Genomic DNA, 56,496 nt, shown 5'->3' with positions numbered 1-56,496 from the left:
TGGCACAGGTGAACTCGGAAACTGAGTTTCCAAGTTCACCCACATGGGATACACAGCTTGAAGACATGAGTCGTCGAGAGCAATCGCGGTTCAGATTTTAAGTTCAATCCCTTAGCTTGAACTATGTGTGGAGTCAAATCTCAAATGTCAAATCGCTCAGCCTTGCACCCAAAGTGAATTTTCAACTACATCAGGAAACCCAATATTTGCGATAAACTATCTATTTGACCAGTCCTAAAAGAGGTTTCCGATAAGATGAGTTCACCAGCCACCGCTGCTTCCTCCGATATCGAGCCGCTATCGACTCAGCCACAAACAGTCACGAGTTTGACTGTATCGCACAGTGCTTTGGTAGCTGCTGCTCAAGTGCCACAAAAATCTTGGACAATAGAAGATAGCGAGAAACTGTACCGAATTCAAGGTTGGGGCGAACCCTATTTTTCGATTAATGCTGCCGGTCACGTTACAGTGTCTCCCAAGGGCGATCGCGGCGGTTCCCTCGACTTGTGCGAACTGGTAGAATCGCTCAAGCAGCGAAATTTGGCTTTGCCGCTGCTAATTCGATTTTCTGATATTTTGGAAGACCGGATCGATCGCCTAAATTCCTGTTTTGCCAGAGCGATCGCTCGCTACAATTACAAAAATGTCTATCGCGGTGTTTTTCCAGTCAAATGCAACCAGCACCGACAATTAATTCAAGATTTGGTGCGTTTCGGTCAACCCCATCACTTCGGACTGGAAGCCGGATCTAAACCAGAATTAATGATAGCTTTGGCGACCTTAAAAACTCCAGGCGCTTTGTTAATTTGTAATGGTTACAAAGACCGCGAATACATAGAAACCGCCATTTTAGCGCAGCGGCTGGGTCAAACGGCCGTAATTGTGCTAGAGCAAATTGAGGAAGTAGAACTCGCAATCGCCGCGAGCATTGCATTAGGAATTAAACCGGTTTTGGGAGTGCGAGCCAAGCTCACTACCAAAGGCGTTGGCCGCTGGGGAGGTTCCACGGGCGATCGGGCAAAATTTGGCTTGACAATTCCTGAAATTATCCGCGCAGTCGGCGAACTAGAAAAAGCTGGAATGCTCGACTGTTTGCAGTTAATGCACTTCCACATCGGCTCTCAAATTTCCTCAATTAGCGTCATCAAAGATGCCATTCGAGAAGCCAGCCACATCTATGTAGAATTGGCTAAATTGGGAGCTAACATGAAATATTTGGACGTAGGGGGCGGGCTCGGCGTTGACTACGACGGCTCTAAAACCAACTTCCACGCTTCCAAAAACTACAATATGCAAAACTACGCCAACGACGTAGTAGCGGGAGTTAAAGATGCCTGTGACGAGCGGAAAATTCCTGTGCCAATTATCATTAGCGAAAGCGGGCGGGCGATCGCATCTCACCAATCAGTCCTAGTTTTTGACGTACTCGGGACTAGCGATGTTCCCAGAGAAGTACCAGAACCGGTAGACGAAAACGCGCACCAAATTCCGCGCAATCTCTACGAAATTTACCAATCTATCACTCCCGAAAATTACCAAGAAGTCTATCACGATGCTATCCAATTCAAGGAAGAAGCAGTCAGTTTATTTAACTTAGGCTATCTAGGAATTGCGGAACGGGCGAAAACCGAACAGTTGTACTGGGCTTGCTGCGATAAAATACAGACAATCGCGCGGCAAAAAGACTATGTATCGGAAGATTTGGAAGACTTAGAAAAGGTGATGGCGTCCATTTATTACATCAACTTATCTGTTTTCCAGTCAGTGCCAGACAGTTGGGCTATTAACCAATTGTTTCCTATTATGCCAATTAACCGGCTCGATGAAGAACCGACTCAGCGCGGTATTTTAGCAGATCTTACCTGCGACAGCGACGGCAAAATCGACCAATTTATCGATTTGCGAGATGTCAAGTCAGTTCTGGAACTGCATACAATCAAACCTGGAGAACCTTACTATTTAGCGCTGTTTTTGGGAGGTGCTTATCAAGAAATTATGGGCAACCTTCACAACTTATTCGGCGATGCAAATACGGTTCACATTCAGCTCACTCCTTCGGGATATCATATTGAACACGTTGTGAAGGGAGACACGATGAAAGAAGTCCTCAGCTACGTACAGTACGATGCAGAAAGTTTGGTTGAAAGCATCCGCCGTCAGACAGAATCAGCTTTGCAGCAAAATAAAATTACTCTTTCGGAGGCTCAACTTTTACTGCAAAATTATGAGCGGAGTCTCACCCAATATACTTATTTGCAGTCTTAGTCAGTGGGCAGTTGGCAGTTGGCAGTTGGCAGTTGGCAGTAGTCAGTAGTCAGTAGTCATGGCTGTTTCATTCTCTTGTAGGGGCCGCCCCCCGTGGCTGCCCCAATCTCTGAAACACGCACAAAATCGTGGACAGGGAGGGCCCGCACGGGGAGTAGGGGTCGCACCGCCCCTACAAAACGATTATTTACCTGAGAATGAAACAGCCCTGGTCATTAGTCATTAGTCATTAGTCATTTGTTAACTGTTAACTGTTAACCGTTAACTGTCAACTGTCATTAGTTGATAACTGATGACTAATGACTGACTAGGTAGAGTGCAAACGGAGAACTTTAGCAATTACCAATGCCCAATGCCCAATGCCCAATTCCCAATGCCCAATGCCCAATTCCCAATTCCCAATTACCAATTAGTCAGCAGTGCTGAGAATATCTGCGATCGCCCGTCGCTCTTCTCCTAGTATATTTGGTAACACTTGACGGGCATCAGTAATCAGCCAATCGAGAGCCGCCGCTTGCAAATCGATCGACGCCCCAGTTTTGTCAACGCAGTAGCGCCCGAATACCAGTTTGTCAACCAACCGCACCTCTGGGCCCAAACGGGAATACTCAAAAATCACGCTGTTTTCTACAGTCGCCCCGCTACAAAGCCAACAATTGGGGCCGATCATTGTCGGGCCGACAATTTTTGCTCCGTCTTCAATTTTCGTCATCGCACCAATGTAAACAGGCCCGGTAATATCAACCTTGTCCCAGTTGACAGCTACATTCAAACCAGCGTAAACGCCGGGGCGCACTTCAATGCCCGGAATCGAAACATTTTTAATTTCTCCCAACAGCACGCTCTGAATTGCCCGCCAATAGTCAGGAACTTTGCCGATATCCACCCACTCGAAGTCCATGCTAATGCCGTAAAAAGGCGCGCCTGCTGCGACCAGCTTGGGAAATAACTGCGAACCAATATCATATTCCGTATCAGCGGGAATATAATTGAATATTTCCGGTTCAAAAATATAAATACCAGTATTGATGTCGGTACTCAGAGCTTCCTCTACAGAAGGTTTTTCTTGGAAATCTTTAATTCTGCCAGAATCGTCTGTTACCACCACTCCGTAACTGGGCACCTCATCGCGGGGAACAGATTTCATTACAATAGTAGCGATCGCACCTTTTTCTCGGTGCCACTTCACAGCAGCAGTCAAGTCCAAGTCAATCAAAGCGTCGCCGCACAGCACCACAAAAGTATCGTCAAAAAACGGCGAGAAGTCCTGAATTCGCCTCATGCCGCCAGCCGAACCGACGGCTTCTCCAATCATTTGTCCGTCCTCAATCCGCCCTTCAAAAGAATAGCCAATTTGTACTCCAAACTTTTGACCGTCGCGGAAGTAGTTTTCAATTACGTCTGCTAAGTGGGAAACATTGACCATAATCTGGTCAAATCCGTGCTGGCGGAGCAATTCAACCAAAAATTCCATCACAGGCTTTTGCAGGATGGGAATCATCGGTTTTGGTGTCGTGTGAGTAATGGGACGGACGCGAGTGCCTTTACCGGCCGCCAGAATCATCGCTTTCATTATTACTTCCTCAACCCTCTGTTAATTGATATCAACTCAACAATTAGATGCTAGCGGTTGCGATCGATTCGATCGCAGCACCATCCTTATCCCGCCCAAAAACGGGTATAAGCCCCTGACGCAAGCGTCAGGCTCGATTTCAAAATTTTAGACTCTAGTTCCAGCTCCCTGATTCACTGCGCTGCAAGTAAATCTAAAACTTGTACTGAGCGAAGTCGAAGTATGTCAAATCTAAAATGGAGAATCGACTGACCTGTTTATAGGCGATATCCTAGCAGGCTATCAATCATTTATCCTCAATTTGCCTGGATTTAACCAACCAGAAATCAGAAATCAGAAATCAGAAATAATCTCAAGTCCGGGTAAATGTACCTAAAAGTCCTCTGAAGGCAGGTTCGTCCGACAGTCAAGAGTTCCAAAGACTGGTAAACCCGCCCCAGAAGCCTATTTGATGCACATCCAAGCTCAAAGCGCCCGGATTTTGAGGTCTTGGTAAAACTCCTCTTGAAGCAACTCTACTTTAGACTGAGCCGAGAGCAGCAACAACGCCCAAAAAACACCCACGCGGTCATAGTTTGGTAAATGAACTTCCTCAGTCGATAGCGGGGGGTCGGGGTGGGAAGAGGAGTTAAAACCGTGATGGTGCCAGAGTTCCAGCAATTTGTCCAAGTCGAGCCAACCCTCGTCAATTTCCTGGCCTCGTTGTGCCAGAAATCGATCGAGCTCGCTAGCAGTTTCCACGAGATTTTCTTGGTGAGCTAGCTCAAAGATAGCCTGGGCAGCTTGCGATCGCATTTTTGAAGTCGGGCGGCGCCGGGGGGCAACAGTCTGCTCCATCGCAGCTTTCATCAACTGCAACTGCTCGATTAGTTCTGGGAGAGTCACCGGGCGTTTTTGTGGCAGTTGAGCTACACCGCGACGGCGCAGTTGTCGCTCCAGATGCTGCGGCAAATGTCGCCCTCCTGAGTGCTCTGTGTCTTCGAGGGCTGCTTCATCCAATTCGGGATTCGGCGGGGGTTCTGAGAGGACAATACTTTCTGCTTTGAGCAAAACCAGCATTGAAGCGTACAAAAACGCTTGGCCGGAGTGGGACAAATCGGAGAAATCCGAACTCTGATCGGCATCAGAGGCGTTGGTCAGCTTGCTCAAACATCGATCGAACACTTCAATTACCTTAACGTCCCAAGGATCGATTTCTCCCCGTTCTGCTAAATCAATTAAAATTGCGATCCCCTCAGAAATCGTTTCTAAACCATCTTGGTCTCTGGAAACAACCATTAGATTTTAGATTTTAGATTTTAGATTTATGGCTGATATCATGTCCGGTCGATTGACCGCAATAAGTAAGGTTTGTAGTGCGGACTTTAGTCCGCCACTTGAGAGCGGACTAAAGTCCGCACTACAAACCGTTTTTATGATAGTAATTTACCGGACATGATATGATATAGCCTTTCTCAAAAAAATGAGGTACGACTGACAGCTTACATAACCAGTTCCACTAAGAGGGCCCAAGCCCAACAACGTCCGCGAATCTTTCTGAAAACCGCTATACACTCACCTACAAATAAATAGGCTTGCTTGAACAGTTGACAGTTGACAGTTGGCAGTTGACAGTTTGAGAGTGACCTCTACCCTTAAGCCCGAGGATTAGAGTAATTAATAATCTGATGTTAATTTCTCCCGCTCCGGCTTGGGGCTTTCAACCAATTATTTGTGGTTAGGTGTTGTCGGAAAAACCGTATTGGTTTCTAGCCAATCGTGGGTACAGAACTGAGATTTGAGATTTGCCCTCGCCACAAACCAGAGAGGAACTCAATTTAATTACCAGATACATTTACCCAGCTTTGACCTCGGCTGCTGCTGTTCCTAAACTTGTCAGTTCTGCACTTTCTAACAAAGGTTGTTTTGCTTCTACTTCTGCTTTATAGCGTTCGATATCTTGTTGTAACTCCTGAATTTGCTGCTCTTTTTCGCGAACTTGGCGGATTTCTTGGCGAGAGGCGAGGGTTCGCTGCATTCTCGACCACAAACTGAACAGCCATGCTAAAACAGCTCCCAATCCTGTCGCTACAATTAGTTCTACGCACAGCGGGGCTTTAACTTGGACGCCTTTAATAATTTGAACGGTGGTCGGCTCTGTATTTTCGATGCTGAACAATACTAGAGCCAAGCAAATCAGAAAGATGAAGAAGAAATTTAGCGATCGCATTTTCTCTGTTCCTAATTCTCAATTCCGGTAAAGCAAATTGTTTGCTATTTGTCAATATCTTTTAGCAGATGCGGCCTGTTTGTATTAATAATATCAAGTCTGGTCAATTAATCATTGTATACGGCGACTCAATTCACAAAAAATCCGATCGCATCTTGATAATGCCCCCTTGGATGACCAAAAGTTCAGTCATCCAAGTGCGACCTCCAATTGAGAAACAGATTACAGATTTAGGCTTGACCGATATTTTGCGGTTGCTTACCGATTCCCAGTGCTGGCAATAGTTTATATTTTACAGCAAAGCCCGCCGCCATAAATAAGGCAATAATCAGCGCTCCAATTCCTACGGGACTTGGAATCCAGAATGTCGCCTCCAAATAGTTAACTTCTCCGGGTTTCAGCTTCCAAACTAACTGCTTTCCCTGCTGGTAGCTTTGGGGAACCAGCGCACCGGCGACAGTAGTTGAAATATTTTCGGCACCCCAGGGCGTGTTCAAGCTAAAGTCTAGCTCCAAAAGTCCCCCCGGATTCAGCAGAGGACTGCCGTTTGAGGAAACCAGAGCCAGAGAGCGCAAATCCAATTCCAAACTTAACCGATTTCGCAGCACCAACAACAAATTATTCTGCTTGACACTCAGATGAGATTCAAACTTGGGCAAATCGGTTTCTAGGGGACTTGCGACGCGAGATTTTGCAGTTTTTGCGATCGGATTGTAAAATTGGTTGAACTTGTCTTCTAATTCGGCTCCCTTATTGAATGGAATCGTCACTATAACTTCTCTCTCAGAAAGCCGTTTAGTTTTTCCGTCGAGGAATCTCGCCCGCTTTTCTACACTTTTCAACCAATCTCCAACTGTTTCGCTGCTGAAGCTTGTTAACCTTTCGCCCAGTTTAATGTGCTGCACGATTGCGCCGTGAGTTTGACTGTCAAAGTTGACTCCGACATCGTACTGAACGCATCCAGTCACTAAATTTAAAATGCAAAAAACCAAAGGTAAAAGAAAGAAAAAGTGCTTTTTCTTCTTCCCAGTTCCATCCTTGACATTTTGCTCTTTCATCTTTATTCCCCTGTTTTTCCCTATTTGCATGAATTAGCAAACCCAAGTTTGTAGTGAGGACTTTAGTCCTTCTTGACTCAACTAGGATAAGAGGACTAAAGTCCTTACTACAAACCAAGATGTGAGTGTTGACATTTTGATAGCAGCAGTGAGGACTTTAGTCCTTCTTGACTCAACTAGGATAAGAGGACTAAAGTCCTTACTACAAACCAAGATGTGAGTGTTGACATTTTGATAGCAGCAGTGAGGACTTTAGTCCTTCTTGACTCAACTAGGATAAGAGGACTAAAGTCCTTACTACAAACCAAGATGTGAGTGTTGACATTTTGATAGCAGCAGTGAGGACTTTAGTCCTTCTTGACTCAACTAGGATAAGAGGACTAAAGTCCTTACTACAAACCAAGATGTGAGTGTTGACATTTTGATAGCAGCAGTGAGGACTTTAGTCCTTCTTGACTCAACTAGGATAAGAGGACTAAAGTCCTTACTACAAACCAAGATGTGAGTGTTGACATTTTGATAGCAGCAGTGTCGGAGTCACCTGAAATTAACCGCACTGAACTTATTGTCTCGAAGCTACGCCCAACTGTTGAAATAGCATACTCGGCAAATATGCCCCACCACCTACCCATTCGGCTTCGGTACTTAAATCTGCCAGATTTTTAAAGGCTTCAAAAATGCTGCCTGCCACCATTGTATTCTTGACGCGACCAACAATTTTGCCTTTTTCTACTTTATAGCCTAGGTCTAAGTTGACAGAAAATTCGCCAGCTAACTGATTTGACTGACCGGCACCTAAAACCTGTTCTATTATAAGACCTTCGTCCATGCTAGCAATCAAGTCTTGGGTGCTGGTGTTTCCTGGGGAAATGCAGAAGTTGGTCAAGTCTGGGCCCGGGCGAGACAATCCGCCACGAAAACCGTTGCCGGTCGATCGTACACCGGCGCGAGCAGCCCACCTGCGATCCCAATAAAATCCGGTGACAGTTCCTTTGTCGATCAAGACTTTGCGGGTGGTGGGGGTTCCTTCGTCGTCAAAGGGACAAGCAGAAGGGCCCAAAGTGGGGTCTTCAAAAAAGGTGAAGCGTTCGTCAAATAAGGTTTCGCCGATTTTGTCGGCTAGGGGAGAGGCTTTTTGAACTACTGCTTGACCTGAAAGGATGGTATCAAAAAGTCCGCCGAGGGTGCTGGCGGCGGCTCTGGGGGTAAATAATACTGGGTAGGAACCGCTGGCGATGGTGGCTGAATGTTCGGCGAGGCGGTATTTTTCGAGAAGCGATTCCAGGATGCTGTTGGTGTCGAGGGGTCGATCGCGCGCGACATCGTAACTGTATGCTTGCATAAAGTCTTCTCCTTGTACCAAATTTCCGGCGATCGTCCCGCTGACTATTTGGCTGCTTCTTTCGGCATACACGTCTTGCGTCGTGGCAATTTTGACGCGGCCGCTGCGGACGTGGAAGCCCACATCTACCATAATATCGGGATTGTAGGCGTGAACTTGCTCGACGAGGTTTTTGCCGTTTTCAACTAATTCGGCGGTTGTGGGCGGAGTGTAGGTGGTTTCCGGGCCTTTTAGGTGGAAGTCGGAGGCGAGTTCAAATTCTGCGGGGTCGCCGATTTCGGCGGTTTGAATGGCTGCATCTACTAAATCGTCTATCCGCGTTAAGTCGGTGGAACTAGCAAAGCCGATTTTGCCATTGTAAATCAGCCGGAGTGCTACCCCTTGCAGGGCTTTGGTTTGCAGGGATTTGAGGCGATTGTTCTCAAATTCGATCGGCGTGTCTTGGCTGGATAGGTAGTATACTTCAGCAGCATCAGCGCGCCCAGATGCCAATTTCAATATCTGTTCTATGGTGGAATCGCTCACAATAATCGCCTTTTCTGGTTTGGTCTTTATTCTATTTTAGTTTAACCTTTAGGACTTACGGATTGTTGGGTCATCATCGTGATTCTCCTATGCTCAGTTTTGAAGTGCTTTTTACTTCGGAAATAGCTGGCATCATTGCCCGACAGTGGGGACAAAACCAGCAAATTTCATGTTGGTGAATGTGTCGTAATAATGGATAAGAACAACAAGGACATTCGTACACGATCTTTTACCTGTGCGATCGATTATGGAAAAATAATTTTAGGAGTAGCCGCGCGTCCTAGATAAATATAGGCAGCCGATCGCAGTACAATTTCGGAATAGAGAATTTTTTGGATTTTTAAACTCGGCGCACGTTTTGCTGTGAGGTGATAAGCCACGATTTCCCCCTCCAGGCTGAAGTCACTACCCGTCAAGTAGTGGTCATAATCGTGCATTCCCTGAAAAATAAATCCATAAATGGGATTAGGATAAACAGCAGAATCGTAACTCTCAGCGGATACCCAAAGCTGCCCTTGCTCAATATCCGCAAACATTTCTTTAGCGTTGTCATAACGCATATAATCTGAAAATTTGAGATTTAAGGGCAATTTCTGGAACTCAGCCATCAGCCAATCACAGAGTTGGGCGATGGTTTCATCTGAAATTTCGGCTGGCTTATTTTCCAGATATAGTCTGGCGAGAGTTTCGACTTGGGATGCAGTTTTGTTTGTTTTTGTGAGAGTCATATTGCTACCCTCCTAACCTTGAACTACCTTTAGTCTGACAGTATGTATCAACAACTTCTATGAGCTAGCTCATAGTTGGATAAAATTCTCTTTCTCAGTTGTCTGTAGTGGACTAATTTAGTCAGGCTAGATGATTCAACTTTTGGAACAAGCTTTCTGCATCAAGATACGGTTGTTTTTATACACCTCTAAAGTTCCAGACTGCGGGCTATCCAACGTGCCATCCCACACCCAATATTCATAATTGCCATTCCGAAACTTATAGACTCGAACGCCTTCTGTAGCTTTGCTAGTACCTCCGCCCACACTTAAATTACCCTTGGAACTGGTCGAGCGATATAGCAGTTCACCCGAAGCATTCTTTTTCCAAAGATTGATATTGTAACCACCCTGGCATTTCATATTAAGGATAAGGTCAGCAGTAGAATCAGCAGAGGCAGGTAAGGAAAAATTAGCTAAGATACAGATTGGCATAGCAAGAAGTAACGCGGATTTTTTCAGTAGTTTTTTCATAGATAATTCGGCGGTTGAAACCGCTACTACACAAACGAAGTCTGCCTTCGCAGACTAAGAAATAAAGAAAGGGGGAGTTAAGCCGGTTTCAAAGTATAACACCCCCCTACAATCAACCCGTTTAATCTGCATTCGCACCCATTAATTCAACAACTGTATGGGGACTTTTGAAGGTTAGTCGTGCTTCTGGTTTCTGGAGTGCCACCATTGTTTTTACGTGTTCGTCTTCATCATCACGGATGTTCACAAACACGTCGTATAGATTATCCACCTTGGGACGACGAAATTCATGACTTACTGTAGTCTGAACTTCATCAAACATATAAAGATCGCCATCGCGATAGAAATTGATTGCTACCTCAGGCGCAGGTTGAGCTTTTAGTTCTGCTTCATAGGTTTTCAAGTATTCGTCATAGGTATGATAGGCATGACCTTCAATCAGTTCCATCAGGTAGTAGGCGTAGGAGGGAAACAGCATATAAAGTGGCACGACAACCCAGTAGTAAGCGAATGCAACGTGTTGGGCAATAAAGCGATCGATCCAGTGGCGATCGCCTCCCAATGATTCCATAATTAACAGATGATGCAATTCGTTCCAGGTTTCAGCGAAGTGAACTTTCAACAAGTCAGCTTTGCGCCAGTAACCCAGCGTTTCGTAGAGATGCAGCACTGATAGATAGGAAAAGTAAGGCACGCGGGCGATCGTTTCCAGCATATAAAACCGAGGGTAGGAACGATTTCCGTACACGACATCTACAAGGAATACGAAAAAAGCAACTATTAATCGAATCAAAACTTTCATGGTGAATTCCTCAAAAATCTGACGGCATGAAATATTTGCGATGATACTCAATCCGGGTTACTCATCCGACAATTAGCTCATGAGAGCTAATTGATCCCCTTGCCCGCTCTTCAGCAATTAAGAGGTTTTTAACCCAGATTTGGTATGATTACCGAGCAGGTTGCTCAGAAAATGTTAATAGAAATGCGAGATTATCCTTCGCTTGAATTGCATGACGTGCTGCGGCAGGCATGACTAAAAATACTCCTGATGCTAGATCGATATCTTTACCTTCCAGAGTTAATATGCCGCGCCCTTCAATCACATGAACCGTCGCATTCCTGGGAGAAGCGTGTTCTGCAATGTGCGTACCCGCAATAAGTGTCATCAGGGTATATCTACAGTTTGCATCTTCTAGCAAAACTTGGCTGCGGATTCCTTCTGGGGCATACACAATCGCCTCTGCTAAATCAATTGCACCAGCTTCCAATGGCTTTACAATAGTCATCGATCGTTACTCCTTGATTATTGGATTTGAGTCTTGAAAGAAACTACTTGCGCCAGTAGTTGTTTGCAGCAGCGACTGTGGCGAATTCTATTGCGACAACGTGACCAACTGCAATCAGCATCATGGCATCATTGCCATAAACCTCTCGTAACTGGTTGCGCTTTTCTTCATCAGGCTGAGTCATTTTGATGATCAGCCGTGCCATTTTGACTGCCAGTTGTCGTCCCTCTTCAGGAGTTTCTGTTAACAGGGAGTTATTGGGAACCAATGTAATTTCGGGTGGTCTTACAACAGATGGATTGTTTGAAGTTGTTATATTGTCCATGTCAAAATCTCCTGAGTTATTGTTTTTTTTTGAACAGCAGCATTGCGATCCCTGTTAGTTGGCAATTGCTGAAGGTATTTGCTGTGAAACACAACCTGTGGCTTTAATTAAATCGGCTGCTTTTTCGCCGATCATGATTGTGGGCGCGTTCGTATGTCCGGTGATTGGAGTTGGCATGATTGAAGCATCGACCACACGCAACCCTTGAACTCCATGTACCCGGAGTTCGGGGTCTACCACCGCCATTGGGTCAGTGCCCATTTTGCAGGTACCGACAGGATGAAACACAGTACCGCAAACTTCCCGAACATAAGCTTCGAGGGCTTCATCGCTAGTTACGTCAGCACCAGGAGCGACTTCCCTACCTCGAAACTCATCAAAGGCACTGGTCTCAAACAATTGGCGCATTAATTTAATCGCGTCAACTAGCTTTTGCACATCGGATTGACTTTGCAGATAGTTGATCCGAATCATCGGTGTATCTTTAGGATCGGACGATCGTAAACTGACACTACCAATATTTTGGGGATGGTTCAAAACTACTAGACCTGTGAAACCCAAACCAGAGTTGGGATAACCAGGAGGTGCCCATAGAATTGGACCAAAGACCAATTCTAAATCTGGTGCAGCCGCCAGATTACCCTTGCTATGCAAAAATAATCCAGTTTCAGCAATTCCATTACTGGTGTTTGCCGTGTGTAAATCCTGAGTTGCCTCGTAGGTTACAGGAACGAGAATATGGTCTTGCAGGTTTTGCCCGACACCTGGCAAATCAGCGACTACAGAAATCCCTAATGCTTTCAACTGTTCTGCATCACCAATGCCGGACAGCATCAGCAACTTGGGCGAATCAAACGCACCAGCACTGACAATTACTTCCTGCTCAACCCTAACCTGGTGCAGCGTTCCCTCGTGCAGGTATTCCACCCCAACGGTACGGGTACCCTCAAACAACAACCGAGTCACTAATACTCCTGTCATCGCTGTCAAATTGGGACGCTGGAGAATGGGCAGGAGGAATGCAGCAGCGGTACTGTGCCGTTTACCATCCTTGACAGTAAACTGAAAAAGTCCTGCACCCTCCTGCTGTATACCGTTGAAATCAGGATTGCGATCGTATCCCAGTGCCACCGCTGCGTCTACAAATCGCTGGGAGATGGCAGTCGGGGAAATGACATCGGTAACGCTCAACTCCCCATCAACACTGTGATATTCCGAAGCACCTCGTTGCTGGTTTTCAGATTTCTTGAAATAGGGCAGTACATCTTGATAACTCCAATCGGGATTGCCCAATGACTGCCAGTGGTCATAATCGTGATGATTACCTCGAATATAGAGCAGGAAATTAATCGCGCTGCTGCCACCCAAGACTTTGCCACGGGGACAAAAGATTTGGCGATGATTCAGGTACGGTTCTGGTTCGGAGAAATAGCCCCAGTCCACCTCGGTGCCTGGTAGGTGTGTGCATTCCAACGGAATTTGAATCTCTGGTTTCGTATCGGGGTTGCCAGCTTCGAGCAACAGCACCGTGGTTTCTGGATTTTCTGTCAAACGATTGGCAACCACGCAGCCTGCCGAACCTGCACCAATCACAATATAGTCATAGTTCGTCATGAAAATTCTCCTTTTTTGTTGTTTGTAATGGATTACGGTAAATTAGGATTTTATTTTCCATCAGTTCATCTGCTTTCATCATGCAATAGCTTTTCGATCGCTTCTATGAGCTAGCTCATAGAAGCAAATCACCGATCGCTCTTTTGCTCCTCCTCCAACGATATCTCCTGGCAAATCCGCTCTAACTTTTCTGGATTCCGCACGCTGTAAATAGACTGAATACAGCCATCAACAATCTCAAGCGTTATGGCGCTGTGAATGTGGTCATCAAGATATTGGATAATTCCAGGTTGCCCATTGATTTCGACTAAGCGCGAAACAACATGAGCATTAGCCAGCCATTTACGGCGAATAGCTAACAGCATCCGAGCCACTTTTACTGATCCATGTATGGGCTTAATGGCTGCAATCACCTGACCGCCACCATCTGACAAAAATGTCACATCCTTCGCAAAAAGCAGCAGCAAATCTTGCAAATCTCCCTTGGTGGAGGCATCTAAAAATTGGGATGTAATCTGCTCTTGCTGCGATCGAGAAACTGGGAAACGAGGACGTTCGTCAGCAAGATGCTGCTTCGCTCGTCGGAGAATTTGGCGACAATTAGTCGAACTTTTGCCAACCATGTGACCAATTTCGTCATAGTCATAGTCGAACACATCACGGAGCAAAAATACTGCCCGCTCAATGGGAGATAAACGCTCCAGTACAGTTAAAAATGCGATCGAGAGCGAGTCTGCTAATTCCATTAAATCTGTTGAATTTTCTGATTGTGGCGTTAACATCGGTTCTGGTAGCCAGGTGCCGACGTATTGTTCTCGTTGGACACGCGCCGATCGCAAATGATCGATGCAGAGACGAGTAGTGATAGTTGCCAGATAAGTCTTTGCCGATCGCACGGTTTCCCTCGCGGTCTGTTGCCAGCGGAGGAAGGTTTCTTGTACCATATCTTCGGCATCTGTGACAGTGCCCAGCATTCGGTAGGCGATCGAGAACAGCAACGGACGATGGTTGTTAAAGTCCTCCAGAGAACTCATAAAGCCCCCTGTTCTTGTTGCTGAATAGTTCTTAATGCCCACACGCCAACTCCAGATCCTAATCCATCCACAATTAATATTAGGATTGCTGTGATTTGGAACAACAAACCCCAACCTTCAAAGGAAACTTGAGACACATGATCGGGACTAATCACGATGAAATGATTGTAGATTCCAAATAGGAGCGATCCTGCTATTGAACTGAGCAAGAGCCAGCTACCAATGCGATCGAACTCTGTCCAAAGTAAAACGGCTGCAACGATGGGAATTAGAAAAATCACCATACCCACAAACAAACTCTGAATGAGAGAGAGAGGAATTGGGATTTCCAAATGCGCTAAACCATGCAGTCCGTTTGCGATCGCATGGATGATTACTAAAGTTGTTCCATATTGAGCAATTTTCAACTTGTTTCTCCCTGATTAGAAAACATCAACAGATCCATTAGTTATCTCTAAAAAAGCCAGTCTTGAACAGGCATCTTGCCTGTTCCACAAGAATTATTGAAAAGGTCTATTTAACTCATTGAATTAGCTCGATCGATGTTAAATTGTCAGTTGGCACTAGCAACGGCAGTTTCAACCAGCCATTCGAGCGATCGCGGTTGAAAATTCAGTTCACGTTTTGCCTTAGCATTGGATACACCTCGGATTTGGGTGCCATAGTAGACAGCATCCGCACCACTCACACGTAGAGCTTCTTCAACCGAGACATGAGGAGGGGGTGGAGAATTGTTCCATTGTGCATAAGCTGGAAGCCACACACATACCTCTAAGGGTCGATCGTCCGCAATTAAGTAAATTCCAGGATTTCCGCGATCGACTGCCGCAACCGTCGCCTGTGCCGCATCCTCAATGTGAACCCAAGACCATAGCCCTTCGCCATTTCCGACGATCGGAAATTGTTGCTGTCGCACCTGTTCGGCAACATCTCCATCGGTTGCGTACCAAGTGCCGGGCCCGTAGAAGAAGCCGTAACGCAGGATAATTCCTTCTAGATTCCGCGTTTCGAGTAAGCGATATTCAATCTCATTCACCGTGCGGGTTCCGTCTGCAACTGCGGGTGAAGCATCTAAAGCTAGTGGTGTTTCTTCGTCTGCCAATCCTGTACCGGGAATCGCCCAAAATGCGATCGACTGCCTGATGTAACGACGCACACCAGCCGCTTGCGCTGCCGCTAGCACATTTGCACCTCCTTCGAGACGGATGCGATCGTTCAGTGCTGCTGCGACCTGCATTGTCTCAGGGGTGTAGGTTTTAGGCAGAGAGGTGAGTTGTTCGATCGCCACTTCCGGTTGAGCGCGAATGATAGCAGCTTTGACAGCATCTGCATCGAACACATCTGCGATCGCAGGTTCCACACCTTGTTCAGCTAAAATCCTTGCTTTTTCTGGAGTGCGGGTCAACGCTACTACATCATGTCCTTTCGCCAGCAATTGGGCGATCAGCGGACGACCGATCGCCCCTGTTGCACCTGCCACAAAAATTCTCATCTATGAACCTCCTGTTGAAGCCTGTGAGGTATTTATAGATAAGACGAGAGAGCATCGTTGGTTGTGACAATTTGATTTAACTCAAATAAAAAACTGGTGGCAAAGCTTCTGTTACCGTACCTGATTAACCTGCAATCGTGGTATTCAGTTGAAGTTAGCCTAACTTAGCCATACTAAAGAGCAAAAAATTATAATTGTTGCAATTAACGCCACCCAGATAAACCTGTTATCTTTCGTATTAACCTGACTCAAGTCCACAGGTTCCGGTACAACTGGCTTGGGTTTGGCGTACTTGATATCAGCGTTCGGATTGGCTTGAAAATTGATTGATTTATTCTCATCCAAAGCTGCTAAATCGGGAATTTTTACCGTCCATTCGTCAGGGATACTGAGTTTGGGGGCTTCGAGAATGAAGAGCAAGCGCTTTGCTTGTTGGCGGGTTTCTTGGCGGGGATGGCGGGTGAGTTTGCGGCAAAGCTCGATCGCCCTTGCTGTATCGCCAGAGGCTTCGTAGGCTGTCACCAGCCACATCTGCACCTCGCCACCTAACCGCGAAGTGCGATCGACCAAACCTGTCGCTGTTTCTAAACTTTGGATAGCTTGACCGTAGCGGCCGCTCTCAAAAGCTACTCGGCCAGCTTGGTACTCAGTTTCAACTATTTCTAACTTTTCGGAAGTCACCAGCCCTCACCCAATTGACAAATATTACTTTCCCAAATTCCCCAAACCCTAGAATTCGCTGTTGTTTTGCGACATACCGGACTCGTTGTCGCGTTTGGAACCCAGCAAGTCTAACTGGTCTACTCTGATGATAGGCATTGATCGATTTGCTCCTGTGCTTCTATCTTGCCAGCGATCGAACTTCAAAGAGCCTGTTACCCCTATTTGAGCACCTTTGCGAACGTAGTCAGCAGCAATTTGGGCTGTTTTGCCCCAGATTTCGAGGGTAAACCAGTCTGGTTCGTCGGTCTTGCTCGATCGCCGCCTCACTGCCAGCGTTAACTTGCACTTAACTGTACCAGACTCAAAATACTTCACGTCCGGGTCGCCACCGACGCGGCCGACCAAAGTCACAACATTAAGACTCATAAATTTTTTCGGGAATGTGCTCGATTGGTGATGTAGTTAAACTCTCCCTGAAGGGCGATCGCCTCCAAAATTAACTTGGAACAGCGCAAATCAGGGCTTCATCCTGATTTTACACCCACTGACCAGAACATATTTATTGTGGATGATTGGCGAGCCTGCATTCAACATATGCTCGACAATGTACATTTCTGACTAGACTCAGGATGAAAAACGTAATAGAATCCACCTCGGTTACACTTTTGTAACAACATTATTGCACACATTAGTATTTTAGTTTTGGGGGGGTACAAATCAGTGGGTCTTCTCAATCGATTTTCCTTATCTAGAGATATGGGTATCGACCTCGGTACTGCTAACACTCTCGTTTATGTATCCGGCAAAGGTATTGTTCTCCAAGAACCGTCCGTAGTGGCGATCGATCAAGACTTAAAAATACCTCTGGCGGTTGGAGAAGATGCTAAAAAAATGCTCGGGCGCACGCCTGGGAACGTCATAGCACTGCGCCCGCTGCGCGACGGGGTAATCGCCGACTTCGATACTGCCGAACTCATGCTCAAGACTTTTATCCGCAGGGTTCACGAAGGCAAAAGCTTAGTTTCGCCCCGGATCATTATTGGCATCCCCAGCGGTGTCACTGGAGTCGAGAGGCGGGCTGTCATTGAGGCGGCTACTCAAGCCGGTGCTAGAGAAGTACGGTTAATTGACGAACCTATCGCTGCGGCGATCGGGGCTGGACTGCCTGTGGCTGAGGCGACGGGTAATATGATTATAGATATCGGTGGGGGTACGACGGAAGTTGCTGTTTTGAGTTTGCAAGGTACGGTGATCAGTGAGTCAGTCCGGGTGGCCGGTGATGAACTCAATGAGGCGATCGTCCAATACATGAAAAAAGTTCACAATTTGGTGATCGGCGAACGTACTGCTGAAGAAATTAAGATTCAGGTGGGTTCTGCATATCCAACTACCGAAGATGACGACGCGATCATGGAAGTGCGGGGCTTGCACTTGCTCTCCGGTCTGCCGCGAACTGTTACGATCAAAGGCCCAGAAATTCGCGAAAGTATGTCGGAACCGCTTTCAGTAATCGTGGAAGCCGTCAAGCGTACTTTGGAACGCACTCCCCCGGAATTAGCAGCAGATATTATTGACAGAGGAATTATGCTGGCTGGTGGTGGGGCGTTGATGAAAGGCTTAGATACTCTGATCAGTCACGAAACAGGAATTGTCACTCACGTGGCAGCAGATCCTCTGTGCTGCGTAGTTTTGGGAACCGGTAGGGTCTTGGAAAACAAACAGTTGGAACGGGTTTTCAGCGGGCAGTCGTCGCGCAATATGTAGTTAACAAATTTAGGATTTTGGATTTAGAACTAGGGCTGCCATCTAAAATCTAAAATCCTGACATAACAATTTTAGATTACTGAGATTATGCTAAAAAACACACTCCGCAGGTGGTGGGATCTGCGTCTACAAATTGCTCTTTTAGGTTTAGCTGTAACAGCAGCTTGGGGAGTTCGACAAACGCAAGGTGCTGCACTATTTGAAGTTTACAATTGGGTGACTCGTCCGTTTCACGCCAACGGCTCTGGACAAGAGCAGCTCATCTCGGCGCGCACTCAAGAATTGCAAGCGCAGGTATTAGAATTAGAAACTCAAAATCAGAAGCTAAAAGAGCTTTTAGGTTACGTGTCTGCTAAGAAACCTAAAGGGATTGTCGCTCCTATTGTCGGCCGCAGTGCTGACCACTGGTGGCAGCAAGTAACTTTGGGGCGCGGCAGTAATGATGGCATCAAAACAGATTTTACTGTGATGGGCCCGGGCGGTTTGGTAGGTCGGGTTGTCAGCGTTACTCCTAATACTAGCTTGGTGCTGTTAGCTAGCGACCCTACAAGTAAATTGGGTGTGGGAATTACCCGCAGTCGCAACATGGGTTTTATGCACGGGAAAGGCGGAAATCAGGCTGTGATGGAGTTTTTTGATAATGTTCCCAATGTCAAGCCTGGGGATGTGGTTTCAACTTCTTCTTTCAGTCAGTTATTTCCTGCTGGTTTGCCGGTGGGAAAAGTGGTTTCGGTGGATCTGAATAAAACTCCGGCTCCGGAAGCTATTGTTGAGTTTTCTGCACCGATGAATTCTCTGGAATGGGGGGTAGTTTACCCCCACGATAAGCAAGCCGAACTCAAGGCTTCGCAGGGTGAATCTTCTGCACCGTCAGGGGGAGCAAAGCAGCAATGAAGCGTTTACCTCGGATGTCTTCGCGATTCCGCCAATTTCTCAACTTCGGCGTTACATTTGTTTCTGTGATGCTCTGCATATTGATATTGCCCACCCGGATGCCGGGAATGGAATTGTTGGGAATTAGTCCGAATTGGCTGTTAATTTGGTTGGTAGCTTGGAGTATTAAGCGGAAGCGTACAGTTTTGGGAGCTGCTAGCATGGGTATTGCTTTGGGGTTTCTTCAAGATGCGATGACTGCTCCTCATCCCACCCATGCTGTAAGTCTAGTTGTTGTCGGTGTCTTAACTGTTGTTTTGCAGAAAAGCTGGTCGATTCCGGCTGATATTGTTGAGAGAGATCCGATTCCGATCGCGTTAATTGTGTTTGGGATGGCGGTGGTGGCGGAAACGGTGATGGGCCTGCAATTTTTCGCTATGGGCGATCGGGCTTTACTGGACATTTGGAGTTATCACCAGCGTGTGGCTTTGTGTTCTGCTATTCTCAGCAGTCTTTGGGCTCCGGTGATTTATTTTCCCCTCAATCGCTTGTGGGAAATGACCAGGAAATTAGAAAAATCTTAGTCATTAGTCATTGGTTATTAGTTATTAGTTATTAGTTATTGGTTATTAGTTATTGGTTATTGGTCAACTAATAACAATTAACCAATAACAGTTAACTAATAACAGTTAACTGTTAACGGCTGTCAGTCTACTATCACTTGTGGTGCTGAACCTAATAAGTGATGAACGGCAATAATCAAGTCGCTAAGAATGAAATTCGGCTGGTGCTTTTGCAGTTGATAGCGGCTGCGAATGCCGCAGGTAACGGCAATTGTAGGTATTCCCAATGCTTGTCCGGCGAGGATATCTGCTTCGGTATCTCCGATCATCCAAGCCGAACTCAGGGATGACTCAAATTCTTCTGCAACTTCAGCCAACAATTCAGTTTTTAAGGCTGTATAGTTGTGATATGCAGCATCCGGCATCTGAGTGCCACGAATGCTGGTAAACAATCTGGCTAAACCGTAATTTTGCAATAGTTGAACGGCTTGATTTCTCGGCCGCAAGGTGACTAAAATCAGCCGCACGCCGCGAGAATGCAAAAGTGCGATCGCCCATTGTACTCCTGGCTGGATCCGATCTAAGTGCAACAAGTCTGGCTGATTGACAATCCGACTCACGCATCCGAGAAAAACGTGAATTTCTTCTCCCGACAAGCCGGAAGTTTTGGCTATTTCAGTATCCGGGACTCGGTTTTGTTTCATTTGCCAAAACTGCTGTTTGCTGAGAATTTGGAGTTTGAGGTTGATTCCCTGGGCCCCGTAGGCTGCTTGAGTGTCCGCTAATCCCTCTTGGTAGGTTGTGTAATAGCGATCGGACACATCGACGATGGGCCCGTCTAAATCGCAAAATACGGTCATCCGGGGGGACGAGTCAGCGTCTGATGGTAGCTTGTACTGAAGGTTTTCGGAGTCCGGTGTGACAGCAGTTAACATAAAAGGTTAAGTAAATCTGGGTAGCGATACATTTATTTACTTTAGCAAGAATTGTATAAGTTAGAATAGAAAGATTAAACTTAGATTATTAAGAAAACCTATTTAAATTCGGGATCCTCTTCGAGGGCTGCGCCAACGGGCGATCGGGCATGGTGCATGGACATTAATCTGTCTGCTGACTAATGACTACTGACTAATGACTTCTTCATTCTTTTTGCATTTGTTGATGATAGCTGGAGACATTAAACTTTAGACTTAAGTTTTTAGCCATTTGTCCTCATATGCTCAAACACAGCGATTTTGCGCGGAACGTAGAAACCAATCGGGTTCAGGTGCTTTCAGAAGCACTGCCTTACATTCAACAGTTTGCCGGCCGCACCATTGTGGTCAAATACGGCGGCGCGGCAATGAAGGATGGCCGTCTCAAAGAAAAGGTAATCCGAGATATCGTGCTGCTATCCTGCGTGGGGATGCGCCCGGTTGTGGTTCACGGTGGAGGCCCAGAAATTAATATTTGGCTGGAAAAGCTGGGAATTGAGCCGCAATTTAAGGATGGTTTAAGGGTGACTGATGCCGCCACGATGGAAGTCGTGGAGATGGTTTTGGTGGGGAAGGTGAATAAGGAAATTGTTTCGTTAATTAACCAAGCTGGCGGCAAGGCAGTAGGGTTGTGCGGCATTGATGGCAATCTGATTCAAGCTCGTCCAGATGGCCGGGAGGGAATTGGGTTTGTGGGCGAAGTCAGTGGCGTAAAAATCCAGATTTTGGAGTCTTTGGTCAACAGCGGATATATTCCGGTGGTGTCGAGCGTGGCTGCGGATGAACACGGTCAATCTTACAATATTAATGCTGACACGGTGGCTGGAGAGATTGCGGCTGGCTTGGGTGCGGAAAAGTTGATTTTGATGACTGATACTGCTGGCATTTTAGAGGATTATCACCAGCCAGACAGTTTGATTGTGAAGTTAGATATTCAAGAGGCTCGACAGTTAATTGAGTCTGGGATTGTTTCTGGGGGGATGATTCCGAAGGTTAATTGTTGCGTGCGGAGTTTGGCTCAGGGTGTTAAGGCTGCTCATATTATTGATGGTCGCCTGGAACACGCTTTGCTGCAAGAGATCTTCAGCGATTCGGGTATTGGGTCGATGATTGTTGCTTCGGGATACGGTGCAACGAAGTAAAATGTATTGAAGGGCGATCGCACTTTCGGACAAAAAGGGCGATCGACCTTTTTTCAAAACTGTAGCAACAACTGTCAGATCGCATAAAAGGTGAGTAATTTATTTGCTATACTTAAGGCATCATGCTAGTTTGTAAACCAGATGAACACGATCGCGATCGCCCTTTCAGATGAGCGCCTCCTAAAATTACAACAAGTCGCGAACAACTTAAATATCTCGATAGAAGAGTTAGTTTTAATAGGCATAGAAAACTTACTCGCACAGGAAGAAGTTTCTTCACAAAATACCGCTCAAAATATTCTCAACAAAAATGCTGATATCTCCCCTGAGATAGTTGACAAATTTTATGCACTAGCTTCGGATTGGGAGGAAGATGTTGCTGGATTGTCTTCAACTGCCGAAATGTCTCAGCATCCTGCCTATCAGGAAATTATTAGTATGGGAACTCAAATCCTACCGCTGTTGCTATCCGAACTGAAAAAAAATCCCCTTTACTGGTTATCCGCTTTGAGTGCAATTACGGGTGAAAATCCCATCAAACCAGAACAAAGGGGAAGGGTAAAACAGATGGCATCAGCTTGGATAGAGTGGGGGAGAAATCAAGGCTACGCGATTGAAGAGAATGTATAGAAGACCAGAATTTGAATTTAAGTGGCCCAATTTGTCTGGCACGGATTATCAAGTTACCAGTCCCAAATCTCAAGAATATAACTGCTTTGCATGGGCTGCTGGGGAAGACGATCGTTGGTGGCAACCGATACCTGGAGAGCAATTTTATTGGCCTGACGGTGTGCCACAGGAGGAGACTCTAGAAGCCTATATTCAGGCTTATAAAACGCTGGGATATGAAATTTGTAAAGGCGATGAATTAGAAATTGGATATCAGAAAATAGCGATATATGTTGACTCAAACGGTATTCCAACTCATGCAGCCAGACAATTAGCTAATGGTAAGTGGACGAGCAAGCTTGGCTGGTTGGAAGATATCGAACACGAACTCGATGGACTGGTTGGCGACAGGTACGGAGTTGTCGGTCAAATTCTCAAACGTGCGGTAAATTAGGGGAGGGCGATCGCGAGACAATACTAAGATAAACTTAACAAGTGAAAATGAAACTTAGATTATGTTAAAGTGTAATCAACAAGATTATTTTTGCGCTATGTCACATTGGAATCAATGTCATGTCTATTTCCCGACCTGAAAAGTCAAAGTCTTTAAAACCAATTAATCCCCCCGATCTTCAAATGCGGGCGATCGCCTACAGTTTAGATACTTTAATTCCAGGGTTCTACATTTGGCTGGGTGCGCTCAAAATTCGGATTGGGGGTAGCGAACCCGAAGAAAGCTATCCGGGAATAATTCACAGTCCGATTGGCATTGCTTTAGTGCTCCCTGGCTACCGCATATACAGCACTTACCAAGGTAGCTATGACCCTTGATAAGCATAAGCTTGATGGCATCCCTCAAATTACTGCAAAAACTTTGCCTTCTACAGAGTTTGAGTTACTTCTATTGACAGCAGGTTACGGTAAAATTGGTACGGCTGCGGCTCAAGGAAATCGACTGAAAGTGTGGTGGACTCATCCTACTTTTAGACGCATCGAAGCTATTTACAGTGCTGATGGAATAGTTGCGATTACTGCTTATCACGTTTAGATTTGTAGTTAAAAATCAGAGGTTTTTATTGATTGATGAAAGAGCGATCGCCCTTTTGGTTATTTGGAGGGAAAGAGCGATCGTATTCTCAAATTATTTATCATTCTCTTGATTCTACTCTTCGTGGTTCTCCCACCTCTGCACCTCGCACTTTGGTGTTCATAAATTGTTTGAATGATTCTGCTCTTTCCAAGCTGGTAAAAGATGCGACTTGGATTGCTTCTATTCCTAAAGCTTTTCTCACGGTTGGATAAGCGTCACCGCAAAATAGCGATTTAACTGTTTGTAAATTTGCCTCACTATAGGGTACAAAAACCGGATAAAAATTAAGAGGATAAGCGTTAGCAGAGGTTGGCGGAGAATCGCCACACGTACTCTGGGGAAATCTGACGCTATCAAATGAATTAACTGGACGAGATGCAGTGGAATCAGAATTTGCTGGAGGTGTTACGGCTGCTAAAATCTCAATGAGAATGGTATAATTTGAGTTGTTTTGGGAAGTAATTTCTGCTATATAGTCTCCCGTGCGGGGCAGTCGCCCTTGCCAAAAAGTTGAACTATTTGTTGCAGTTCCCAGCGTCATTCCCGATGGATCGATGACAGCAACATTCACATTTCCTTGCAAAATTCGGACACTAAACTGTTGCCCTTCTCCGCTGTTGACTAAGTAACGCTTAATCTGAGCAGGCGAAATGTTACCCGTAACTGTGCTTCCAGTGCTGCCAACCGCAAAGCTAACTCGTTCGGTGCTAACTGAAGTCGGAGATGTAGGCGATCGCGATTCGGGAGATGATTCAAAGGGCGATGATTGAGATTGAGGTGTGACCCCCGAAGTAGTTGATACTTCAGATTGATAATTCAATTTTTTGGCAATCCCAAACCCAGCTATACCTGCGAACAAAGTTGCTCCCACACCAATCGCTATCCACTGCCAAACTAATAGTTTTGGTTGCGGTTTTTGCGACTCATGATTATCAAATGCGATCCCAGTTGCAGGTACATAAAACTCCGCTGGATTTTGGTTAATTGCCGGTAGCACTTGTACGGTATCGGCATAGCCATATTGAGCTGGAGAAAAGTTCAAGGCAGATAACACCTCATTAGCTAAAGCAAAGCTGTTCGGCAATTTATCTACAATCATGCGGTTGATAACTGCTGCTAATTGGTCGCTGATAGTGCAGCGATCTTCCCAATTCCAAGTCCCGTCATAATTTCGCAAAACTTCAGGACTTTTACCTGTAAGTAGCACAATTATTGTTACTCCTAAAGCATAAATATCTCCGGCAAAACTCACTTGCCCTGTCTGCAATTGCTCCGGGGCTACATAACTAGAAATGGCAAAACTACTAGCCTGAACTAAAACCGCTTTTAAACTCACTTTATCTTGTACGAAAGTATCCAGAGAAATAGCGCCGTGTACCAGTCCCTGAGCGTGCAAATGTGCCAATTGTGGCAGCACTTGTCGCAAAAATTCTGTCACTTCTGGCTCAGAAAAGCCTCGCCCCTGGCGATCGCTTAACACAATGCGATAAGGTATTCCTTGGCTCTGATTTTGCATAAACCACTACTCCTTTAGATACTTCCTAATTATTTAACTCTATACTTTTGATAATTTCAGCCATTTGTGTGGTTTTAATGATAGAACTTAACCTATGGCTGCTCCATCTTAAATTTCCTTCTCGCGATAATTCATTTGCTCTTTGACAATAGTCAACTTCTCCAAAATGCTTATATTCTGTTGATTGTGTAAGACGGCGTTTGCAATAATAACAGCAGTAACTGACGACCAACTTAAACACTTTTAATTCAAAAGAGCCAAATTCTTCTGGAGAAGCCGATCGCAACATTTTCCAGACATCATCAGCATCGTAAGGCTCCAGGTTTTCTAAATATCGATACTTGTTAAAAATTCCTTTAACAAGGTTGTCAAAACCTACTTTTGGTTTTTCAGGGGTTTGATAAAAATTGCGATCGCCAAATTGAACATCACCGTCAAACTTAGCCCCTTGATTATTGTAATTAGTAGAATCCTGCTGATTATAAGTGTCACCGCTGCGATTTTTCACGTTCATTTTTCCACCTTGAGTATTATAAATAGTTCCAGTTTGATTGTGAATATCACCTCCAAGAGCTATATTTCCTGTATTTGTTCCCTGATTTCCTACCACACCACCACTAGATGCTATACTACGATCGCCATATGCATGAATAATTTGATTCATCTTCTCAGCCGTTTTTTTCTTCACTGCTTCCCATCCATCTACTGGCAAACCTTTGCCACCTTGTAACATAGCAACAGCAACAGTAAAGTCCTCGCTAGAAATGTCGAAATTAGGCGTTTGTTTAGCGTTGCATTGAATCTGGGCGCTTTCCGGCACAGCTTTCGCTAAATAATTCATAATATTAGAAAGATACACACTTGTATCGTGAGGCTGATTCCCTGCACCTTGCAGCGCTTCAATAAGATGGTAAGTGTAGATACTCATCTGATTATCGGTACGGATGTAAGATTGTTCCCCTCCATCGCAGGATGTAAAAACCGCTCGTCCTTTACCTTGACTGAGGTTAGCAGTTATCTCTTTAGGCGGTGCAGTTTGTACAAAACCAGATGGCAGTTTCATTACAGCTTCTTCACTTTTAGCACTTGCCATCCCCCGTGCGTGGCAACTGTCAATTACAACGAACAGTCGCTTAGCTTGAATTTGGCGTAATGCACTATTAAAATCTTCAGCCGAAAGCGTAGTGTTTGGGATGTCGAAAGGCTCAACATCGTGCGTTATTAGATAGTATTTACCAGTATCGTGAAGTAAGCCGTGACCGGAAAAATACACAAAAATAGTGGCTTCTGAGTCTTTCGCAGCTTGTTCTTGTAACCAGACTAAACCGCCCAAAATTTGATCGCGTGTAGCTTTAGTATCGTGAAGTAAACGGATGTGTTGCTGATTGTCTGGGTAGGAGCAGAACTTGGGATCTGTGAGGATAAATTTAAGTGCATTAATGTCTTTGACGGTAACAGGAAGCGACCAATTTTTATAGTTAGCACATTCACCAACACCAATGAGTAGTGCATAGCCATGGTTGAAAGTATTAGACATCTTTAGTAATTCTCCAAGTTAGTTTATTTAATCAAAAAGACTCTGGCGTCGTTCGCTCACTGATTCTGTTCTGATAAAACCAGGTTTTCTTTGTCTCACCTGCTGGCGAATGTTGTGAGCTGCATCTCTAGCAGTTGAATTATAAGATCTTGAACTTGATTCCCAAATCACGCGAATATCAATAATGACAGGGAATCTAATTTCCTTACTATCTGTAGTCGTAATCATAATAGCTTCTCCATATATCTCTTTGCTAATATTTAGTAAAGCTGACACATCAGACGAAGAAAATTCGATTGTTTTCACAGACACGATACTATCATAAAGATACTCACAAGTTTCATCAGTTAATGAGGTTCCCCTGATAAAATTCCACTTACATCTGTAATAAGCTATGAAATTTTTACATGGAAATATCACAATAAAGTCATAAATGCTATATTTATTATTTTTGTCAATTCCGGACTCGCAAAAATAATCACTTATGCCTACAGTATCTATTAGTTCTTTCCAATTAATAAAATTAGACTTGCTTAATTTCTCATTCACTCCACTAAATAGCTCTATCGGTTCGCCCTCAATTATGTTTCCGATATCTTCCCCATTTCCTTCCATAATTCTCAATTCCTGTTTACCAATGTTAATCAGTTGTTGCCGATCGTATTCTAGCCATTTCTGAATTTGCTCGTCTGATACTGGGGGCATTGGTAGTTTTGGGGGACGTGGAGTTTTGATGTTATATAAAATGACTGCAAAAATACTTAGCATAAATGTGTACCAAGTATTAATGAAAAGTGTAATAATTATTACCATTATGAAAACATAGACCAAAATTCCATCCAGAGGCAATCGCTTTTCCTTAATAGATGCTATAAAATCATTTAGCACTTCTTTGATAATGCTCTCCTGGACGGCTGGCGCATTATTACGCTTCCTTAAGCATTCAAAATAGGCTCGAATTAACTTTCGATCTGGCTCTTGTGAAATTTTCTGCGGACTTTGTTGCGGTACGGTAGCAGGAGGCGATATCGGTATGGATGGAGAGTAGAGCAACGGACTTGAAACTGTCGGTGCTGACGCTGGCTTACTTTGAGTAACAGTTGGTTGTGATGTCTGTTGTTGAGTTACATTCACGCTGTTATCTACAGGTGTTGCCACCAATAAAACTCCACCAGCGATCGCAATTCGTGTTTCAGCTTTGATGGAATAATCAGTTATCGGCTGACTGTCAATGAAAGTGCCATTTTTACTACCTAAGTCGCAGACGTGCCAAGTATTCGTATATTGGTTAAAACTGAATTCCAGATGGCGGGTGTCCACAACATTAACGTTGGGTAGAGGAATGTCGCAGTCTGAGCCACTGCCAATAACGTACTTTTTCCCGTTTGGCTTCAGCGTCCAACTTTGACCAGTTTGTTCTAACTTAAGTTTGAGTTGCATGAATTTTGGTTATAGTTTAATAGATTTTTCAGGTCATCTAGAGCCTGTCTCAGTCAGCAATCTTTACCTAGCACCGTCTGACGTTTGGAGATAGTAGTTTTGAGATTAATTGAAACGATCGCCCGAATGCACCCTAAGCCCCGATGAACCGCAACAGTAGCGGTACTTCTAAGGCTCTATTTATCTATCAGGCTCAGTCCACAAGTTTTATGCAAAATATTGGTTTTTTGTTACAAAACTTTATCAAGTGCCGTCAGACGTTCGCAGATATTAGCTTTGAGGTTAGTTGCAACGATCGCGCCCATTACTGAATCTGAGTATTCCTACTCGGCGTCACACCGCATCAACAAACTCAACTTTATCTGATGTATATAACAATACAATAAGCAAAGCTAGCAAGCAACTAACAAACGCTAGCAATTTCGGTTATGCTATCGTTAGTCACATCTCAACACATCCGACAATGGCATCCAAGGAAGACTTATTTGCCGAAGCCGCCAAACACTGGGACTTAGAAAGGCTTTACCAAGCTTTTGCAGAGGCTAAACGGCAAATCTCTCCCCGATCGCGCCGGGGACTCACAGACACCGAAAAACTCTACCTCCGAGGCTTGCTTTCGGGTTGCAGTCCCGCCGAAATCGCCCGCCAACTGTTTCAGACTTCCAAAAGTGCAGAAGTTTATTTATGTAAAACTTTATACCAATATGTGAAAAAAATCGCAGATGTACCTAACGAACCTGTAGGCAATTGGCGCAATATTTGCGATCGGCTAAAGGAAGCCGGATATAAAACTCTGTCTTCTTCTGAATTTAAAGTAAATAATTCTGTACCTACAGAAGCATTAGTAAAAATAGTTAATATAGGTTTTAAAGAAAGTACAGTATCAATTGATATTAATATTCGACTAGAATTCCCCTCAACTTCAGAGACTCCAAAAACCGAAGATTTGGATAAAAAAGACTAGATGTGCGATCGCACTTGGCGACTGAAATTATGCGGACTGAAGTCCTCACTACGAACCTGGATCGAAAAGATTAGATGTGCGATCGCACTTGGCGACTGAAATTATGCGGACTGAAGTCCTCACTACGAACCTATAGAAAGGGCGATCGCCCATCCACTGAGAGGTAAAAATGTTAATAATGTTGTAGCTGATAGTTTCAGAAGGAAGTTTTTGATAAAATATCAAAATTAAAACTTTTGTACCAGCTACGATTTTACCTGCAAAAATTAAAATATTCAAATCTATGTCTAGATTAAATGTACGGTCAAAAAATCAAGTTATTGGCTTTCTCATTGGTTTATTAATATTTGTCATTTTCATTCCCGGATGTTGGGATCTCACAACTAAAAATTCTCCAACAACTCCGATAGCAAATCCCAAAGTACCTGTCGCTACAGAAGTAAAAAATACCTCAAATGCTAGCTCTTCTTTAGGAATTGGGCTTAGCGGTATTGCTGATTGGTCAACACAATTACCCTTTTTAGATGCTTTCAAATCTTCTAGACAATGGATAACTCAATGCACCAGCGGACAACCTAACTGTAAGGGTGAATGGGATACAGAGGAATATAAGCTTTTAAATCTTGATGAAAACGGGTGGGTGAAATCTCTTCCATCTCCTGAAGATGCTCCTAAATATACTAAGGTAAGTACCCTTTTACTTAGGGAAATTCCCAATCTCTATCCTTCAGGGCAATATATTGTTACCTATGAGGGTGAGGGTGCGATCGAATATAACTTTGATGCCCAAAAAGATGATGCTGCATCTAAACCGGGAAGGGATATCATAAATGTCGATGCCACAAAAGGCGGAGGCATATTTATCACAATTACTGCTACCGATCCGAAGAAAACTGGGAACTATATCCGCAATATTAAAGTAATTCGCTCCCAAGATGAACAGTTGTCTCAAAGCGGTGAAATATTTAATCCGCTGTTTATAGAAAAGATTAAAAATTTTAGAGTATTGCGTTTTATGGACTGGATGGGGACAAACGGTTCTGAACAAAAAGAATGGTCAAACCGACCTAAACCAGAGAGTGTATCCTATGCTTACAGAGGCAATGTTCCCATAGAAATTATGGTGAATTTAGCTAATAAACTCCAAGCAGAACCTTGGTTTAATATGCCGCATCAGGCTGCGGATGAATATATGACTAATTTTGCTAAAATGGTAAAAGATAGTTTAGACCCAAAGCTGAAAGTTTATGTAGAGTATTCTAATGAGGTTTGGAATTGGTCATTTCCACAATCGAATTATGCTTTGGAGCAAGGTAAAGCTAAGTGGGGAGATAAAGGAGACGCTTTTATGCAATGGCACGGAATGCGTACTGCTCAAATGTGCGATATCTGGAAAGGCGTTTTTGGGGATGAAAAGAATCGAGTTGTCTGCGTGTTGGGGACTCAAAGAGCCTGGAGAGATTTAGAAACTTATTCTTTAGAGTGTTCCTATTGGGTAGCTGAGGGCAATAAACCTTGTTATCAACACGGCATTGATGCCTTAGCTATAGCTGGATATTTCAGTGGAAATTTGGGCGCGAAAGAAAGTGTCAGTAAAGTAGAGTCTTGGTTGAAAGAGCCAGATGGCGGCTTTAGCAAAGCTTTTAAGCAATTAAAAGAGGGTGGGTTGCTGCCGGGATTCAAAGATAGTTTGCCAGATGTTGCTAATGACTTTAAGTATTTCTTAGATGTGGTTAAAAAGAAAAATCTCAAGTTATTTGTTTACGAGGGCGGTCAACATATTGTAGGTATTGAAGGAGTGGAAAATAATGAAAAACTAACTAAGTTTTTTATGGAATTAAATAGGCGTCCGGAAATGTACGAGCTCTACACGCAGTTGCTCAATAGTTGGAAAGAAACTGGAGGCAATCTGTTCGTGCACTTTGTGGATGTAAGCGGATTTAGTAAGTGGGGAAGTTGGGGGGCTTTGGAGTATGTGGAGCAAAAAAGTTCGCCTAAGTATAATGCTTTGATGGATTTTATGAATAAGAATCCTTGCTGGTGGGATGGCTGTGCTGTTGGGGGAGGATGAGGAATTGGGTGCTATCAAGAATCGCCCGATCGCACTTGCTCAAAATCTTCAGCATCCCCCGGCAAACCAGAACCCTCGCTATTCCTCAACCGTGGCGATTCCCCATTGCTCGCGCCCGTACCGTAAACCCCAGAATATCTGTCCTCCAAACCCGAATCCCTCAGCGAAATCGCACTTCTTTGACTCGCCGACAATCGATCGCCCCCTCTGCCCCTCCCCCCAGAAATCGGTGGCTTCCGAGTTAAAGTTTTCCAAGCAGCTTTAATCCCAGTCACCACGCTGCGAGTAGTTACCTGCACATTTTGCGCCTGCTTTTTCGCGCTACCAATGCTGCGATCGACTTGTTTGACAACCTCCCCCGCACTTTGCACCCCATCGCTGACATCATCCGTCAACTCGCTAATTTCCAACCCTGTCAACCGAATCGCTTCCAGGGTGGGCGGAAACTCGCGAGAAAGCGTGTCCGCGAGCTTTTCCACGCTGCGGGCCGCCCTTGCTAGCGCTTGCACCGCAGGTATTAAAGTCACTAAAACAGCAGTCAGGCTAACTGCTACTAGCAAAATCGAAAGTCCTAGCCAAAATATAGGGTCACTCACTTGAATCTCGGATTTGGGGCTGACCTAAGTGTTGCAGTAAATCAATGATTGCGATCGGCTCACAATGATTAAAATACCTTATTTTTGCTTGATCGTGACCTTGTTAGCGGACGGGAGGGCGCGACGGGGGAGTAACTTCGACTTCAGTTTCCGACAGTGTTTGACGTTCCCGCTGAGTCGCTTCTAAACCCGCAGCGATCGCCTCTTTGAGTCTAATCAAAGTTTCGTCCCAATTTCGGATTGCAGTTTCAGAAAGTCGATCGGCCTGCAATTGGACGCTAGTCGATAAATCCTCCGCCAACTCCGGCAAAGCATCGGCCGATTTTTTCAAGATCTGCCGCGTCTCCTTGCCCGTTCGTGGTGCCATCAGCAACCCAGTCACGGCCCCGATCGCAGAACCCACCAACAAACCGCCAATAAATAATCCTGAACGTTTAGTTGACATTTTTATAACTTCTCTCCATACAATTGTAGGATAGCTTACCTCAAAGGTCGTGAAGCGAAGCTATCCCGCAGGGAATCGCGCCGCCGCCAAAGCATCCGTCCCAAACCCAGCAATCCCAAAAGTTGCTGAACCTGTTGCAGTTGCAATTCCAGTTGTTGATAATTCCGCCGTAATTGGTGAGCACTTTGCTGCCTTTTAGCAAAGAAATCCGGCGATTTGCTGAGGACATTGTTGCTACAGCGCTCGATTGCTGCGATCCGAAATTCAAAACGTGCGATCGTCCGCCTGATTTTCCACACTCTCGCAGCTATATAAAAACAGACCAGAGATATCATTAAATTGATAATTACAACAGCCGTCAGCATTTTTTACCTATTTTCAACTACTAACACATTCCGCTGTTTGTGGCGAAATTCTAGCCCTATGCTGTAGGGACACAGCAGTGTTCATTAGTGTCAAATTAAGTCTGAAGCCTGAGAAATCTGGCTTTTATCTGAGGCCCGATCCCCCTAAATCCCCCTTAGGAAGGGGGACTTTGAGGGAGCATCTCATTTTCGCAAAAAGCATTTTTTTTACAGCACTACAAATGCAAAACTGAGATGCACCCGACTTTGATCGCTTCCTGTCCCCCCCTTCTTAAGGGGGGCTAGGGGGGATCGGGCCCTAATAGTTCGATCGCTTCCTGTCCCCCCCTTCTTAAGGGGGGCTAGGGGGGATCTGGCCTTAATCGTCAGACAGATTTATATGACTACATTTGAGATTAAATTGACACCAACGAACCTGATTGTATCCCCATCAAGCGGGATAAAATTTCAAGCCTGAGACATAGCAGGCAAACAAACCTTAGTACCGCCCAAACCGCAATAACCGTTCGGGTTTTTAGCAAGATACTGCTGGTGATAGCTTTCTGCGTAATAAAACTCAGGAGCATCAATGATTTCAGTCGTAATCTTACCGTAACCAGCGGGTGTCAAAGCTTGCTGGTAAGCATCGCGCGAAGCTTCAGCTAGCTGCATTTGGCTAGGTGAATACGTGTAAATGCCCGATCGATATTGAGTACCGGAATCATTTCCCTGACGCATTCCTTGAGTCGGATTGTGGCTTTCCCAAAAAACTTTTAGCAGCGTTTCGTAACTAATTACTTTCGGATCGAACACAACCAAAACAACTTCATTATGTCCCGTCATCCCGCTGCAAACTTCATTGTAAGTAGGATTCGGAGTAATCCCCGCCGCGTAGCCAACCGCAGTCGAAAAAACACCTTTTTCCTGCCAAAATTTGCGTTCCGCACCCCAAAAACAGCCCAATCCAAACATGGCAGTCTCCATGCCGTTTGGAAACGGAGGTTTGAGGGGATTGCCATTAACAAAGTGAGTTGCCGGTACCGGCATAGACTCTGCCCGTCCCGGCAATGCGTCTTGGGAAGACGGCAGGCTCGACTTTTTGCCAAATCCAAATAGCGCCATAAGTTTGTGAGGAGATCTCTGATAAACGTCTTTACCTTACTTAATAATATCAGATATCCACTGAAAATAGTCGGCCTTTTGAAGATAGACGATAAAAGGCACGAGGCAGAATTGTTTTTCGGAGTTTTTTTGTGATACCGCTCACTATAAATGAATTTTTCAATCACAGTACACAGTGCTATCTGTCACCACAAAATGCCTGAAATATCACCTGTTTTTGAGGCAACAATCACCCGGATATTCTGCAAAAGAAGCGATCTTTAAAAGTATGGCGTTGTAGAATTATTCAATAAAATTTATTTGGAGTGTGTAGAAATGGCAGCCAAACCTTGCAATAAGCCTTTAAAATCTAATCCGTTTATTACTTACCGCGATCCGATTACAGGTAAGTGGATTGTGATCTATCATGATTTCTCGAAATTAGCAGAACAACCACAGCTAGCACTGGCTTGAGATTTTTTCTTGATTTTATCTTAAAATCAAGAATGTTTGGCAACTTGTTGGGTGGCTCAGCTTAGAGGTTTTCGATGATTAAGCAAATCAAATTATATCCCTCAATCATTTTTCATAAAAGTGTTTGTAGCGAGAAATTTAGTTTGGTTGAATTTATGCGGACTGAAGTCCTCACTACGAACGTATTTGATTGTTTTTATTCTAGAGTTGACGCACTCTAATTTTCAGCATTGTTCATCTCTTTTCGCAGTTCCAAATACCGATAGAGATATTCCGAAATTATTCCGTGCAAAAACAAGTCGCGTGCCGCATTAAACGGACTGTTTGGTGCTAGCGGGTGGCGGTTGACAATTACATGATTCCAGTCATGATTTCCGGTAATCTCGCTGACGTACACTCCGAAGTTTTCATCTAACTGAAGCGACATCACTGCTCGCGCAAATTCGTCGCTAGTCAAGCACAGAGAATAAAATACTTTAAACAATTCGATCGCAGATTCCAGATCCAAAATCCTCAGCCACCTGCGCTTGTCAAAATCTATTTCAACTTCTACAGGTTGAATGCTATCATAATTAATTCCGCGTTTTTTGACAAGCTGCAACCAGTTGGGATTTGTTAGTATAGCCTGGTTGTAGTCCCAGACAAAGTTATACAAAATTAAGTCGTGTTCGAGAAAGGCATTTTCTGCTAAATCGCTAACTGTGTGCGGATAAAGTTTTGACTTTTCAATCTGGGTGTCGGGGCCGTTATCAATTAAGAAGTTGATAATGTTGGAGCCGATGCTGATGTGCCGCACAATTAAATAACAAGCTTCGGGCGAGACAAAGTTATTTAGGAAAAATGCAGCCGATTTGTGCATTAAAGTGTAAGCGCGAAATTGAAACGGCAACAAACGCTTTGCTGTCATAATTACCGCCAGCAACAAGTTAGCAATTACTTTGATCGGGATGAGCAAATAATTGCGAGTCCAGTTTTGCAAATCCCGCGTCATGTATGCTTTTGCCACTAAATCGACGGGAATTGACCGATCGCAAAACAGGACATCCCAAACACTCGGATCTCGGCGGTTGTACGGTTTCGTCACATAGGGGATTTGCCGCTCATCGGGGAGACTTTCGATATCTTGTTTTTGCAGCTTTTGCATTAGCGGATTTCCTCCAATTGCAGCAAATATAAACGAGCAGTGACGCGGGCGGTTTTGACAATGCGACGGGCGATGTCCTCTGTCATCCACTCTGCATTAATCAAATTTTCTAATTTGGCTAAATGCGACTCATCATTCGCTCCGTGATAAGCTAAAAATGATACTTGTTCGTCTTGCAAACCGAGAGTTTCTTTGATTTCTTTTGCCCACTTTCCCGCCAACCGATTGCCCAATCCTTCGATGATAAACATACTGCCAATTAAATCAACCGGATTTTCCCGCGATGCTTGGTGGAAGATAAAAGCTGACAGTGCTTCGCTGCCAATATTCTTATCATATTCGACAATTTTTGACAACTCGCCTCCGACAGAAACATAATTTCGTTCCAGCATTTGATAGTCGCGGTGTTCGTCTTGGGCGTGGCCGATAAAAGTCGATCGCAAACGGAAGTCAGTCATGTTAGATGCAGCCCTAGCAATCCAGCGCGCTCCCTCGACAACTTGCGGCCGGAGATTGCACAGCAAAGCTTGATAGTCTTCTATTGTAAACTCTCCCCGGTACAATTTGCGGACAATGGGAACAGAACGAATTTCGCGATCGAATCTCAGCCAAATCCAGGCTAACTCCCGCAACAAATAAGCTTGCGGAGAGTAAAATATTTCTGATTTCACACTTTCGAGAGGCGAAGCTTCGGGAACATCAATGGATTTAAAACTTTGAGAAGTCATAGATTTATTAGTGCTTTCCACAACAGTTAACATCATGTAAGCCGTTGTAAAGCGACCGCTTTCCGGAACAAAACAAAAGATTTTTTGTCCCGGCTGCAACTTGCCTGAATTGAACAATTCCTCTAACATTAAATAAATCGAGGCGCACCCTGTATTTCCCCGCGAGTACAAGTTGGTAAACCATTTTTCTTCGGGAATCATGCAGCCTGCTTGTTCCAAAAGTTCGACAATTTGTCCCCGGAAAAAGTGAGATGAATAGTGGCACAGCAGCCAGTCAATCTCCTGCGGACAAACTCTCCCATTTTTAATCAAGTTCAGCCAACCTTCAACGCCTAATTTCATTACATTGTCTAGCAAGCGAATATTTTGCCGCAAGTCAAAGGCTCCGGCTGTGGCTGCATCGAGGTAGGATGAATAATCTAACCAGCTTTTGGTTGATGTTTCGCTTGCCAATCCTGAATACATACAAACTGGATAGGCGTTGGCGTGGGAAACGAGTTCAATCCATTCTATTTTTAAGCTAATTCCTACTGCATTTGGATGGTTTTGAAGCAAAAATGCTCCGGCGCCATCGGAAAGCATCCAACGCAGAAATTCTGTATCGAAAGGTAGGGTTTTTCCAGCTTGGACTGATGTTTCTGTTTCAAATTTGGTGCTTTTGAACAGGCGCGAGGGAAATTCGGAGGCTACGGCGATTGCTGTTTGTTTTTTGCCGAGTTCGAGTTGAGATGTGGCGTAATTTAAGGCGGTAACTCCCGCGCAGCAAACTCCTTGAGTTGAAACTATTTCTAGGGGAGATAATTCGGAAAGTTCCCCATGTACCGTGCTGGCAAATCCTGGTACTAATAAATCTGGTAAAGTGGTAGCGCAGGCTAATAAGTCGATCGCACTTGGTTCCAGATTTGCCTGGGCGATCGCATCCCGGACAGCAAACGCTGCCATTTGGCTGTTAGAATAGAGTGTCTGCTGCTGTTTGTCGATCGCGTAATAACGCTGTTTAATCCCGTTGCTGTTGAGAATGCGCTGTCTGACTCTCGAAGGGCGCGAGGCAATTTTGCCCAGATACTCCTCCATCTCATCATTATTAATCGGTTCCCCCGGCAAAAATTTCCCAATCCGATTGATATAAGCGCTGTGCATACCCTAAACCTCTCAAAATGCTAATTTAGTCGAGTTCGTTGTTTGTTAAATCAAGCCTGAAAATATCTAAGATTGATTGTGCTTTGTGAAGCACTGAACCTGCAAGGAGCAACCAGTTGTATTGTAGAGTCAGGGGAAATCAGACAAGTTCAGCAACAGCGGCAACAAGTAACCTGAAGCAGGGTGAAGTTTTTGGGAAAATTAAGCCAAAATATAACTAGAGTTCCTTCCCTGCTTCCCAACTGAAATGGATATTGCAAAACTAGATACTTGGTATTCTCAATCTCAGCGCCGTGTCGCTGTTTCGCTGTTGATGAAACGAGTAGGCGTCACTCGCACTAGGGCTGAATGCTTTGTCAGGCTTTGGATTTACTTATCAGTGAAACAGCTTCAGGAAAGCCAGCCCCGCGTCAAACCGCCGCTGGCGAAACTGGAATTACCAGCAACAGAAGTGCAGTGCACTCACCGGGAAGCAGCAGAACTATTTTACTCGGATTCCGATCGCGGGAGCGATCGCGCCGCCGGAATGATGTTAGATAAACTAGAAGCACTCGGATTGATCGAAAAACACTTTGACGGAAACGCTACAGCAATTCAAATTCAACCCATCCCAGAAATTTTAGATCCCCCGAAGCCCGAAAACTCAGTCAAACTAAAATTAGATGATTTTAACCCTCGGTGCGATGCCATCCCCGTCGCTAATTTACTAGCAAGCTATTATAACTGGATGAACCGCAGCACCAACGCAGTTCCCCAAAAGATTGCTAAAGTTATTCGGCTTTCGGCTGCTCAATATTCAAAAGGAATGCGAGTTTTGCGTCGCTGCGACAATCTCAATCCAGTCGGATTTTACTTACTTTATCCCACCGCTAGCGAATCGGATGTTAATTTTTTTAGCGCTCCCAGCAAAAGCCTGCATTTAAGTTCTGTTTCTGATATCGATCCTTTCAAGATGGCGCTACCAGGAGATCGGAATTGCCAGTCAGTGTTTGTCCGCTGTTGGGTAATCGATCCGAAATATTTAGAAGAATACCGGATTACTTTGATTGAGGATGTACAAAAAATTTTAGTAGAAATCCAAACAGATTTTCCCAATCTTTGCGACTTGTACACGTTAATTATTCACCCCAGTTATGAAAAAATGTCCTATGCTTTGGGGTTTCAAAAGACTAACAGTGACGCTCAGTTATCTCTTTATTGGATGTATTTAGCATTGGATAGATTTTTGGCGCTGGATATCAAGGAAGCACTAAAAAATTTGTAATTAATATTAAATCCCAGGTTCGCAGTTATATAGAAGAGCGCTTTCATCGGAACAAAACTCTTAGGTACGTAGTTGCGCTTCAGCGCTCTTTCTTATCTATGGAAAAGAGCGCTTTCATCGGAACAAAACTCTTAGGTACGTAGTTGCGCTTCAGCGCTCTTTCTTATCTATGGAAAAGAGCGCTTTCATCGGAACAAAACTCTTAGGTACGTAGTTGCGCTTCAGCGCTCTTTCTTATCTATGGAAAAGAGCGCTTTCATCGGAACAAAACTCTTAGGTACGTAGTTGCGCTTCAGCGCTCTTGCTTATCTCTGAAAAAAAGCGCCCAAATCAAAACAAAACTCTTAGGTACGTAGTTGCGCTTCAGCGCTCTTGCTTATCTCTGAAAAAGAGCGCCCAAATCAAAACAAAACTCTTAGGTACGTAGTTGCGCTTCAGCGCTCTTGCTTATCTCTGAAAAAAAGCGCCCAAATCAAAACTCTTAGGTACGTAGTTGCGCTTCAGCGCTCTTGCTTATCTATATAAAAGAGCGCTGAAGCGCAACAACATACCTGGTACGTAGTTGCGCTTCAGCGCTCTTTCTTATCTATGGAAAAGAGCGCTTAAGCGCAACTACATACCTGATTTACAAAATCTCGCGACCGAGATAAGATTGAAGAACTTCCGGCACTTTTACCGTCCCATCCGGCTGCTGGTAATTCTCCAAAATTGCGGCCATTGTCCGCCCCACAGCCAAACCGGAACCGTTGAGCGCGTGTACGAATTGAGTACCTTTTTTCCCCGCTTCTTTAAAGCGAATATTAGCCCGCCGCGCTTGGAAATCTGCCACATTGGAGCAACTCGAAATCTCGCGGTATTTGCCCGCAGAAGGCAGCCACACCTCTAAATCGTAGGTTTTTGCCGCCGCGAAACCTAAGTCACCGGTACAAAGCTCGATCGCCCGATAAGGCAATTTCAGCGCCTGCAAAACTCCCTCAGCATCCTGCACGAGCTTTTCGTGCTCAGCCTCAGAGGTACTCGGATGCACCAGTTTCACCAATTCCACCTTATTAAATTGGTGCAACCGAATCAATCCTCGCGTATCTTTGCCGTAACTTCCGGCTTCCCGGCGAAAACAAGGAGTGAAAGAACAGTGATAAACTGGCAACTGTTCTGCTGTCAAGATTTCATCTCGATAAAGATTGACAACCGGAACTTCGGAAGTAGGAATTAGCCACAAATCATCCTGGCCACATTTAAAACTTTCCTCGGCAAATTTAGGTAATTGACCAGATGCTGTCAGAGATTCGGTGTTAACTAAAAGTGGGGGAATTACTTCTACATAACCAGCTTTTGTATGCCTATCTAGCATGAATTGAATAATCGCTCTTTCCAGGGCTGCACCGGCTCCAACTAAGGTTACAAAGCGGGGACTCGCGATTTTTACTGCCCGTTCAAAGTTGAGAATTCCTAATTTTTCGCCGATTTCCCAGTGGGGCAAAATATCGGGATTTTGGGGAATGTATTCGTCTCCCCAGCGCCGGATTTCGACGTTTTCATCTTCATTTTTGCCGATCGGCGTTGACTTGTCTGGTAAGTTCGGCAGCGGCAACAATAGAGCTTCTATTTGAGCTTTTAGGTCTTTTTCCTGTGCTTGCAATTCGTTCGACTGCGTGCCGACTGCGTTGCCTTCTGCTTGCAATTCTTGAATTTCGGGAGATTCGAGGGGTAAACCCGATTTTCTTTTTTGCCCGATGAGTTTGGCTATTTCGTTGCTGCGGGCTTGCAGTTGCGATCGCTTCCCTTCGAGCTCCCGCTGCTGTTTGTCTAGTTGCAGAATTGGCTCGATTTCGTAGTTGCCTCCGCGAGTGTTGAGGCACTCTTGTACGGCTTGCGGGTTTTCTCGGATTAATTTGAGGTCTAGCACAGATTTATTTTAAATAATATAGGACTTGCCGATCGCCAACCCGATTTCTGGAAAAATATCGGCTTTCGCGAGCATAAATCTACCAATCTACAGGCTTTCTGAGGATTTTTGCGTCAGTCCTATCTTAGGTTAACAGCGACAATGCGATCGGACATACAAGCTTTGGCAATCATTTAGCACCTCAAATATAATTTATTCTCATCGAAAAAACTGGGTTGGTGTCACCCATGATGGGTGACACCCCACAAAAGGATGCTATACTAAGCACATTAGTAGATGCACCCTGATAATTTTCTCCCCTAACCAGCGATGTTTAGGGGCTTTTTGTTTTTTGGGCGACTTGAAAGCCGAGACGGGGGTTTGCTGCGCGGAGGTGGCACCCGTCAAAGGTACGTTGTTGCGCTTAAGCGCTTCGTCATATATAAAGAGCGCCCAAGCGCAACAACTTTATACCCCGATCGAGCAAAGCCCGCTTTCTTATATATTTAAAGAGCGCTGAAGCGCAACAACGTACCAGTAAGATTGTCGGTATTTAATTAGCGATTTTTCATGGATCCACACCCTACGACTTCTGGCATTCAACCAGCCGATGCGGGTTTTATTTGTACAGACGCGGTTTCAACTGCCGAGTCTTCTTACTTGTGGTGTTTCCTAGAAATATTTTCCAGCGAAGGCGGGATTCAATCCTACATTCAAGACATCCTGAAAGCTTACCTGTCACTAAGCGCAGCCAAAAACTTTCCGCCACAAGCAGAAATTTTGTTGTTGCGAGATGCACCAGATTGTCACAATCCCTTCGAGTCCAAAAATCTCAAATTCTCTTACCTAAAAACTCATCCTGCTTGGCTTGGCCGTTTTAAGTTTGCCGCCAAATTGCTAACTTGCTTGGTGCAAAAACGACCTCAACGGGTTTTCTGCGGTCACATTAACCTCGCACCGCTGATTCAAACTTTGTGCGAACCTTTAGGAATTCCCTACACGATTTTAACTTACGGCAAGGAAGTTTGGGAAACGCTTCCGCCTAAATATCAAATAGCGATGAGTAAATCTGATAGCATTTGGACGATTAGCCGGTACACGCGCGATCGCACTTGCGAACTCAACAACTTAAATCCCGACAAATTCCAAATAGTACCTTGTACTGTCAATGAAAAAATATTTACTATCGGCCCCAAACCGCTGCATTTATTAGAAAAATACGAGCTGACTGGTGCTAAGATATTGATGACTGTCGCCAGATTGCGATCGACTGATAGTTACAAAGGCGTCGATGTCACAATTCAAGCTTTGCCGGAAATTGCCAAAAGTTTTCCCAATGTGAAATACTTAGTAATTGGACGCGGGGACGATCGCCCTAGATTAGCAAAACTCGCCACCGATTTGGGAGTTTCCGAAAGAGTTATATTTGCGGGTTTTGTACCGACAGCAGATTTAGCAGCACATTACCAACTTGCGGATGCTTATGTAATGCCCTCCCAGGAAGGCTTCGGTATAGTGTATTTAGAAGCTCTAGCTTGCGGAATACCAGTGCTCGCCGGGGACGCGGACGGTTCGGCAGATCCGCTGCAAGATGGTAAACTGGGATGGCGAGTTCCTCACCGAGATCCGGCAGCAGTAGCGGTTGCTTGTGTGGAAATGCTTCAAGGAAAGGATCGAAGGTGCGATCGGCATTGGTTGAGGGAACAAACCCTAGCAAGATTTAGCTCTTAATCGCTGTGTGAATCCTTGCAAGGGATTTTTCAAGCTTCTGACTCAGATGAACTTGTAACGTAGAGAGCGGTTTCTGCGTGTACAATAGAAATATTAACTCGATCGACCGCCTGAATTTCTGAGTAGGATGTAGTTACGCCTACCTGAAAAGACATCAAAGGAGACCACCGTGAACCAAGGCACCCCCAAAATCTCTTTAAACCTACCCCGTATTAGCAATTGGCTGATATTGCTGGGCATCGCCTGCGTGTTGGTGTCAATTGGTTTGGGTTGGGTAGTTAAATCATTTTTGATTGTAGTAGGTTTGTTGCTGCTGACTCCTGTGGTAGGATTTTTCGCGCTTCAGTGGTGGCTGAAACGCAATTTAATTGAGGACAAGTGTCCTGTTTGTCAGTACGAATTCACAGCTTTAAATCAAACTCAGTTTCAGTGTGCCAACTGCGGTGAACCTCTGAAAATAGAGGAAGGTCATTTTAGCCGTTTGACTCCGCCCGGTACGATCGATGTTACCGCAGTTGAAGTATCATCTGTTCAACAGTTGGAAGATTAGTTATTTGTCTGGGATTTACCCACGGGTTGCCAGAAAAAGGTACGTAGTTGCGCTTTAGCGCTCTTGCATATATATAAGAAAGATCGCTGAAGCGCAACTACGTACCTAAGAAATCTTTTTAGCACGCAAAAAACGAAAAAACCCGGTTTCTCTGAGTCGCACTGCGTCCGAGAAGTTAAATATTTGCCTGTGAAAATTGCTGGAATAATATTATTTTTCTAAACGCACTGCGTACCACTGCAAAAATTTGCCCGGCCCGACATCTAATTCACAATAGGTATCAATTAAATACTTAGCTTGTTCTTCCACCGAAGAGAATTTGAGTACATCCTGCGGCAAATCTTCGTGTTCTCGGGATAAGACCGCTTTCAGCTTTTCTAATAGTTCCACCGCCGTCAAAAACTGCTCCGGCTGGTTTGTTTCTAATACCACAAAGGTGTCTTCGTCATACAGTGACATAGTTTTAAAGGTTGAGGTTAATTATTTCTAAAGTTTCCGGCAGTTAAGCTAGCCAAAGTATAAACTCTTAATTACAATTTTTGGGGCCCCGGCTCGAACGTGTTAAGATAGAACAACATCAGAATTCCTACCGGATTACCGTTATTAACTTAGTTCTCAACAAATCCGCCACAGCATTTCTGAGGAAATTTGTCAAGTGCAAATTTGTCAACTGTCCAATTGTCAAGAAATATTCGATCGACCTTTATCTAATTATAACTGGCACTATACATTCCCATGATCACATCTACCACTTCAACCCCTGCGGCGCGCAAGCCCTCGAAATCAGAAGGTCTCAAAGAACGCAGCAACTATTTACGAGAACCCGTTGCGACTGAACTGTTACAAGAAACAACCCACTTCACCGAAGACGGGATTCAGATTCTCAAATTTCACGGCTCGTACCAGCAAGACAACCGCGACAATCGAGTTAAAGGACAAGAAAAAGACTATCAGTTCATGCTCCGCACCCGCAATCCCGGCGGGTTAGTTCCACCCCAGCTATTCTTGGCGTTAGACAAGCTATCAGAAGAATACGGCAACCACACGCTGCGCGTCACAACCCGCCAAGGTTTCCAAATTCACGGCGTGCTGAAAAAAAATCTTAAAGCAGTGTTTTCCTCAATTATTAAAAATATGGGGTCAACCTTGGGAGCTTGCGGCGACTTGAACCGCAACGTCATGGCACCGCCAGCACCTTACAAAAATCGCCCAGAATACCAGTATGCTTTGCAATACGCCAACAATGTCGCCGATTTGCTGACACCGCAAACCGGTGCTTATTACGAAATTTGGCTTGATGGCGAAAAGGCTATTTCCGCTGAGGAAGACCCCGCAGTTAAGGCCGCCAGACAGCAAAACGGCAACGGCACAATCTTTAGCGAGGATAAGGAAGAGCCGATTTACGGCGAGCATTATATGCCGCGCAAGTTCAAGTGTTCCGTTACTGTACCGGGAGACAACTCAATTGACTTGTACTCTCAGGATTTGAGCTTGGTGGTAATTACCAATGAAGCTGGCGAGTTGCAAGGTTTTGACGTGTTTGCCGGCGGCGGTTTGGGCCGCACTCACAATAAAGAAGAAACTTTTGCTCGCGTTGCGGACGAGATTTGCTATGTTGCCAAGGATGATGTTTACAATTTGGTCAAGGCAATTGTAGCAACGCAAAGAGATTTTGGCGATCGCACAGACAGACGACACGCCCGACTCAAGTACCTAATTAACGACAAAGGCGTCAAGTGGTTCCAAGAAAAAGTAGCCGAATATTTTGGCAAACCGCTAGAAGCGTTTAAACCGCTGCCTGAGTGGAAGTATTTTGATTTCTTGGGCTGGCACGAACAAGGCGACGGCAAGCTGTTTGTCGGCATTTCCGTAGAAAACGGCCGGATTAAGGATGAAGGCTCGTTTCAGCTAAAAACGGCTTTGCGGGAAATCGTGCAGAAGTACAATGTGCCCCTGCTGGTGACACCGCACCAAAACGTCACGATTTACGATATTTCCCCAGATATCAAATCAGAAATTCAGGGAATACTCGATCGCAGCGGCATTAAAGCAGAAACTGCGATCGATCCTTTGGTACGCTATGCGATGGCGTGTCCGGCCATGCCGACGTGCGGGCTGGCAATTACCGAATCCGAGCGCGTGATTCCCAGCATTTTAGAGCGGATTCGGGCGAGCTTGACCAAAGTTGGCTTACCAGACGAGCATTTTGTAGTGCGGATGACTGGCTGCCCCAATGGATGCGCTCGTCCTTATATGGCAGAATTGGGTTTTGTCGGGAGTTCCCCAGAATCCTACCAGATTTGGCTGGGCGGTTCTCCCTCACAGACGCGGCTGGCAAAACCAATTGAGGAAAAGCTGCACGTCAATGATTTTGAAGCTTTTCTGGAGCCAATTTTTGTTTATTTCAAGCAAAAACGGCAACAAAGCGAGAGTTTTGGCGATTTTTGCGATCGCGTTGGGTTAGAATCTATCCGTCAATTTGTAACCAATCACCAATCTGCTGACTCGATGACAACTGAGATTAATGAATTAGAAGTTACGTCTAGTAACGGCGATGAAAACGAGACTGCCACTGCTGGCGGTGGTAAAGTCCGCCGTCGAATCAGTGTCCGCGATGAAATCTACAACCAGCTAAAGGAAGAAGCAGCCCGTCAGGGCAAGCCAATCACCCAGCTAGCTACAGAGGCAATTTCCACTTATTTGAAGAAGATTAAGGAGGAAGGATAAGCGGATTTTCGATTGTCAATTTTCGATCGCATCAGATAAACCTCACACAAAATTAATATAAGGGCAAAGCATTTGCAGACAAAAGCTTGGATTTGTCAAATAATTCCGGTTGTAAATGCTTTGCCTTTATGATTTCTGAACAGCTTTCTTGGTTCGTAGTAAGGACTTTAGTCCTAATTGACTAAAAGTCACACCCAGGGTTGAAGTCCTCACTACAAACGCAAGAGAAAGGACTGAAGTCCTCACTACAAACGCAAGAGAAAGGACTGAAGTCCTCACTACAAACGCAAGAGAAAGGACTGAAGTCCTCACTACAAACCTAAAGTCTCGTTTCTTCCTCTGCGTTCTCTGCGTTCTCTGCGGTTAAAAAAAATAAATCTAATAGAAAACGAGCAATCTAAAATTCAATGTCTCAATTACAAAGATTAGCAATAAATCCCGCTCAAATGTGCGATCGCACCATCAACCTAACCGTCGAACAACAGCATTATCTACATCGAGTGTTGCGATTAAACCAGGGCGATCGATTTATAGCAATGGACGGCCGAGGACATTGGTGGTCAGCAGTCCTAGAAGCTCAGGAAACAGGGTTAATTGCGTCAATAACAGAGGAAATAGCTGTTAACAGGGAGCTCCCAGCCACAGTAACTTTGATTGCTGCATTGCCCAAGGGAAACGGGTTTGACGAGGTTGTGAGACAAGCGGTGGAGTTGGGAGTGACAAATATTGTACCCGTGACGAGCGATCGCACTTTGCTCAAACCGAGTCCTCAAAAAGTCGATCGCTGGAGAAGAATTGCTGCGGAGGCCGCCGAACAGTCGGAACGTCAAATTGTGCCGACGGTTTTAGAACCTATTCCCTTTGATTTGGCTGTCAAAGATTGCTATCAAAAAAATCGATTTATTTGTGTTGCTCGCGGGGACAATCGCCATTTGTGGGATTGTTTGATTGGTAATTTAGAACCCCCCCAGCCCCCCTTGCTAAGGGGGGAGCAAGATGGGGAAGAACCCCCCCAGCCCCCCTTAATAAGGGGGGAGCAAGATTATCGGGGAGAATTATCGATCGCGATCGCGGTTGGCCCGGAAGGTGGCTGGACTGATGGAGAAGTGGAAAGGGCGATCGAGTTTGGTTTTGAACCTGTTTCTTTGGGTAGGAGAATCTTGAGGGCGGTAACAGCACCAATGGTGGCCTTATCCTTGGTAGGAGCCGCTTTTGAAAAGTACCCATCCCAAAAAATATTTCCCTGAAGTGCTAGATATGATAAACGAAGCTAAAATGTCAATGACTCATTAGGCATAAAACTAAAATGTTAAAATCAGTAAAGGGTATATATCGAGACGGCAAAGTTGTGTTATTGGAAACTCCGGGCGACTTAACTGAAGGGAAAGTTATCGTTACTTTTCTGGCAGAATCAGGATTAGTAGAGCTGCAATCTCGCGGTATCGATCGGCAACAAGCAGGAGATTTACGGGTAAGGTTGAGCAGGTTTGCAGAGGATTGGGAACGACCTGAAATGGATGCTTACGATGCTTTATAGGCGAGGTGATGTAGTGCTGGCTCTGTTTCCCAATGCTGATTTGCGGACTGCGAAACGCCGTCCAGTTTTGATAGTTCAAGCTGACAATCTGGGGACTGGTTTAGGACAAACTATTACGGCGATGATTACTAGCAATTTAGCTCGTGCAGGACACCCAAGCCGGGTTTTTGTTTCGCTAGCAACACCGGAAGGCCAGCAAACACGATTGTTAGCTGATTCCGTAATCATGACAGACAATCTGGTGACGCTTCTAGAAGTTGAAATCGATCGCAAAATTGGTACTTGGTCAAATATGGCGGCAGTAAATGCAGCTATCAAACATACTTTGGCAATCCCATCGACAGGGCGAACAGCCAAATGTAAAAAAAAGTTTTAAATTTATTATATCAAATCTGTCTTGTGTTAAGAGAATTCGTAAAATAGGTGTTTAAGGGCAATGAAAAGAAATTTAAGGAAAAGCCGATCGCTCTTTTGGTCAATCGCGCTTTTGACAATGTTAGCTACAACATCAGTTTTCGCACAATCTGAGCACTCTGCGATCGCTCAACAGATTAATTGCGATCGGCCCCAAGGAGATGTGGAAGTCAGAGCCTGTATTCGGTTGAGGTATGAACTCGCAGACAAGCGGCTGAATGATGTTTATAAACAACTGATGGCTAAGTTGAGCAAGGAAGAGAAAGCCCTACTTGCGGAAGCACAATTAGGCTGGATCAAAGTGCGAGATAATAGCTGCGAATTTGAAGTGTATAGAAATCGCGGTGGTAGTGGGTTCCAAGGCTTTCTGAATGAGTGTTTAGAGCGAGCTACTAAACAGCGTACAGCCGAATTAGAGAAATATTTACAGAGATAAACAATGATGAAAAGGCGATCGCCCTTAAGCTTCACAATCAACTTAGTAATCTTCAGTGCAGCTTCCCTCCCAATCCTAGCACAATCCACACCGACAATTGAAAGCCTCCCCAACGGCGACTATTTTTACGGACAAACAAGCAAAACAAATCAGCCCGGTAAAGAGTACATATTCTTAAGGAAATCCAAGAAGACTGTCACAGGATTTGGCTACCAAAGAAATACAAGTTATCGTTACTGTTTTCGAGGTAATATTAATGCAAACACTATGATCGATCCCACCGTTATTGAGTTCACGGACGGCCCCGCAGGACATAAATTTTATCAGATTAAATCTATAGATTTAAATGGTTTTCAGAGACTCAATGGTTCAGACATTCAGGTAAATGGCAAACAAAGGCTGACAGAATGTATCAAGTTATTCGAGAAAAATAATAAAATTTAGAATCCAACAAAACCTCGATCGTAACAAAGATTAATTTTCCGACATCTGCGTTAACTTGCGTGCATCTACGGTTCAAAGAAAATCAAAAAACGGGAGTATAATTCATGAAAATGCGATCGCCCACAATCACCGCCATTATCTCAGCAGTCTTAGCCACCGCCAGCATCCCAGCAGTTTTCGCCCAGCGACAGCCATCAACCACCGAAATCAACATCGATAAAAATTGTCGCCCCAACCAACAACTACCCCAACTTGAAAGATACACTATCTTCTTCAGAAACGAATTCACAACTAACGGTCAAAAATATTGGTTCTACAGCGCCCGCTATCAAGATGGAGGCGTGGTTCTGTGTATATCAAAACCCAATTTTGACCAACCAAAACATTTAAATCAACCCAAAATACAAGCCAATTTTATTGATAAAATAGTCCGAGATACCAAAAACCAAACTGCCTTTATCGTCACAGTCAGAGAAGGAAATGGTCTTGATACACCCATGACAAATTATGGCTTAGATTTCAAAAATGTCGATCGACCAAAACTCACCTCCCTTTCCCTCCTACAGCAACGCGGAACCCTCAAAGACGGCGATCCCAGCCTTCCCAACGGCAGCTTCTACCGCGAACACAGCTTCCAGGGAGGTGCAAATCAATCCATCACCATCGACCTCAAAAGCAGATCCTTCGAGCACTTCATCACACTCATCGCACCCAGCGGCAACAAAATTGCAGATATCAAAGCCGTTCGCGTCAACAAGAGAGAAACCCAAATAACCGCCAAGTTACCCAGTAACGGCACTTACAAAATAGTTGTTCAAGGACTCGATCGCACCAGCAAAGGTTCATACACCCTCAGCATTAATTCCAATCAACTTTAACAAACACCAGCCCAAATATTATATAGCACTTCTCAGGACACATCCGCGTTCATCCGCGGTTATAAAATCTAAATCTTATCCTTGCAAACAGCCGAAAATCACCCACAAACATCAAAGCAAAACTTGTTAATCACTAGCGGAACCAACCAAACATCAGCCAAGATAGAAACACACCCATTCCCCCAACCGCCATGACAGACATCCACCAAATAGTCACCGCCCTCGAAAGCCAAGACTACAAACAAGCCGCCCAACTCATCAAACAACTGCAAAAAGAATCCCCCGAAAATCCCTGGGTACAATACTACATTGGTCGTTACTACGAACTCACCAACAACCCCGACAAAGCCCAAACCACCTACAAACAAATACTCCGCGACATCACCAACCCCAAAATCGTTTCCCAGGCCCGCCAAGGCATTCAACGCATTGAAACCGCACAACAAAACCTCCGCCAACAAGCCATCGAAACTGCCAAAAACGACCCCAGCAGCCTAGAACCCGGACTCCTCATCCTCGAACCAGTGAGTCCCGAAGACAAACCCGCAGCCGTACAAAATATCAGCAGAATCTTCAAAATCGACGCCTACACAACCCGGATGCAAATCCAAAGCCGCGGCTGGAGACTCTACAAAACCGGCCCTATCGCCGAACTCCGAATTTACGGCCAAGAACTTCTCAACGCCGGAATTCCGGTATTTTGGGCAACCCTAGCCGACATTAAAAACATCCAAATTTTCCGAGTGCAACACTTCCAGTCTCTCTCTTCTCCAGCGGTTGTTTGTAAAGATAACCTAGATAGAGTCGGTTCTATTGAATTTAATTGGTCAGAAGTCAGCCAGAGAGTAGAAGGCTTATTACCAATGTTCATTGAAATCATGGACTACTCTCCCAACCGCAGAAACGAGCAATTTCGTCACAAAGAAATCACCCAAGATTACGCTCAAATCTGCGACTTGCACATTCCCAGCCGCAACTCCATTCTGCGAATTTGCGACCAAAGTTACGAATTTAAACAAGGCGTTGACTTCACTCAAAGTTCAGCAACTAGCGTAGCTTCACCGCAGTCAAAAAACAAAACATCCAGAGTCAAAAAATCCCCACAAATGCCTCAAAGTACGACCAGAATTAACTGGAATCACTTGCTAGAAATATTTGACCAACAGCTTGACGTTACAGTTTGGTCGGAATTTACTCCCTTTGCGGAGACAGTTCTCGATTATACGCATATGTTAAGCAAAATCGAATCTCATGTAGATGTAGAGCGCAAATCCGAAACTCCTTGGGACTCGGCTTTCCAGCTATACAGCGGGTTAGCCTTTCTCAGACACCCAGGAAATAGGGAATAAAAAAAGAGTTAAAAATTAAAAATGAGGAATCCCATTTTTAATTTTTTAACTCCAGCATTTGGAATTATCTAATGCCCAATTCCCTATTGCGAATTACCAATTTGCTACTTGGTTTTCACCTGACGAGCCATTTCCCGGAAATTATTCATGCTTGGGCCTGGGGTGCGACGATTTGCAGTTGGTGTCGGCATTAAATTATTAGGAGCAAAAGTCAGAACAGGTTCAGCTTGACTCGACACTTTGCCGTTAGTTGCAGCAGCAGGTACCTTCGGCGCTTCCGAAGTCTTAGCAGCAGCGCTAGCGACTGGTTCTTTTTCTTTCTTAGACTTTTTCTCTACCTTAGCTTTATTCGCCGGTTCAGACTTCTCAGACTTGACAGCCTCAACTTTTGCCGGTGCTACAGCAACAGGCTCAACCTTCGCAGGTTCTTTATCCGAAGATTCGCCCAAATCTAGGAAATATTCAGACTTTTTCAAGCCCAACAGTCCAGCGAAAAAGCCGAAAATACCACCGAAGAAATTTTTGATAAAACCAAACATTAGACTTACTCCTTTTGTTTTTTTAGAGAAATTTGTACGAGTTTGTCAACAAAGTTAGATTACGAGCTAAGGAAACCTTTGTCTATATTTCTTAATCAAAATTTACATTTTTTGATTAAAAATGCAGAGCTTCTAGTAATTTTTACTCAGTAATGCCAGTTTTAACTTTGCACTTATTTACGATTATCTCAGAATTTATGACTGATTTGCTATTGGCTCGCGATACCTAGATCCGATTCGCTAGCTGTCCTAGTAGGGGTCAAACTCCCTAGGGGAGTAATTTATGCTGTAATCGGCAAGCAATTTTCTTTTCAAATGAACAGTTCGCTCGATCGCAATCCCGTCATCCTCATCCACGGCATCTGGGACACAAAGACTATTTTTGACAAAATGTCCGCCCGCCTCACCCAACTTGGATGGTGTGTCCACAGCCTCAACCTCACCCCCAACGACGGCAGCCTCGGCCTCGACTCCCTAGCCAAGCAACTGGCAGACTACATTTCTGAGACGTTCGATCCAGAACAGGCGATCGACATAGTAGGCTACAGCATGGGAGGCATCGTCAGCCGCTACTACGTCCAGCGACTCGGAGGCATTAACCGAGTCCAGCGTTTCATCACCATATCTTCCCCCCACAAAGGAACCCTCACTGCCTATTCCCTGGGCCTACCAGGATACCTGGATATGCGCCCCGATAGTGGCTTGTTGCGCGATTTGAACCAAGATGTAACCGTACTCAAACGCATAAATTTTACATCTATGTGGACGCCCTTTGACATCATGATTTTACCGTCGCACAGCTCCCAAATGCCAGTAGGGAAAGAAGTCAAACTTAACGTAATGCTGCACCGCCAAATGGTGACAGAATCCCAAAGTATTAACGCATTAGTAGAAGAACTAAAAGCACCGATTAAAAATAAAGTTCCTACTTAAAAATGAATAGCAATTTCAGCAGCAATCCAGTCTTGCTAGTTCACGGAATTTTCAGGAAATCAGGAATTTTTTACAAAATGTCTGCCTACCTAAGAGATTTAGGCTGGTCAGTTTACACCCTAGATCTCTCGCCCCAATGGGGCAACGCCAGCATCGACGAATTAGCCAAACAAATGGCAAATTATATAGACAAAAATTTCGAGCCACAACAACCTTTAGATATCGTAGGATTGAGTATGGGCGGTTTAGTAACTCGTTACTACCTGCAAAGGTTAGGCGGAATTAACCGAGTTCAGCGCTTTATTGCCATATCTTCGCCTCACAGCGGTACTTGGACGGCTTACACTCTCTGGGGAAAAGGCTGCGTTCAAATGCGTCCGGGCAGTGCTTTTCTGGAAGATTTAAATCGAGATGTTGCGTTGTTAGAAAAGATGAATTTTACTTCGATTTGGACAGATTGGGATTTCATCATTGTCCCTGCTTCTAGTTCGCAAATATCGGCGGCGAAAGAAGTAAAATTGTCTGTATTCGCCCATGCGATGATGGCGAGGCATTCTAGCAGTTTAAAAGCGGTTGCTGAGGCACTTTCAGAACCATTGAAAATCATAATTAAGTAGTAGGGGGCCCCGAAATAGAGATTCTCAATTACATAGCACTTGCGTTACTGACCTAATATCGGGATTAATTCTTAGGTACGTTGTTGCGCTTCAGCGCTCTTGCGTATATAGCCTTTCTCAAAAAGATGAGGTATGACTGATAGCTTATATAACCCTTAAACTAAGAGGGCTGAAGCCCAACAACATACCTCATGTTTCTGAGAACCGCTATAAGAGCGCCCAAGCGCAACAACGTACCTTACTAAACAGTATCGCCGACTTCAGCGTATTCGCTGCGGCCAAAAATTGCTTCAGCTTCGCAGTAATACTTGAACTCCAGTATATTGTGGAAAGGGTCTTCTAAGAAGAAAGTGCGGTGTTCTGTGGGCAAACCGACAAATCGCCGTCTCGGTTCTTGATAGAAATTCAAGTTGTTTTGCTGGGCTTTTTCTAACAACCCTTCCCAGTCAGCTTCGTTGGTAAAAATTAACCCAAAATGCCGGGGATAGATACCTCGCTGAGGTGTCAAAGGTTCGCGGCTGACGTGGGCGACTATTTGATGGCCGCACATACCCATAATCGCCGAATTCGGTGATTCGCGACCTAATTCGCAGCCGAGCCCGTCTACGTAGAAGGCTTTGGTTTGCTCAATATCTGTCACGGGGAAGGCAAGATGAAATATGACTTGGCTCATGGAGGTACTAAATGCAGAATTCAGAATTGTTCTTTAATTATTTATCTTGGTCTAATCCTTGGCTGGTGGCGATCGCCCTGAATACATTTTTACTCGCGATCGCCACCCTTGCTCCCAAAAAATTGCTTACTCCGGCTGGACAACTCCACGGTTGGCTGCTGGGTGTCATCATCTGGGGCAGTTTGGGATGGCAAGGCTATGCTGTGGTCATGTTCTACTTTCTGGTCGGATCTGGAGTTACCCGCATCGGCAAAGCCCAAAAAGAAGCTGAAGGTATTGCCGAAAAGCGTTCCGGAGCCCGAGGCCCGGAAAATGTCTGGGGTTCGGCTTTAACGGCTACTCTTTGTGCTGTGGCAGTTTTGGCATTATGTATTTTCCGAGACACAGGTTTAGGAGACACAGGCGGTATTTTAGGAGACACAGGCAAGATGCCTGTGCCACAAGATGCTGTGATTTCCTTATTGTTGCTGGGCTATGCGGCTAGTTTTTGCACCAAACTTTCCGATACCTGCGCTAGCGAAATCGGCAAAGCTTACGGGAAACATACGTTTTTGATTACTACCTTGCAGCCTGTACCTAGGGGTACGGAAGGGGCCGTCAGTTTGGAAGGAACGATCGCAGGTATTGTCGGATCGATCCTGATTGCTCTTGTGAGTTGGGCTGTGGGTGTAATTGACTTGACAGGAATTGTTTTTTGTGTTGTTGCAGCTTTTGTTGCTACGAACATCGAGAGCGTGATTGGTGCGACGGTGCAATCAAAGTTTGAGTGGCTAACGAACGAGGTAGTGAATTTTTTCAATACACTCATCGGAGCGATCGCAGCGATCGTCCTAGCCTCCGCTTGGAGAACTTTTTTCGCTTAGTCAATCCTGGAGGCGATCGCGACCCAAGAAACCGGGTTTTTGACAAAAATTCCAGGCATTAACGCATTATTGTCGTAAAAAACCCGGTTTCTGCGCCCAGAAACATTAGTTATTAATCATTAGTCATTTCGGCTTCGCTTGGGGGGAAGATGACCAAGAACCAATAACCAATAACCAATAACCAATAACTAATAACCAATGACTAATCGTCGTCTTTTGGCCCAAAAACCATTTGTACAATCATCGTTGGTTCGCCCCGCTTGTGATAGCGATCGGCCCAATTACGAATAATTTCATCTAATTCCTCAACAGCCTGTTCTAGCCGTTCCGCTGGAACATCCAAAGTCTCCATAACTCGCATCACCTTCGGTTGTTTTTCCGCCCAATCCTTCATCAGTCGGAAATATCTAGCCGTATCCTCCACCATCGTAAAAGTGCGCTCTTCCTGTTCTGCGGGAGAGTAAGTAGCGCGGGTGAGGGCATAAAAAGGCATTCCCCAAGGAGAGTCAATGCGAGTCACGGTTCCGGAATAGATCAAGCGGCGCTTGATGTGTTCTGCTAGAGCTTCGCTTAAAGGCATTCGCCTTTCTGCTGACATTTCTTCTTGCGATCGTCTATGCAGAAACTCGATCAATTCCATAAACTGAAAAGAATTGATCAATTGAGCATCAGGTGGATTGGGAGGAATCTTGCCTTCGAGATATTTTTTCTCATCCGCCGTCAAGCTGTTTCCCGGAATCCGAGGGCGTCCCGGAACCCAAGGATACTGTTCCAGCCAGACATAAGGAAACTGAATCAAATATCTAGGTTCTTGGGAACCCAGCATTTTCAGCAATTTTCCCTTGGTCAGAGCTTCCCGGACTTCCTCGACGATCACTTTCACCCGTTTAGGCTCAATGTGATGCAAGTGTCCCGTCATCCGCAGGTTGTTTTCCTGCTCCATATAGGTCATATAAATGGCACACTTAGCTGCCGTTGCAGCCGCGTCTAGAAACGCTCCGTGCCTGTGTCCGCTGGTTCTCATGGCGCTAAACGCCAGATATAGCATGATCTGATCCATTGCACTGGGGCTCAGGCTTTTGACCAGATCTAAAGAGTCATTTTTCATCACAATCTCCGAAATAGTAAAACTTGGAGGCATCTTTTCATCCTCCATAAAAAAAAATATTGCGAGACCGCCGAATCAAGCATAGCCGACAGTCGCCGGAAAGCTTGGCAGCTACCCTAAGATTCAGGCAGATTAATTTTCCTGATATCACTCGGGCCTTGCCTTAAAGGCGATCGACACCGAATAAGTGGTTCTTATTGGCGAATTTAAGTCGAGAGCTGCACCCTCTGCACTCAGGGTGTAGCTATATATTAAGTTAGTTATCGCACGTCAATTATAGTGCAGCGGTTAAAAATTAAACCCCACCTGTGGGGGGAAAACGTAAAGAACTATTGCGATCGGAAGAATTTGAGGCGACTCAGAGAGGGGGAGAATGGGAAAAAGAGAAAGAGCATTTTCAATACAAAACCGCCACCTACGAGAATATATCTCTACGTAGATGGCAGCTCCAGTTTATATTGTGACATTTGTTACAAAAAAAATCTTCTAGGGAGTATCAATAAAAAGTGCAGTGGCCTGACGAACCTGACAAACTATAAATCCCAGAAAATCAGATGCGATCGACACGGGCGACCTCGAAACCAGCCTCGAAACCAGAAACAAGTCAGTTGCGGAACTAGCTTTCTGGCAATGCGATCGAAATTATTATAGTGCCTGAGTGTCAGTGTTGACCTGCATCAAATCATACCGTCCGGTGCCTCTGCGGGGAGCGCGATCTCCTCTTTGTTGAGTTTGCGCTGATAACATATATTGAGCTGTAGAAGTTTCTAGCTGTGCGGCTGGGGATTCTATGGATAGACCGGCGGTAGCACTCAAGCTAAGGCCCAACAGGCTGAGCAAAGCAATTGCAGGGTAGTTTTTCATGGGTAGTATCTGTATCAGTGTCTATTTACAGATACGGACTTTTCCCTTGCTCATCAGGATTGATTTCCTTGAATTTGCCAGACTACCCAAAAAAACATGATGGGAGAATTATTTGATTTTAGTCCTGGACGCAGGGGCGAGCAGAAACCGGGTTTCGACTCTGCTTAACCAGCAGTTTTTGATGAAAATCTTGCGTTGTGGTAGTTCATATATGAGGTGCAAAAACTGGTTTCTTTCGTCTTAATATAACGGTTATCGAAAAAGTGAGGTATGCCCGGTTTGACCGATTTGGTCTATGCCCTATGCCCTATCCCCTATGCCCATGAGTACGTCGGGAAGTCGAAAGGCTATACATAAGTCCTCTATTTTAAAATTGTGTGAGCCCAAATAAATTTTAGTTGCCTATATTAATACCCACATTCCGCACCCCCAACTGGCACATAGGGGGATTGAGGGGGGAAAAGTGAATCATCCGAGACAAAAATGAGTAGAAATACTCAATTATCTCGGTGACTCAACATCACCCAGTAGTCCATTCT

At 44.9% G+C, this 56,496-nt stretch carries 60 protein-coding genes; 26 read left to right on the top strand and 34 right to left on the bottom strand.

Annotation, left to right across the window (positions count from 1 at the left end; all coding sequences use genetic code 11):
* The first annotated feature begins 255 nt into the window (after positions 1-255).
* Positions 256-2,265, top strand: coding sequence for a biosynthetic arginine decarboxylase (gene speA / locus QZW82_RS24090; protein ID WP_293153983.1), 2,010 nt, complete (start codon positions 256-258; stop codon positions 2,263-2,265).
* 409 nt (positions 2,266-2,674) lie between these two features.
* Here the strand turns inward: speA and QZW82_RS24085 are convergent, their stop codons facing one another.
* From QZW82_RS24085 to QZW82_RS24010, 16 genes are all read right to left on the bottom strand, one after another.
* Positions 2,675-3,838: an NDP-sugar synthase gene (locus QZW82_RS24085; RefSeq protein ID WP_293153981.1), complete on the bottom strand. Its 1,164-nt coding sequence runs from the start codon at positions 3,836-3,838 to the stop codon at positions 2,675-2,677.
* A gap of 465 nt (positions 3,839-4,303) precedes the next feature.
* On the bottom strand, positions 4,304-5,116 hold the full coding sequence (locus QZW82_RS24080) for a segregation/condensation protein A (protein WP_293153979.1): 813 nt from the start codon (positions 5,114-5,116) through the stop codon (positions 4,304-4,306).
* 556 nt (positions 5,117-5,672) lie between these two features.
* Complete coding sequence (locus tag QZW82_RS24075; RefSeq protein ID WP_293153976.1) at positions 5,673-6,047, bottom strand: LapA family protein; 375 nt, start codon at positions 6,045-6,047, stop codon at positions 5,673-5,675.
* Positions 6,048-6,277: 230 nt separating this feature from the next.
* Entirely contained in the window at positions 6,278-7,105 is an 828-nt protein-coding gene (locus tag QZW82_RS24070) for a DUF3153 domain-containing protein (RefSeq protein ID WP_293153973.1), read from the bottom strand.
* Between the two features lie 562 nt (positions 7,106-7,667).
* Positions 7,668-8,972: a TldD/PmbA family protein gene (locus tag QZW82_RS24065; protein ID WP_293153971.1), complete on the bottom strand. Its 1,305-nt coding sequence runs from the start codon at positions 8,970-8,972 to the stop codon at positions 7,668-7,670.
* 245 nt (positions 8,973-9,217) lie between these two features.
* On the bottom strand, positions 9,218-9,700 hold the full coding sequence (locus QZW82_RS24060) for a transposase (RefSeq protein WP_293153969.1): 483 nt from the start codon (positions 9,698-9,700) through the stop codon (positions 9,218-9,220).
* A 135-nt stretch (positions 9,701-9,835) separates the two neighbouring features.
* Entirely contained in the window at positions 9,836-10,213 is a 378-nt protein-coding gene (locus QZW82_RS24055; RefSeq protein ID WP_293153967.1) for a hypothetical protein, read from the bottom strand.
* Between the two features lie 121 nt (positions 10,214-10,334).
* Positions 10,335-11,015, bottom strand: coding sequence for an alternative oxidase (locus QZW82_RS24050; protein WP_293153963.1), 681 nt, complete (start codon positions 11,013-11,015; stop codon positions 10,335-10,337).
* A gap of 148 nt (positions 11,016-11,163) precedes the next feature.
* The gene (locus QZW82_RS24045; RefSeq protein ID WP_293153960.1) at positions 11,164-11,502 is read right to left on the bottom strand and encodes a cupin domain-containing protein; all 339 of its coding nucleotides are present in this window, start codon (positions 11,500-11,502) and stop codon (positions 11,164-11,166) included.
* A 43-nt stretch (positions 11,503-11,545) separates the two neighbouring features.
* Positions 11,546-11,827 carry a hexameric tyrosine-coordinated heme protein gene (locus QZW82_RS24040; protein ID WP_293153957.1) on the bottom strand — a complete coding sequence of 94 codons (282 nt, stop codon included), beginning with the start codon at positions 11,825-11,827 and terminating at the stop codon, positions 11,546-11,548.
* Positions 11,828-11,881: 54 nt separating this feature from the next.
* Complete coding sequence (locus QZW82_RS24035; protein ID WP_293153954.1) at positions 11,882-13,441, bottom strand: GMC family oxidoreductase N-terminal domain-containing protein; 1,560 nt, start codon at positions 13,439-13,441, stop codon at positions 11,882-11,884.
* A 128-nt stretch (positions 13,442-13,569) separates the two neighbouring features.
* Complete coding sequence (locus tag QZW82_RS24030) at positions 13,570-14,475, bottom strand: RNA polymerase sigma-70 factor (RefSeq protein WP_293153951.1); 906 nt, start codon at positions 14,473-14,475, stop codon at positions 13,570-13,572.
* On the bottom strand, positions 14,472-14,882 hold the full coding sequence (locus tag QZW82_RS24025; RefSeq protein WP_293153948.1) for a hypothetical protein: 411 nt from the start codon (positions 14,880-14,882) through the stop codon (positions 14,472-14,474). The genes QZW82_RS24030 and QZW82_RS24025 overlap by 4 nt, the downstream gene beginning before the upstream one ends.
* Positions 14,883-15,028: 146 nt before the next feature.
* Positions 15,029-15,967, bottom strand: a complete 939-nt coding sequence (locus QZW82_RS24020) for an NAD(P)-dependent oxidoreductase (RefSeq protein ID WP_293153945.1) — start codon at positions 15,965-15,967, stop codon at positions 15,029-15,031.
* 159 nt (positions 15,968-16,126) lie between these two features.
* The gene (locus QZW82_RS24015; protein ID WP_293153942.1) at positions 16,127-16,648 is read right to left on the bottom strand and encodes a tetratricopeptide repeat protein; all 522 of its coding nucleotides are present in this window, start codon (positions 16,646-16,648) and stop codon (positions 16,127-16,129) included.
* A 48-nt stretch (positions 16,649-16,696) separates the two neighbouring features.
* Positions 16,697-17,056, bottom strand: a complete 360-nt coding sequence (locus tag QZW82_RS24010) for a single-stranded DNA-binding protein (protein ID WP_293153939.1) — start codon at positions 17,054-17,056, stop codon at positions 16,697-16,699.
* A 330-nt stretch (positions 17,057-17,386) separates the two neighbouring features.
* Between QZW82_RS24010 and QZW82_RS24005 the strand changes: the two genes are divergently transcribed.
* The 3 genes from QZW82_RS24005 to mreD all read left to right on the top strand — a co-directional run bounded on the left by QZW82_RS24005 (position 17,387) and on the right by mreD (position 19,851).
* The gene (locus QZW82_RS24005) at positions 17,387-18,394 is read left to right on the top strand and encodes a rod shape-determining protein (protein ID WP_293153998.1); all 1,008 of its coding nucleotides are present in this window, start codon (positions 17,387-17,389) and stop codon (positions 18,392-18,394) included.
* 87 nt (positions 18,395-18,481) lie between these two features.
* Positions 18,482-19,288 (top strand): rod shape-determining protein MreC, encoded by an 807-nt coding sequence (mreC, locus tag QZW82_RS24000; RefSeq protein WP_293153936.1) that lies wholly within the window; start codon positions 18,482-18,484, stop codon positions 19,286-19,288.
* A complete protein-coding gene (gene mreD / locus QZW82_RS23995; RefSeq protein ID WP_293153933.1) occupies positions 19,285-19,851 on the top strand; it encodes a rod shape-determining protein MreD in 567 nt (188 codons plus the stop codon). Before mreC ends, mreD begins: the two co-directional genes overlap by 4 nt.
* A 122-nt stretch (positions 19,852-19,973) precedes the next feature.
* Here mreD and QZW82_RS23990 read toward each other — a convergent pair whose 3' ends face one another.
* A complete protein-coding gene (locus QZW82_RS23990) occupies positions 19,974-20,765 on the bottom strand; it encodes an HAD family hydrolase (protein WP_293153930.1) in 792 nt (263 codons plus the stop codon).
* 281 nt (positions 20,766-21,046) lie between these two features.
* On the opposite strand from QZW82_RS23990, the gene argB reads away from it, so the two are divergent.
* The 5 genes from argB (at position 21,047) to QZW82_RS23965 (ending at position 23,603) form a co-directional block, all read left to right on the top strand.
* Positions 21,047-21,946, top strand: coding sequence for an acetylglutamate kinase (gene argB, locus QZW82_RS23985; RefSeq protein WP_293153927.1), 900 nt, complete (start codon positions 21,047-21,049; stop codon positions 21,944-21,946).
* 141 nt (positions 21,947-22,087) lie between these two features.
* Positions 22,088-22,576, top strand: coding sequence for a hypothetical protein (locus QZW82_RS23980; protein WP_293153924.1), 489 nt, complete (start codon positions 22,088-22,090; stop codon positions 22,574-22,576).
* Positions 22,569-23,009 (top strand): hypothetical protein, encoded by a 441-nt coding sequence (locus QZW82_RS23975; protein WP_293153921.1) that lies wholly within the window; start codon positions 22,569-22,571, stop codon positions 23,007-23,009. The genes QZW82_RS23980 and QZW82_RS23975 overlap by 8 nt, the downstream gene beginning before the upstream one ends.
* 119 nt (positions 23,010-23,128) lie before the next feature.
* Complete coding sequence (locus QZW82_RS23970; RefSeq protein ID WP_293153918.1) at positions 23,129-23,386, top strand: hypothetical protein; 258 nt, start codon at positions 23,129-23,131, stop codon at positions 23,384-23,386.
* The gene (locus QZW82_RS23965) at positions 23,376-23,603 is read left to right on the top strand and encodes a hypothetical protein (RefSeq protein ID WP_293153914.1); all 228 of its coding nucleotides are present in this window, start codon (positions 23,376-23,378) and stop codon (positions 23,601-23,603) included. The genes QZW82_RS23970 and QZW82_RS23965 overlap by 11 nt, the downstream gene beginning before the upstream one ends.
* A 100-nt stretch (positions 23,604-23,703) precedes the next feature.
* Here the strand turns inward: QZW82_RS23965 and QZW82_RS23960 are convergent, their stop codons facing one another.
* Genes QZW82_RS23960 through QZW82_RS23950 form a run of 3 tightly spaced genes read right to left on the bottom strand, consistent with a single transcriptional unit; the run spans position 23,704 to position 28,138 of the window.
* Positions 23,704-25,161, bottom strand: a complete 1,458-nt coding sequence (locus tag QZW82_RS23960; protein WP_293153911.1) for a hypothetical protein — start codon at positions 25,159-25,161, stop codon at positions 23,704-23,706.
* Between the two features lie 25 nt (positions 25,162-25,186).
* Positions 25,187-26,698 (bottom strand): caspase family protein, encoded by a 1,512-nt coding sequence (locus QZW82_RS23955; protein ID WP_293153908.1) that lies wholly within the window; start codon positions 26,696-26,698, stop codon positions 25,187-25,189.
* A gap of 27 nt (positions 26,699-26,725) precedes the next feature.
* Positions 26,726-28,138, bottom strand: coding sequence for an FHA domain-containing protein (locus tag QZW82_RS23950; RefSeq protein WP_293153905.1), 1,413 nt, complete (start codon positions 28,136-28,138; stop codon positions 26,726-26,728).
* A 463-nt stretch (positions 28,139-28,601) separates the two neighbouring features.
* Between QZW82_RS23950 and QZW82_RS23945 the strand changes: the two genes are divergently transcribed.
* Complete coding sequence (locus QZW82_RS23945; RefSeq protein WP_293153902.1) at positions 28,602-29,102, top strand: DNA-binding response regulator; 501 nt, start codon at positions 28,602-28,604, stop codon at positions 29,100-29,102.
* A 48-nt stretch (positions 29,103-29,150) separates the two neighbouring features.
* Here the strand turns inward: QZW82_RS23945 and QZW82_RS23940 are convergent, their stop codons facing one another.
* A complete protein-coding gene (locus QZW82_RS23940; protein ID WP_293153899.1) occupies positions 29,151-29,381 on the bottom strand; it encodes a hypothetical protein in 231 nt (76 codons plus the stop codon).
* A 4-nt stretch (positions 29,382-29,385) separates the two neighbouring features.
* Here QZW82_RS23940 and QZW82_RS23935 point away from each other — a divergent pair, with 4 nt between their 5' ends.
* A complete protein-coding gene (locus QZW82_RS23935; protein ID WP_293153896.1) occupies positions 29,386-31,173 on the top strand; it encodes a cellulose-binding protein in 1,788 nt (595 codons plus the stop codon).
* 14 nt (positions 31,174-31,187) lie between these two features.
* On the opposite strand, the gene QZW82_RS23930 is transcribed toward QZW82_RS23935, so the two are convergent.
* From QZW82_RS23930 to msrA, 4 genes are all read right to left on the bottom strand, one after another.
* Positions 31,188-31,769 (bottom strand): DUF948 domain-containing protein, encoded by a 582-nt coding sequence (locus QZW82_RS23930; RefSeq protein WP_293153893.1) that lies wholly within the window; start codon positions 31,767-31,769, stop codon positions 31,188-31,190.
* A 103-nt stretch (positions 31,770-31,872) separates the two neighbouring features.
* Positions 31,873-32,214: a YtxH domain-containing protein gene (locus QZW82_RS23925; protein WP_293153890.1), complete on the bottom strand. Its 342-nt coding sequence runs from the start codon at positions 32,212-32,214 to the stop codon at positions 31,873-31,875.
* 35 nt (positions 32,215-32,249) lie between these two features.
* Complete coding sequence (locus QZW82_RS23920) at positions 32,250-32,579, bottom strand: hypothetical protein (protein WP_293153887.1); 330 nt, start codon at positions 32,577-32,579, stop codon at positions 32,250-32,252.
* A gap of 447 nt (positions 32,580-33,026) precedes the next feature.
* Complete coding sequence (gene msrA, locus QZW82_RS23915) at positions 33,027-33,680, bottom strand: peptide-methionine (S)-S-oxide reductase MsrA (RefSeq protein ID WP_293153884.1); 654 nt, start codon at positions 33,678-33,680, stop codon at positions 33,027-33,029.
* A 315-nt stretch (positions 33,681-33,995) separates the two neighbouring features.
* Here msrA and QZW82_RS23910 point away from each other — a divergent pair, with 315 nt between their 5' ends.
* Positions 33,996-34,133 (top strand): hypothetical protein, encoded by a 138-nt coding sequence (locus QZW82_RS23910; RefSeq protein WP_293153881.1) that lies wholly within the window; start codon positions 33,996-33,998, stop codon positions 34,131-34,133.
* Positions 34,134-34,350: 217 nt separating this feature from the next.
* On the opposite strand, the gene QZW82_RS23905 is transcribed toward QZW82_RS23910, so the two are convergent.
* Both QZW82_RS23905 and QZW82_RS23900 read right to left on the bottom strand, forming a co-directional pair.
* Positions 34,351-35,277: a hypothetical protein gene (locus QZW82_RS23905; protein ID WP_293153878.1), complete on the bottom strand. Its 927-nt coding sequence runs from the start codon at positions 35,275-35,277 to the stop codon at positions 34,351-34,353.
* On the bottom strand, positions 35,277-37,145 hold the full coding sequence (locus tag QZW82_RS23900) for a 3-oxoacyl-[acyl-carrier-protein] synthase III C-terminal domain-containing protein (protein ID WP_293153875.1): 1,869 nt from the start codon (positions 37,143-37,145) through the stop codon (positions 35,277-35,279). The genes QZW82_RS23905 and QZW82_RS23900 overlap by 1 nt, the downstream gene beginning before the upstream one ends.
* Positions 37,146-37,392: 247 nt before the next feature.
* Here QZW82_RS23900 and QZW82_RS23895 point away from each other — a divergent pair, with 247 nt between their 5' ends.
* A complete protein-coding gene (locus QZW82_RS23895) occupies positions 37,393-38,409 on the top strand; it encodes a hypothetical protein (protein WP_293153872.1) in 1,017 nt (338 codons plus the stop codon).
* A gap of 625 nt (positions 38,410-39,034) precedes the next feature.
* Here the strand turns inward: QZW82_RS23895 and serS are convergent.
* Positions 39,035-40,315 carry a serine--tRNA ligase gene (serS, locus tag QZW82_RS23890; protein WP_293153869.1) on the bottom strand — a complete coding sequence of 427 codons (1,281 nt, stop codon included), beginning with the start codon at positions 40,313-40,315 and terminating at the stop codon, positions 39,035-39,037.
* A 549-nt stretch (positions 40,316-40,864) separates the two neighbouring features.
* On the opposite strand from serS, the gene QZW82_RS23885 reads away from it, so the two are divergent.
* Entirely contained in the window at positions 40,865-42,025 is a 1,161-nt protein-coding gene (locus QZW82_RS23885) for a glycosyltransferase family 4 protein (protein ID WP_293153866.1), read from the top strand.
* Between the two features lie 29 nt (positions 42,026-42,054).
* Here QZW82_RS23885 and QZW82_RS23880 read toward each other — a convergent pair whose 3' ends face one another.
* Entirely contained in the window at positions 42,055-42,180 is a 126-nt protein-coding gene (locus QZW82_RS23880; protein WP_293153863.1) for a hypothetical protein, read from the bottom strand.
* A 14-nt stretch (positions 42,181-42,194) separates the two neighbouring features.
* On the opposite strand from QZW82_RS23880, the gene QZW82_RS23875 reads away from it, so the two are divergent.
* Entirely contained in the window at positions 42,195-42,575 is a 381-nt protein-coding gene (locus QZW82_RS23875; protein ID WP_293153860.1) for a hypothetical protein, read from the top strand.
* 210 nt (positions 42,576-42,785) lie between these two features.
* Here QZW82_RS23875 and QZW82_RS23870 read toward each other — a convergent pair whose 3' ends face one another.
* Positions 42,786-43,034, bottom strand: a complete 249-nt coding sequence (locus QZW82_RS23870; protein ID WP_293153857.1) for a chlororespiratory reduction protein 7 — start codon at positions 43,032-43,034, stop codon at positions 42,786-42,788.
* Positions 43,035-43,310: 276 nt separating this feature from the next.
* On the opposite strand from QZW82_RS23870, the gene sir reads away from it, so the two are divergent.
* From sir to QZW82_RS23830, 8 genes are all read left to right on the top strand, one after another.
* Complete coding sequence (sir, locus tag QZW82_RS23865; RefSeq protein ID WP_293153853.1) at positions 43,311-45,302, top strand: sulfite reductase, ferredoxin dependent; 1,992 nt, start codon at positions 43,311-43,313, stop codon at positions 45,300-45,302.
* A 407-nt stretch (positions 45,303-45,709) separates the two neighbouring features.
* On the top strand, positions 45,710-46,549 hold the full coding sequence (locus QZW82_RS23860) for a 16S rRNA (uracil(1498)-N(3))-methyltransferase (protein WP_293153850.1): 840 nt from the start codon (positions 45,710-45,712) through the stop codon (positions 46,547-46,549).
* A gap of 59 nt (positions 46,550-46,608) precedes the next feature.
* Positions 46,609-46,839 carry a hypothetical protein gene (locus tag QZW82_RS23855; protein WP_293153847.1) on the top strand — a complete coding sequence of 77 codons (231 nt, stop codon included), beginning with the start codon at positions 46,609-46,611 and terminating at the stop codon, positions 46,837-46,839.
* Positions 46,829-47,215 (top strand): type II toxin-antitoxin system PemK/MazF family toxin, encoded by a 387-nt coding sequence (locus QZW82_RS23850; protein ID WP_293153844.1) that lies wholly within the window; start codon positions 46,829-46,831, stop codon positions 47,213-47,215. Before QZW82_RS23855 ends, QZW82_RS23850 begins: the two co-directional genes overlap by 11 nt.
* A 117-nt stretch (positions 47,216-47,332) precedes the next feature.
* Positions 47,333-47,689: a lysozyme inhibitor LprI family protein gene (locus QZW82_RS23845; RefSeq protein ID WP_293153841.1), complete on the top strand. Its 357-nt coding sequence runs from the start codon at positions 47,333-47,335 to the stop codon at positions 47,687-47,689.
* A gap of 3 nt (positions 47,690-47,692) precedes the next feature.
* Positions 47,693-48,133 (top strand): hypothetical protein, encoded by a 441-nt coding sequence (locus tag QZW82_RS23840; RefSeq protein WP_293153838.1) that lies wholly within the window; start codon positions 47,693-47,695, stop codon positions 48,131-48,133.
* A gap of 104 nt (positions 48,134-48,237) precedes the next feature.
* Positions 48,238-49,011: a PPC domain-containing protein gene (locus QZW82_RS23835; protein WP_293153835.1), complete on the top strand. Its 774-nt coding sequence runs from the start codon at positions 48,238-48,240 to the stop codon at positions 49,009-49,011.
* 191 nt (positions 49,012-49,202) lie between these two features.
* A complete protein-coding gene (locus QZW82_RS23830) occupies positions 49,203-50,360 on the top strand; it encodes a tetratricopeptide repeat protein (protein WP_293153832.1) in 1,158 nt (385 codons plus the stop codon).
* Between the two features lie 104 nt (positions 50,361-50,464).
* Here the strand turns inward: QZW82_RS23830 and QZW82_RS23825 are convergent, their stop codons facing one another.
* On the bottom strand, positions 50,465-50,899 hold the full coding sequence (locus QZW82_RS23825; protein WP_293153829.1) for a hypothetical protein: 435 nt from the start codon (positions 50,897-50,899) through the stop codon (positions 50,465-50,467).
* A 315-nt stretch (positions 50,900-51,214) separates the two neighbouring features.
* Between QZW82_RS23825 and QZW82_RS23820 the strand changes: the two genes are divergently transcribed.
* Positions 51,215-51,832 carry a triacylglycerol lipase gene (locus QZW82_RS23820; RefSeq protein WP_293153826.1) on the top strand — a complete coding sequence of 206 codons (618 nt, stop codon included), beginning with the start codon at positions 51,215-51,217 and terminating at the stop codon, positions 51,830-51,832.
* A 2-nt stretch (positions 51,833-51,834) separates the two neighbouring features.
* Positions 51,835-52,449 (top strand): alpha/beta fold hydrolase, encoded by a 615-nt coding sequence (locus QZW82_RS23815; protein WP_293153823.1) that lies wholly within the window; start codon positions 51,835-51,837, stop codon positions 52,447-52,449.
* 241 nt (positions 52,450-52,690) lie between these two features.
* Here the strand turns inward: QZW82_RS23815 and QZW82_RS23810 are convergent, their stop codons facing one another.
* A complete protein-coding gene (locus QZW82_RS23810; RefSeq protein ID WP_293153820.1) occupies positions 52,691-53,122 on the bottom strand; it encodes a VOC family protein in 432 nt (143 codons plus the stop codon).
* A gap of 11 nt (positions 53,123-53,133) precedes the next feature.
* Between QZW82_RS23810 and QZW82_RS23805 the strand changes: the two genes are divergently transcribed.
* Complete coding sequence (locus tag QZW82_RS23805; protein ID WP_293153817.1) at positions 53,134-53,985, top strand: TIGR00297 family protein; 852 nt, start codon at positions 53,134-53,136, stop codon at positions 53,983-53,985.
* 202 nt (positions 53,986-54,187) lie between these two features.
* Here the strand turns inward: QZW82_RS23805 and hetR are convergent, their stop codons facing one another.
* Together hetR and QZW82_RS23795 are read right to left on the bottom strand one after the other, a co-directional pair.
* Positions 54,188-55,093 (bottom strand): heterocyst differentiation master regulator HetR, encoded by a 906-nt coding sequence (gene hetR, locus QZW82_RS23800; RefSeq protein ID WP_293153995.1) that lies wholly within the window; start codon positions 55,091-55,093, stop codon positions 54,188-54,190.
* Positions 55,094-55,738: 645 nt separating this feature from the next.
* Positions 55,739-55,957: a hypothetical protein gene (locus tag QZW82_RS23795; protein WP_293153814.1), complete on the bottom strand. Its 219-nt coding sequence runs from the start codon at positions 55,955-55,957 to the stop codon at positions 55,739-55,741.
* Positions 55,958-56,496 lie beyond the last annotated feature (539 nt).

The sequence above is a fragment of the Microcoleus sp. bin48.metabat.b7b8b9.023 genome, from assembly GCF_013299185.1.
Taxonomy (GTDB): Bacteria; Cyanobacteriota; Cyanobacteriia; order Cyanobacteriales; family Microcoleaceae; genus Microcoleus.
Note: the sequence above shows the minus strand (reverse complement) of the source record. Positions and strands in the feature narration are given on the sequence as shown.

What these genes read in the sequence shown, in the direction of transcription:
- QZW82_RS23795 (WP_293153814.1), bottom strand. Translation starts at nt 55,957, where the DNA reads ATGAAAAACTACCCTGCAATTGCTTTGCTCAGCCTGTTGGGCCTTAGC.
- QZW82_RS23820 (WP_293153826.1), top strand. Translation starts at nt 51,215, where the DNA reads ATGAACAGTTCGCTCGATCGCAATCCCGTCATCCTCATCCACGGCATC.
- QZW82_RS23945 (WP_293153902.1), top strand. Translation starts at nt 28,602, where the DNA reads ATGGCATCCAAGGAAGACTTATTTGCCGAAGCCGCCAAACACTGGGAC.
- QZW82_RS24070 (WP_293153973.1), bottom strand. Translation starts at nt 7,105, where the DNA reads ATGAAAGAGCAAAATGTCAAGGATGGAACTGGGAAGAAGAAAAAGCAC.
- QZW82_RS24045 (WP_293153960.1), bottom strand. Translation starts at nt 11,502, where the DNA reads ATGACTATTGTAAAGCCATTGGAAGCTGGTGCAATTGATTTAGCAGAG.
- QZW82_RS23870 (WP_293153857.1), bottom strand. Translation starts at nt 43,034, where the DNA reads ATGTCACTGTATGACGAAGACACCTTTGTGGTATTAGAAACAAACCAG.
- QZW82_RS23900 (WP_293153875.1), bottom strand. Translation starts at nt 37,145, where the DNA reads ATGCACAGCGCTTATATCAATCGGATTGGGAAATTTTTGCCGGGGGAA.
- QZW82_RS23910 (WP_293153881.1), top strand. Translation starts at nt 33,996, where the DNA reads ATGGCAGCCAAACCTTGCAATAAGCCTTTAAAATCTAATCCGTTTATT.
- QZW82_RS24040 (WP_293153957.1), bottom strand. Translation starts at nt 11,827, where the DNA reads ATGGACAATATAACAACTTCAAACAATCCATCTGTTGTAAGACCACCC.
- QZW82_RS23925 (WP_293153890.1), bottom strand. Translation starts at nt 32,214, where the DNA reads ATGTCAACTAAACGTTCAGGATTATTTATTGGCGGTTTGTTGGTGGGT.
- QZW82_RS24080 (WP_293153979.1), bottom strand. Translation starts at nt 5,116, where the DNA reads ATGGTTGTTTCCAGAGACCAAGATGGTTTAGAAACGATTTCTGAGGGG.
- QZW82_RS23845 (WP_293153841.1), top strand. Translation starts at nt 47,333, where the DNA reads ATGTTAGCTACAACATCAGTTTTCGCACAATCTGAGCACTCTGCGATC.
- QZW82_RS24010 (WP_293153939.1), bottom strand. Translation starts at nt 17,056, where the DNA reads ATGAGTCTTAATGTTGTGACTTTGGTCGGCCGCGTCGGTGGCGACCCG.
- QZW82_RS24060 (WP_293153969.1), bottom strand. Translation starts at nt 9,700, where the DNA reads ATGACTCTCACAAAAACAAACAAAACTGCATCCCAAGTCGAAACTCTC.
- sir (WP_293153853.1), top strand. Translation starts at nt 43,311, where the DNA reads ATGATCACATCTACCACTTCAACCCCTGCGGCGCGCAAGCCCTCGAAA.
- mreD (WP_293153933.1), top strand. Translation starts at nt 19,285, where the DNA reads ATGAAGCGTTTACCTCGGATGTCTTCGCGATTCCGCCAATTTCTCAAC.
- QZW82_RS23840 (WP_293153838.1), top strand. Translation starts at nt 47,693, where the DNA reads ATGATGAAAAGGCGATCGCCCTTAAGCTTCACAATCAACTTAGTAATC.
- QZW82_RS23935 (WP_293153896.1), top strand. Translation starts at nt 29,386, where the DNA reads ATGTCTAGATTAAATGTACGGTCAAAAAATCAAGTTATTGGCTTTCTC.
- QZW82_RS23855 (WP_293153847.1), top strand. Translation starts at nt 46,609, where the DNA reads ATGTTAAAATCAGTAAAGGGTATATATCGAGACGGCAAAGTTGTGTTA.
- QZW82_RS23880 (WP_293153863.1), bottom strand. Translation starts at nt 42,180, where the DNA reads ATGTCTTTTCAGGTAGGCGTAACTACATCCTACTCAGAAATTCAGGCG.
- QZW82_RS23980 (WP_293153924.1), top strand. Translation starts at nt 22,088, where the DNA reads ATGAACACGATCGCGATCGCCCTTTCAGATGAGCGCCTCCTAAAATTA.
- QZW82_RS23970 (WP_293153918.1), top strand. Translation starts at nt 23,129, where the DNA reads ATGTCTATTTCCCGACCTGAAAAGTCAAAGTCTTTAAAACCAATTAAT.
- QZW82_RS24030 (WP_293153951.1), bottom strand. Translation starts at nt 14,475, where the DNA reads ATGAGTTCTCTGGAGGACTTTAACAACCATCGTCCGTTGCTGTTCTCG.
- QZW82_RS24075 (WP_293153976.1), bottom strand. Translation starts at nt 6,047, where the DNA reads ATGCGATCGCTAAATTTCTTCTTCATCTTTCTGATTTGCTTGGCTCTA.
- QZW82_RS23885 (WP_293153866.1), top strand. Translation starts at nt 40,865, where the DNA reads ATGGATCCACACCCTACGACTTCTGGCATTCAACCAGCCGATGCGGGT.
- QZW82_RS23805 (WP_293153817.1), top strand. Translation starts at nt 53,134, where the DNA reads ATGCAGAATTCAGAATTGTTCTTTAATTATTTATCTTGGTCTAATCCT.
- QZW82_RS23825 (WP_293153829.1), bottom strand. Translation starts at nt 50,899, where the DNA reads ATGTTTGGTTTTATCAAAAATTTCTTCGGTGGTATTTTCGGCTTTTTC.
- argB (WP_293153927.1), top strand. Translation starts at nt 21,047, where the DNA reads ATGCTCAAACACAGCGATTTTGCGCGGAACGTAGAAACCAATCGGGTT.
- msrA (WP_293153884.1), bottom strand. Translation starts at nt 33,680, where the DNA reads ATGGCGCTATTTGGATTTGGCAAAAAGTCGAGCCTGCCGTCTTCCCAA.
- QZW82_RS23860 (WP_293153850.1), top strand. Translation starts at nt 45,710, where the DNA reads ATGTCTCAATTACAAAGATTAGCAATAAATCCCGCTCAAATGTGCGAT.
- QZW82_RS23955 (WP_293153908.1), bottom strand. Translation starts at nt 26,698, where the DNA reads ATGTCTAATACTTTCAACCATGGCTATGCACTACTCATTGGTGTTGGT.
- speA (WP_293153983.1), top strand. Translation starts at nt 256, where the DNA reads ATGAGTTCACCAGCCACCGCTGCTTCCTCCGATATCGAGCCGCTATCG.
- mreC (WP_293153936.1), top strand. Translation starts at nt 18,482, where the DNA reads ATGCTAAAAAACACACTCCGCAGGTGGTGGGATCTGCGTCTACAAATT.
- QZW82_RS24005 (WP_293153998.1), top strand. Translation starts at nt 17,387, where the DNA reads ATGGGTATCGACCTCGGTACTGCTAACACTCTCGTTTATGTATCCGGC.
- QZW82_RS24085 (WP_293153981.1), bottom strand. Translation starts at nt 3,838, where the DNA reads ATGAAAGCGATGATTCTGGCGGCCGGTAAAGGCACTCGCGTCCGTCCC.
- QZW82_RS23975 (WP_293153921.1), top strand. Translation starts at nt 22,569, where the DNA reads ATGTATAGAAGACCAGAATTTGAATTTAAGTGGCCCAATTTGTCTGGC.
- QZW82_RS23815 (WP_293153823.1), top strand. Translation starts at nt 51,835, where the DNA reads ATGAATAGCAATTTCAGCAGCAATCCAGTCTTGCTAGTTCACGGAATT.
- QZW82_RS24055 (WP_293153967.1), bottom strand. Translation starts at nt 10,213, where the DNA reads ATGAAAAAACTACTGAAAAAATCCGCGTTACTTCTTGCTATGCCAATC.
- QZW82_RS23960 (WP_293153911.1), bottom strand. Translation starts at nt 25,161, where the DNA reads ATGCAAAATCAGAGCCAAGGAATACCTTATCGCATTGTGTTAAGCGAT.
- QZW82_RS23895 (WP_293153872.1), top strand. Translation starts at nt 37,393, where the DNA reads ATGGATATTGCAAAACTAGATACTTGGTATTCTCAATCTCAGCGCCGT.
- QZW82_RS24050 (WP_293153963.1), bottom strand. Translation starts at nt 11,015, where the DNA reads ATGAAAGTTTTGATTCGATTAATAGTTGCTTTTTTCGTATTCCTTGTA.
- QZW82_RS24035 (WP_293153954.1), bottom strand. Translation starts at nt 13,441, where the DNA reads ATGACGAACTATGACTATATTGTGATTGGTGCAGGTTCGGCAGGCTGC.
- QZW82_RS23810 (WP_293153820.1), bottom strand. Translation starts at nt 53,122, where the DNA reads ATGAGCCAAGTCATATTTCATCTTGCCTTCCCCGTGACAGATATTGAG.
- QZW82_RS23830 (WP_293153832.1), top strand. Translation starts at nt 49,203, where the DNA reads ATGACAGACATCCACCAAATAGTCACCGCCCTCGAAAGCCAAGACTAC.
- QZW82_RS23950 (WP_293153905.1), bottom strand. Translation starts at nt 28,138, where the DNA reads ATGCAACTCAAACTTAAGTTAGAACAAACTGGTCAAAGTTGGACGCTG.
- QZW82_RS23835 (WP_293153835.1), top strand. Translation starts at nt 48,238, where the DNA reads ATGAAAATGCGATCGCCCACAATCACCGCCATTATCTCAGCAGTCTTA.
- QZW82_RS23850 (WP_293153844.1), top strand. Translation starts at nt 46,829, where the DNA reads ATGCTTTATAGGCGAGGTGATGTAGTGCTGGCTCTGTTTCCCAATGCT.
- QZW82_RS23965 (WP_293153914.1), top strand. Translation starts at nt 23,376, where the DNA reads ATGACCCTTGATAAGCATAAGCTTGATGGCATCCCTCAAATTACTGCA.
- QZW82_RS23990 (WP_293153930.1), bottom strand. Translation starts at nt 20,765, where the DNA reads ATGTTAACTGCTGTCACACCGGACTCCGAAAACCTTCAGTACAAGCTA.
- QZW82_RS23920 (WP_293153887.1), bottom strand. Translation starts at nt 32,579, where the DNA reads ATGCTGACGGCTGTTGTAATTATCAATTTAATGATATCTCTGGTCTGT.
- QZW82_RS24020 (WP_293153945.1), bottom strand. Translation starts at nt 15,967, where the DNA reads ATGAGAATTTTTGTGGCAGGTGCAACAGGGGCGATCGGTCGTCCGCTG.
- QZW82_RS23905 (WP_293153878.1), bottom strand. Translation starts at nt 35,277, where the DNA reads ATGCAAAAGCTGCAAAAACAAGATATCGAAAGTCTCCCCGATGAGCGG.
- hetR (WP_293153995.1), bottom strand. Translation starts at nt 55,093, where the DNA reads ATGAAAAATGACTCTTTAGATCTGGTCAAAAGCCTGAGCCCCAGTGCA.